General features: G+C 69.5%; 43 protein-coding genes, 2 pseudogenes and 1 riboswitch (2 of these 46 cut by a window edge). Of the genes and pseudogenes, 31 read left to right on the top strand and 14 right to left on the bottom strand.

Annotated elements, in window-relative coordinates:
- The 5 genes and pseudogenes from NUG21_RS17055 to lpxC form a co-directional block, all read left to right on the top strand.
- On the top strand, nucleotides 1-813 hold the 3' portion of the coding sequence (locus NUG21_RS17055) for a D-alanine--D-alanine ligase (RefSeq protein ID WP_263391482.1). 129 nt of this gene lie to the left of the window's left edge; the window shows 813 of its 942 coding nt (coding positions 130-942); the start codon falls outside the window, past its left edge; the stop codon is at nucleotides 811-813.
- A gap of 127 nt (nucleotides 814-940) precedes the next feature.
- Nucleotides 941-1,618: pseudogene (locus NUG21_RS17050) on the top strand (cell division protein FtsQ/DivIB); the annotation flags it as partial.
- Nucleotides 1,619-1,791: 173 nt separating this feature from the next.
- Nucleotides 1,792-3,027 carry a cell division protein FtsA gene (gene ftsA, locus NUG21_RS17045; protein ID WP_010340121.1) on the top strand — a complete coding sequence of 412 codons (1,236 nt, stop codon included), beginning with the start codon at nucleotides 1,792-1,794 and terminating at the stop codon, nucleotides 3,025-3,027.
- Between the two features lie 295 nt (nucleotides 3,028-3,322).
- Nucleotides 3,323-4,549 (top strand): cell division protein FtsZ, encoded by a 1,227-nt coding sequence (gene ftsZ, locus NUG21_RS17040; protein WP_263391480.1) that lies wholly within the window; start codon nucleotides 3,323-3,325, stop codon nucleotides 4,547-4,549.
- Nucleotides 4,550-4,801: 252 nt separating this feature from the next.
- Nucleotides 4,802-5,716, top strand: a complete 915-nt coding sequence (lpxC, locus tag NUG21_RS17035; RefSeq protein WP_019796421.1) for a UDP-3-O-acyl-N-acetylglucosamine deacetylase — start codon at nucleotides 4,802-4,804, stop codon at nucleotides 5,714-5,716.
- A 146-nt stretch (nucleotides 5,717-5,862) separates the two neighbouring features.
- Here the strand turns inward: lpxC and NUG21_RS17030 are convergent, their stop codons facing one another.
- Nucleotides 5,863-6,339, bottom strand: coding sequence for a DciA family protein (locus NUG21_RS17030; RefSeq protein WP_019796420.1), 477 nt, complete (start codon nucleotides 6,337-6,339; stop codon nucleotides 5,863-5,865).
- A gap of 10 nt (nucleotides 6,340-6,349) precedes the next feature.
- Between NUG21_RS17030 and NUG21_RS17025 the strand changes: the two genes are divergently transcribed.
- Nucleotides 6,350-7,297: a M23 family metallopeptidase gene (locus NUG21_RS17025; RefSeq protein WP_160948096.1), complete on the top strand. Its 948-nt coding sequence runs from the start codon at nucleotides 6,350-6,352 to the stop codon at nucleotides 7,295-7,297.
- A 161-nt stretch (nucleotides 7,298-7,458) separates the two neighbouring features.
- A complete protein-coding gene (gene secA / locus NUG21_RS17020) occupies nucleotides 7,459-10,200 on the top strand; it encodes a preprotein translocase subunit SecA (RefSeq protein WP_160948095.1) in 2,742 nt (913 codons plus the stop codon).
- Nucleotides 10,201-10,316: 116 nt separating this feature from the next.
- On the opposite strand, the gene NUG21_RS17015 is transcribed toward secA, so the two are convergent.
- Nucleotides 10,317-11,504 (bottom strand): FAD-dependent monooxygenase, encoded by a 1,188-nt coding sequence (locus NUG21_RS17015; protein WP_263391479.1) that lies wholly within the window; start codon nucleotides 11,502-11,504, stop codon nucleotides 10,317-10,319.
- Nucleotides 11,505-11,606: 102 nt separating this feature from the next.
- On the opposite strand from NUG21_RS17015, the gene NUG21_RS17010 reads away from it, so the two are divergent.
- A complete protein-coding gene (locus NUG21_RS17010; RefSeq protein ID WP_263391478.1) occupies nucleotides 11,607-12,161 on the top strand; it encodes a TetR/AcrR family transcriptional regulator in 555 nt (184 codons plus the stop codon).
- A gap of 134 nt (nucleotides 12,162-12,295) precedes the next feature.
- Nucleotides 12,296-13,258, top strand: coding sequence for a Nudix family hydrolase (locus tag NUG21_RS17005; RefSeq protein WP_263391477.1), 963 nt, complete (start codon nucleotides 12,296-12,298; stop codon nucleotides 13,256-13,258).
- Between the two features lie 253 nt (nucleotides 13,259-13,511).
- On the opposite strand, the gene NUG21_RS17000 is transcribed toward NUG21_RS17005, so the two are convergent.
- From NUG21_RS17000 to NUG21_RS16990, 3 genes are all read right to left on the bottom strand, one after another.
- Complete coding sequence (locus NUG21_RS17000; protein ID WP_263391476.1) at nucleotides 13,512-14,114, bottom strand: DUF4124 domain-containing protein; 603 nt, start codon at nucleotides 14,112-14,114, stop codon at nucleotides 13,512-13,514.
- Nucleotides 14,115-14,286: 172 nt separating this feature from the next.
- Nucleotides 14,287-15,123 carry a methylenetetrahydrofolate reductase [NAD(P)H] gene (gene metF, locus NUG21_RS16995; protein WP_160948090.1) on the bottom strand — a complete coding sequence of 279 codons (837 nt, stop codon included), beginning with the start codon at nucleotides 15,121-15,123 and terminating at the stop codon, nucleotides 14,287-14,289.
- A gap of 375 nt (nucleotides 15,124-15,498) precedes the next feature.
- A complete protein-coding gene (locus tag NUG21_RS16990; protein WP_263393109.1) occupies nucleotides 15,499-16,869 on the bottom strand; it encodes an alpha-amylase family protein in 1,371 nt (456 codons plus the stop codon).
- A 330-nt stretch (nucleotides 16,870-17,199) separates the two neighbouring features.
- Between NUG21_RS16990 and NUG21_RS16985 the strand changes: the two genes are divergently transcribed.
- The 4 genes from NUG21_RS16985 (at nucleotide 17,200) to NUG21_RS16965 (ending at nucleotide 22,722) form a co-directional block, all read left to right on the top strand.
- Nucleotides 17,200-18,120, top strand: a complete 921-nt coding sequence (locus NUG21_RS16985) for a M14 family metallopeptidase (RefSeq protein WP_263391475.1) — start codon at nucleotides 17,200-17,202, stop codon at nucleotides 18,118-18,120.
- A gap of 193 nt (nucleotides 18,121-18,313) precedes the next feature.
- Nucleotides 18,314-18,871, top strand: coding sequence for a DUF3228 family protein (locus NUG21_RS16980; RefSeq protein ID WP_242081758.1), 558 nt, complete (start codon nucleotides 18,314-18,316; stop codon nucleotides 18,869-18,871).
- A gap of 528 nt (nucleotides 18,872-19,399) precedes the next feature.
- Nucleotides 19,400-21,943 carry a methyl-accepting chemotaxis protein gene (locus NUG21_RS20980; protein WP_317852469.1) on the top strand — a complete coding sequence of 848 codons (2,544 nt, stop codon included), beginning with the start codon at nucleotides 19,400-19,402 and terminating at the stop codon, nucleotides 21,941-21,943.
- Nucleotides 21,940-22,722 (top strand): TorF family putative porin, encoded by a 783-nt coding sequence (locus tag NUG21_RS16965; RefSeq protein ID WP_263391474.1) that lies wholly within the window; start codon nucleotides 21,940-21,942, stop codon nucleotides 22,720-22,722. Before NUG21_RS20980 ends, NUG21_RS16965 begins: the two co-directional genes overlap by 4 nt.
- 12 nt (nucleotides 22,723-22,734) lie before the next feature.
- On the opposite strand, the gene NUG21_RS16960 is transcribed toward NUG21_RS16965, so the two are convergent.
- Genes NUG21_RS16960 through NUG21_RS16950 form a run of 3 tightly spaced genes read right to left on the bottom strand, consistent with a single transcriptional unit; the run spans nucleotide 22,735 to nucleotide 25,653 of the window.
- Nucleotides 22,735-23,439: a sulfotransferase family protein gene (locus NUG21_RS16960; RefSeq protein WP_019798333.1), complete on the bottom strand. Its 705-nt coding sequence runs from the start codon at nucleotides 23,437-23,439 to the stop codon at nucleotides 22,735-22,737.
- Nucleotides 23,436-24,350, bottom strand: a complete 915-nt coding sequence (locus NUG21_RS16955; protein ID WP_263391473.1) for a sulfotransferase domain-containing protein — start codon at nucleotides 24,348-24,350, stop codon at nucleotides 23,436-23,438. Before NUG21_RS16955 ends, NUG21_RS16960 begins: the two co-directional genes overlap by 4 nt.
- On the bottom strand, nucleotides 24,343-25,653 hold the full coding sequence (locus tag NUG21_RS16950) for a cytochrome P450 (RefSeq protein ID WP_263393107.1): 1,311 nt from the start codon (nucleotides 25,651-25,653) through the stop codon (nucleotides 24,343-24,345). The genes NUG21_RS16955 and NUG21_RS16950 overlap by 8 nt, the downstream gene beginning before the upstream one ends.
- A gap of 580 nt (nucleotides 25,654-26,233) precedes the next feature.
- On the opposite strand from NUG21_RS16950, the gene NUG21_RS16945 reads away from it, so the two are divergent.
- Entirely contained in the window at nucleotides 26,234-26,995 is a 762-nt protein-coding gene (locus NUG21_RS16945; protein WP_263391472.1) for a class I SAM-dependent DNA methyltransferase, read from the top strand.
- A 303-nt stretch (nucleotides 26,996-27,298) separates the two neighbouring features.
- On the opposite strand, the gene NUG21_RS16940 is transcribed toward NUG21_RS16945, so the two are convergent.
- The 3 genes from NUG21_RS16940 to ahcY all read right to left on the bottom strand — a co-directional run bounded on the left by NUG21_RS16940 (nucleotide 27,299) and on the right by ahcY (nucleotide 29,377).
- Entirely contained in the window at nucleotides 27,299-27,523 is a 225-nt protein-coding gene (locus NUG21_RS16940) for a type II toxin-antitoxin system RelE/ParE family toxin (protein WP_263391471.1), read from the bottom strand.
- Between the two features lie 30 nt (nucleotides 27,524-27,553).
- Nucleotides 27,554-27,682 carry a hypothetical protein gene (locus NUG21_RS16935; RefSeq protein WP_019796514.1) on the bottom strand — a complete coding sequence of 43 codons (129 nt, stop codon included), beginning with the start codon at nucleotides 27,680-27,682 and terminating at the stop codon, nucleotides 27,554-27,556.
- Nucleotides 27,683-27,931: 249 nt separating this feature from the next.
- On the bottom strand, nucleotides 27,932-29,377 hold the full coding sequence (gene ahcY, locus NUG21_RS16930; protein ID WP_160948080.1) for an adenosylhomocysteinase: 1,446 nt from the start codon (nucleotides 29,375-29,377) through the stop codon (nucleotides 27,932-27,934).
- A 33-nt stretch (nucleotides 29,378-29,410) separates the two neighbouring features.
- Nucleotides 29,411-29,510: riboswitch (S-adenosyl-L-homocysteine riboswitch) on the bottom strand.
- A gap of 170 nt (nucleotides 29,511-29,680) precedes the next feature.
- Between ahcY and NUG21_RS16925 the strand changes: the two genes are divergently transcribed.
- The 8 genes from NUG21_RS16925 (at nucleotide 29,681) to NUG21_RS16890 (ending at nucleotide 44,301) form a co-directional block, all read left to right on the top strand.
- Nucleotides 29,681-32,203: a S9 family peptidase gene (locus NUG21_RS16925; RefSeq protein WP_263393106.1), complete on the top strand. Its 2,523-nt coding sequence runs from the start codon at nucleotides 29,681-29,683 to the stop codon at nucleotides 32,201-32,203.
- Between the two features lie 163 nt (nucleotides 32,204-32,366).
- Entirely contained in the window at nucleotides 32,367-35,081 is a 2,715-nt protein-coding gene (gene ppc / locus NUG21_RS16920; RefSeq protein ID WP_263391470.1) for a phosphoenolpyruvate carboxylase, read from the top strand.
- Nucleotides 35,082-35,163: 82 nt separating this feature from the next.
- Nucleotides 35,164-35,739, top strand: a complete 576-nt coding sequence (locus NUG21_RS16915) for a TetR/AcrR family transcriptional regulator (RefSeq protein WP_184502384.1) — start codon at nucleotides 35,164-35,166, stop codon at nucleotides 35,737-35,739.
- A 59-nt stretch (nucleotides 35,740-35,798) separates the two neighbouring features.
- Entirely contained in the window at nucleotides 35,799-36,779 is a 981-nt protein-coding gene (locus NUG21_RS16910) for an Lnb N-terminal periplasmic domain-containing protein (protein WP_160948116.1), read from the top strand.
- 2 nt (nucleotides 36,780-36,781) lie between these two features.
- The gene (locus NUG21_RS16905) at nucleotides 36,782-38,716 is read left to right on the top strand and encodes a lipase family alpha/beta hydrolase (RefSeq protein ID WP_263393105.1); all 1,935 of its coding nucleotides are present in this window, start codon (nucleotides 36,782-36,784) and stop codon (nucleotides 38,714-38,716) included.
- Nucleotides 38,717-39,087: 371 nt separating this feature from the next.
- A complete protein-coding gene (locus tag NUG21_RS16900) occupies nucleotides 39,088-41,874 on the top strand; it encodes a TonB-dependent receptor (RefSeq protein ID WP_263391469.1) in 2,787 nt (928 codons plus the stop codon).
- Between the two features lie 140 nt (nucleotides 41,875-42,014).
- On the top strand, nucleotides 42,015-43,037 hold the full coding sequence (locus tag NUG21_RS16895) for a Ca2+-dependent phosphoinositide-specific phospholipase C (RefSeq protein WP_263391468.1): 1,023 nt from the start codon (nucleotides 42,015-42,017) through the stop codon (nucleotides 43,035-43,037).
- Nucleotides 42,940-44,301: a histidine-type phosphatase gene (locus tag NUG21_RS16890; RefSeq protein WP_263391467.1), complete on the top strand. Its 1,362-nt coding sequence runs from the start codon at nucleotides 42,940-42,942 to the stop codon at nucleotides 44,299-44,301. Before NUG21_RS16895 ends, NUG21_RS16890 begins: the two co-directional genes overlap by 98 nt.
- Before the next feature lie 374 nt (nucleotides 44,302-44,675).
- Here the strand turns inward: NUG21_RS16890 and metK are convergent, their stop codons facing one another.
- Nucleotides 44,676-45,887 (bottom strand): methionine adenosyltransferase, encoded by a 1,212-nt coding sequence (metK, locus tag NUG21_RS16885; protein WP_010342184.1) that lies wholly within the window; start codon nucleotides 45,885-45,887, stop codon nucleotides 44,676-44,678.
- Nucleotides 45,888-46,093: 206 nt separating this feature from the next.
- Here metK and NUG21_RS16880 point away from each other — a divergent pair, with 206 nt between their 5' ends.
- Genes NUG21_RS16880 through NUG21_RS16870 form a run of 3 tightly spaced genes read left to right on the top strand, consistent with a single transcriptional unit; the run spans nucleotide 46,094 to nucleotide 51,219 of the window.
- A complete protein-coding gene (locus tag NUG21_RS16880; RefSeq protein WP_263391466.1) occupies nucleotides 46,094-47,809 on the top strand; it encodes a bifunctional ornithine lipid synthase OlsF in 1,716 nt (571 codons plus the stop codon).
- On the top strand, nucleotides 47,806-48,624 hold the full coding sequence (locus NUG21_RS16875; RefSeq protein WP_019797873.1) for a UDP-2,3-diacylglucosamine diphosphatase: 819 nt from the start codon (nucleotides 47,806-47,808) through the stop codon (nucleotides 48,622-48,624). Before NUG21_RS16880 ends, NUG21_RS16875 begins: the two co-directional genes overlap by 4 nt.
- A gap of 42 nt (nucleotides 48,625-48,666) precedes the next feature.
- Entirely contained in the window at nucleotides 48,667-51,219 is a 2,553-nt protein-coding gene (locus NUG21_RS16870; RefSeq protein WP_263391465.1) for a tetratricopeptide repeat protein, read from the top strand.
- Nucleotides 51,220-51,285: 66 nt separating this feature from the next.
- Here the strand turns inward: NUG21_RS16870 and NUG21_RS16865 are convergent, their stop codons facing one another.
- Complete coding sequence (locus NUG21_RS16865) at nucleotides 51,286-51,672, bottom strand: hypothetical protein (protein ID WP_160948074.1); 387 nt, start codon at nucleotides 51,670-51,672, stop codon at nucleotides 51,286-51,288.
- A 365-nt stretch (nucleotides 51,673-52,037) separates the two neighbouring features.
- Between NUG21_RS16865 and NUG21_RS16860 the strand changes: the two genes are divergently transcribed.
- The 6 genes and pseudogenes from NUG21_RS16860 to NUG21_RS16835 all read left to right on the top strand — a co-directional run bounded on the left by NUG21_RS16860 (nucleotide 52,038) and on the right by NUG21_RS16835 (nucleotide 57,128).
- Complete coding sequence (locus NUG21_RS16860; RefSeq protein WP_263391464.1) at nucleotides 52,038-52,691, top strand: hypothetical protein; 654 nt, start codon at nucleotides 52,038-52,040, stop codon at nucleotides 52,689-52,691.
- Between the two features lie 310 nt (nucleotides 52,692-53,001).
- Nucleotides 53,002-54,075 carry a metal-dependent hydrolase gene (locus NUG21_RS16855; RefSeq protein WP_263391463.1) on the top strand — a complete coding sequence of 358 codons (1,074 nt, stop codon included), beginning with the start codon at nucleotides 53,002-53,004 and terminating at the stop codon, nucleotides 54,073-54,075.
- On the top strand, nucleotides 54,072-54,455 hold the full coding sequence (locus NUG21_RS16850; protein WP_263391462.1) for a hypothetical protein: 384 nt from the start codon (nucleotides 54,072-54,074) through the stop codon (nucleotides 54,453-54,455). The genes NUG21_RS16855 and NUG21_RS16850 overlap by 4 nt, the downstream gene beginning before the upstream one ends.
- A gap of 274 nt (nucleotides 54,456-54,729) precedes the next feature.
- Nucleotides 54,730-55,428 (top strand): hypothetical protein, encoded by a 699-nt coding sequence (locus NUG21_RS16845; RefSeq protein ID WP_263391461.1) that lies wholly within the window; start codon nucleotides 54,730-54,732, stop codon nucleotides 55,426-55,428.
- Between the two features lie 163 nt (nucleotides 55,429-55,591).
- A pseudogene (locus NUG21_RS16840) lies at nucleotides 55,592-55,730 on the top strand (metal-dependent hydrolase); the annotation flags it as partial.
- 711 nt (nucleotides 55,731-56,441) lie between these two features.
- Nucleotides 56,442-57,128: a hypothetical protein gene (locus NUG21_RS16835; RefSeq protein WP_263391460.1), complete on the top strand. Its 687-nt coding sequence runs from the start codon at nucleotides 56,442-56,444 to the stop codon at nucleotides 57,126-57,128.
- Nucleotides 57,129-57,374: 246 nt separating this feature from the next.
- Here the strand turns inward: NUG21_RS16835 and NUG21_RS16830 are convergent, their stop codons facing one another.
- Nucleotides 57,375-57,671 carry the 3' end of a class I SAM-dependent methyltransferase gene (locus tag NUG21_RS16830; RefSeq protein WP_263391459.1) on the bottom strand. It continues 531 nt past the right edge of the window, so the window shows 297 of its 828 coding nt (coding positions 532-828); the start codon falls outside the window, past its right edge; its stop codon occupies nucleotides 57,375-57,377.

The following is a 57,671-nucleotide window of genomic DNA, read 5'->3' as shown; positions in this document are numbered from 1 at the left end:
GCGCTGCGCAGCCGCGGCGTCGACGCGCAGCCGGTGGACGGCATCCCGGCGTTGCTGGAGCGCATCCGCGCCGGCGCGGTGGATCGCGTGTTCAACATCCTGCATGGCGGCGACGGCGAGAACGGCGTGCTGCAGGGCCTGTTGCGCGCGCTGCAGGTGCCGTTCACCGGCCCGGACGTGCTCGGCAGCGCGTTGACCCTGGACAAGATCCGCACCAAGCAGGTGTGGATCGCCGCCGGCCTGCCGACCCCGGGGTTCGCCCGCATCGACGCCAAGGCCGACCTGGCCGCGGCGGCTGCCGCGCTGGGCTACCCGCTGTTCGTCAAGCCGGCCTGCGAAGGCTCCAGCGTCGGCGTGTTCCGCGTGCTGGCCGAGGCAGACCTGGCGCCGGTGCGCGCCTTCGCCGCCGACTACCACGGCGAACTGCTGATGGAGCAGATGGTGCAGGGCGAGGAATACACCGTCGGCATCCTCGGCGACATCGCGCTGCCGTCGATCCGCATCGTCCCCGCCGGCGACTGGTACGACTACCACGCCAAGTACATCGCCGAGGACACCCAGTACCTGTGCCCGGGCATGGATGGCGAGGACGAGGTCCAGATCCGCCAGCTTGCCCTGCAGGCGTTCGCCGCTGCCGGCTGCAGCGGCTGGGGCCGCGTCGACGTGATGCGCGACCGCGTGCGCGGCCTGCAGCTGATCGAGGTCAACACCGCCCCGGGCATGACCAGCCACTCGCTGGTGCCCAAGGCCGCAGCGCAACTGGGCGTGGATTTCGCCGGCCTGTGCTGGCGCATCCTGGAGCAGACGCTGTGAAGCCGGGATTGGGGATTCGGGATTGGGGATTCGCACGGCGTGCGCTTCGCGCTGTCGTGGCGTCCTGCTGCGCGCGTTGCGCCAATCCCCAATTCCCGATCCCCAATCCCGCGCGCGGAGCGCGCCCATGAACGCCTCCCTGCGCATCCTCGCCTGGCTGCTGGCGCTGGCCCTGGTCGCGCTGCCGATCGTGGCCGTGCTCAATGGCTGGGTCGGCGCCGAGCGTTGGCCGCTGAGCCGGCTGCAGGTCAGCGGCGACTTCAAGCGCGTGTCCGCCGAGCAGTTGCGTCAGGTGGTGCTGCCGTATGCGCGCCGCGGCTTCTTCGCGGTGCACCTGCAGGATGCGCAGGACGCGATCGAGCGCCTGCCGTGGGTGGAGAGTGCGCGCGTGCGCAAGCGCTGGCCGGACGTGCTGGAAGTGCGCGTCGTCGAGCACCGTCCGTTCGCGCGCTGGGGCGAAGACCGCATGCTGTCCGAGCAGGGCCGCATCTTCGCCCTGCCCAACGAACTGCGCGACGTGGCCCTGCCGCACCTGGCCGGCCCCGACGCCAAGGCCGCCGACGTGGTCGCGCTGTACAACGCCTCGCGCGCGCTGTTCGCGCCGGTCGGTTTGCCGGTGCAGGGCGTGGCCCTGGACGCCCGCGGCAGCTGGTCGCTGGCGCTGGGCAATGGCGTGCAGGTGGTGGTCGGCCGCGACGACGCACGCGCCCGCCTGGAGCGCTTCGCCCGCGTGCTGCCGCAACTGCTGCAGCCGGGCCAGCCGCCGCTGGCGCGCGCCGACCTGCGCTACACCAACGGATTCACGGTGGCATGGGTGCCCGAGAGCAAAGAGCCGAGCAAGGAGCCGGGCAAGGAGAAGAAGCCCGCGGCGCCGGCACAGCCCACACGCCATGCGGCACTTGCCGACCCTCCGTCCCGTCGCGAGAGCCCGCTCTTCTCCCTTCCCCATTCCCGATTCTCTATTCCCGGCTCCAAGACATGAACCGCAAAGGCGACAAATCCCTCATCGTTGGACTGGACATCGGCACCTCCAAGGTCGTCGCGCTGGTCGGCGAATACTCGCCCGGCAATCCGATCGAGGTGATCGGCATCGGTTCGCATGAGTCGCGCGGCCTCAAGCGCGGCGTGGTCGTGGACATCGAATCCACCGTGCAGTCGATCCAGCGCGCGATCGAGGAAGCCGAGCTGATGGCCGGCTGCGAGATCCGCTCGGTGTACGCATCGATCTCCGGCAACCACGTGCAGTGCAAGAACTCGCCGGGCATCGTCCCGATCCGCGACGGCGAGGTGACCTGGAACGATCTGGATCGCGTGCTGGAAGCGGCCAAGGCGGTGGCGATCCCGGCCGACCAGCGCATCCTCCACGCGATCCCGCGCGAGTATGTGCTGGACGATTCGCAGGAAGGCATCCGCAACCCGGTCGGCATGACCGGCGTGCGCCTGGAGGTGCACGCGCACCTGGTGGTGTGCGCGCAGTCGGCCGCGGCCAACATCAGCAAGTGCGTGCAGCGCTGCGGCCTGCAGGTGGACGACCTGATCCTGTCCTCGCTGGCGTCCTCGGTGGCGGTGCTGACCGCCGACGAGCGCGAGCTGGGCGTGGTGCTGGTGGACATGGGCGCCGGCACCACCGATCTGGCGGTGTTCGTGCAGGGCGCGATCTGCCACACCGCCTCGCTGCCGATCGCCGGCGACCATGTCACCAACGACATCGCGCACATGCTGCGCACGCCGACCCCGGAAGCCGAGCAGATCAAGGTGCGCTACGCCTGCGCGCTGGCGCAGCTGGCCACCGCGGAAGAAAGCATCCAGGTGCCCAGCGTCGGCGACCGCCCGCCGCGGCGCATGCCGCGCCATTCGCTGGCGCAGGCGGTGCAGGGCCGCTACGAGGAAATCTTCGAGATGGTGCAGGCCGAACTGCGCCGCTCCGGCTTCGAGGAACTGGTGCGCGCCGGCATGGTGCTCACCGGCGGCGCCTCGAAGATGGAAGGCGTGGTCGAACTGGCCGAGGAAATGGTGCAGATGCCGGTGCGCGTGGGCATTCCCCAGCACGTCACCGGCCTGGGCGAAGTCGTCGGCAACCCGGTCCACGCCACCGGCGTGGGCCTGCTGCTGATGGGCAGCCAGATCGAACACCCGCGCCGCCCGTCGCTGCCGACCGGCCGCGCCGGCAGCTTGTTCAAGAAATTGAAGAACTGGTATCGCGGCGAGTTTTGAGAGCCGGGAATGGTGAATCGGGAATTGGGAATGGGTAAGAGCAAAAGCAAAGGCAGTGCTGTGGTGAGATCGGTGGAGAGCGGTGAGAGAAGGTAGGTAGGCGTGGTTTTTTTGCAATTCCGCTGAGGAAAAGGTCCCGGGCTGGAGACGCGCTGTTGCGATTCCCCACTCCCGATTCCCCATTCCCAGCTTCCAAACAACAACACTCGCTGAAATGCGGGTGTCGGGCAGGCGGACGGAGCGATCCGATTCCCCATTCCCGATTCCCCATTCACAGCTCAAAGAGGAAACGGACATGGCGCATTTCGAACTGATTGAAAAGATGGCACCCAATGCAGTGATCAAGGTCGTTGGCGTGGGCGGCGGTGGCGGCAACGCGGTCGCGCACATGGTCAGCAGCAGCGTGGACGGCGTGGAATTCATCACCGCCAACACCGACTCGCAGGCGATCAAGAACTGCGGCGCCAAGCTGCAGCTGCAGCTCGGCACCAACGTCACCAAGGGCCTGGGCGCGGGCGCGAACCCGGAAGTCGGCCGCCAGGCCGCGCTGGAAGACCGCGAGCGCATCATGGACGCGCTGCAGGGCGCGGACATGGTGTTCATCACCGCCGGCATGGGCGGCGGCACCGGCACCGGCGCCGCGCCGGTGGTGGCGCAGCTGGCCAAGGAAATGGGCATCCTGACCGTGGCCGTGGTCACCAAGCCGTTCCCGTTCGAAGGCCGCCGCCGCATGCAGGTGGCGCTGAAGGGCATCGAGGAACTGAGCCAGCACTGCGACTCGCTGATCACCATTCCGAATGAAAAACTGATCACCGTGCTCGGCCGCAACGCCACCATGATCCAGGCGTTCCGCGCCGCCAACGACGTGCTGCAGGGCGCGGTGCAGGGCATTGCCGACCTGATCGTGCGTCCGGGCCTGATCAACGTCGACTTCGCCGACGTGCGCACCGTGATGTCGGAAATGGGCCTGGCGATGATGGGCACCGGCTCGGCCCGCGGCGACGACCGCGCGCAGGCCGCCGCCGAAGCGGCGATCCAGAACCCGCTGCTGGACGACGTCAACCTGGCCGGCGCCAACGGCATCCTGGTCAACATCACCGCCGGCCCGGACTTCACCATGGCCGAGTTCGACGAGATCGGCCGCACCATCGAAGGCTTCTCCTCCGAGGACGCCACCGTGGTGGTCGGCACCGTGCTGGATCCGGACATGCAGGACGAAGTGCGCGTGACCGTGGTCGCCACCGGCCTGAACCGTGCGGTGTCGCGCCAGTCGCAGCGCCCGGAACAGCGCGCGCCGATCAAGCTGGTGCGCAACGCCACCACCGGCCAGCCGGAGTTCGGCGACTTCGAGCATGGCGGCGACGCCGTGTCCAAGGCGGTCGGCGGTGCGATGGGCCTGGGCCTGCGTCGTCCGAGCGGCGACGGCATGAGCGCGGCGCCGTCCGCACCGGCGCCGGCCGCGGCCGATCTGCCGAGCGACTACCTGGACATCCCGGCGTTTCTGCGCCGCCAGGCCGACTGAGGTCTGCGTCATCGGCCGGCGTCCGCGCCGGCCCGCAATACCGCCGTCCGGGAGCGCCTCCCTGGCCGGCGCGCCGTGTCCCTTGCTGCCGGGTCCTCGCGACCCGGCAGGTTTTTGCGACCGCGACGCCGGCACGGGCCAGCGTTGCAACCATGGGATGCTGTGACCGCTTTGTTAAAATTTGGCTAAACGCGTGATATTCTCGTTGTCTGTTCAGTTCCCGTGCGAACAGACGTTCCCAGACTGTCTGCCATGACCCAGCAACGCACCCTCAAGAACACGATCCGCGCCACCGGCGTGGGCCTGCACAGCGGCGACAAGGTCTACATGACCCTGCGCCCCGCACCGGCCGACCACGGCATCGTGTTCCGACGCGTGGACCTGGATCCGGCGGTGGACGTGCCTGCCGATGCCGAGCTGGTCACCGAGACCACGCTGTGCACCGGCCTGAGCCGCGGCCAGGCCAAGATCCAGACGGTGGAGCACCTGATGTCGGCGATGGCCGGCCTCGGCGTGGACAACGCCATCGTCGAACTGTCCTCGGCCGAGTTGCCGATCATGGACGGCTCGGCAGGTCCGTTCGTGTTCCTGCTGCAGTCGGCGGGCATCGTCGAGCAGGGAAAGGCCAAGCGCTTCATCCGCATCAAGCGCGAGGTGGAAGTACGCGACGGCGACAAGATCGCCCGTTTCGTGCCCTACGACGGCGGCTACAAGCTCGGCTTCACCATCCAGTTCGATCACCCGATGATCCCGGCCAAGCAGTCGCGCCAGGAAATCGAGTTCTCGACGATGGCCTACATCAAGGAAATCTCCCGCGCGCGCACCTTTGGCTTCATGCGCGACCTGGAGTACATGCGCGAGCGCAATCTCGGCCTGGGCGGTTCGATGGACAACGCCATCGTGCTCGACGAGTTCCGCGTGCTCAACGACGACGGCCTGCGCTACGCCGACGAGTTCGTGCGCCACAAGATCCTCGATGCGATCGGCGACCTGTACCTGGCCGGCGGCCCGATCCTGGGCGCCTACGAGGGCTACAAGTCCGGTCATGCGCTGAACAACAAGCTGGTGCGCGCCTTGCTCGCCGAACAGGCGGCGTGGGAGTGGGTCAGCTTCGAATCCGCCGCGCAGCAGGCGCCGGTGGTCTACGGGGCCGCGGCTTACGCCTGAACCTGTTAAGCCCGGCCGACGGCCGGGTGGGTATCACGGAATCGGCAATCGGCCGGTTCTTCTTTTCCCCTTAACGTCGATTTAACGAATCGGTAACGACCTGACGCCGGGCGCCCGCTAGGATGCGTCGGTCGCGGCGTGTCTGTCTACGTACGTCGACGGCCACGGTCGGAGCCCGTGGTCGCATCGGGCGTCGCGGAGACGACGTCCTGCAGGGAAGCCAGGGCCTCGCGCAAGCCCTTGTGCGTGGCCGCGGAAACCGGAGCTGGCGTGCTTCTTGCCTGCTGCATTGGGGAATGCGCGGGCGCAGTCGCCGTCTTGACGGTCACTTTGGTGGCTTTCAGCCCGAGGGAACGGGCCGCAGCAAGGATGTCGGCCTCGGCCAGCCTGACCCGGGCGTGCCAGACCGGAGACTCAACGAGAAAAACGAGCTGTTCGCCGTGCACATTGGCCAACCGGCAACGGGAGGCCAGGTTCGGCGGCAGATGGGGGCGTAACTGCCGGTCCAGCGCGTCGAGCCACAGGGCGCGGCGCAACGGGTCGCCCGCCTTGTCCGCCAGTGCGGCGTCCAGTGCCGGCTGCGGCGTGGCGGTATGGCCTTCGCCGGACTTTCGCTTAGACATGAAAACTCATATGACGTTCAAGAAGATCGTAATCCGTTCCAGTGAAAAGGGGGTCAAGACGTTGCCGTGGCGATTGCGCGAATTCGCCGATCGCCGCCCCCTCGCCGCGCTCGGTACCGTGCTCGGCCTCGGCATGGTACTCGGCATCGGCGTCAGCGCTGCGGCCGGGTGGGGTGGTTCGGCGCAACTGCGCGCCAAGCTCGAGCGGCAGGACCAGGAGCTGGCGCAGGTGCGCCGCGACGCGCAGACCCAGGTCAACGCCCTGGCCGCGCGGCTGGGCGAACTGCAGGCGCAGGCGACCCGGCTCAATGCGCTCGGCGAGCGCCTGACCCGCATGGGCAAGCTGCAGGACGGCGAGTTCGACTTCGACCAGCCGGTCGGCGTCGGTGGCGGCGACGACGAGCCCAGCCACGACATGCCGGCGCAGCAGCTGGGCAAGGAGCTGGACGGGCTGCAGCAGCAGTTCGCCACCTCCGGCCAGCAGCTGTCGGTGCTGGAATCGCTGCTGTTCGACCATCAGCTGGACCAGAACGCGGTGCCTTCGCGGATGCCGATCCGCAACAGCTACATCACCTCGGCCTTCGGCGGCCGCGCCGATCCGTTCGGCCGCGGCACCGGCAACCACAAGGGCATCGACTTCCACGCCAACGTCGGCGACCCGGTGCTGGCGGTGGCCGACGGCGTGGTGAGCTACTCCGGCGTGCGCGGCGGCTACGGCAACGTGGTCGAGGTCGATCACGGCAATGGCTATGTCACCCGCTACGCGCACAATTCGCGGCTGTCGGTGAAGGTCGGCGACCTGGTGCGGGTCGGCCAGGAAGTGGCCAAGGCCGGCTCCACCGGCCGATCCACCGGTGCCCACGTGCATTTCGAGGTGTGGAAGGACGGGGTGGTGGTGAACCCGGCCAAGTTCCTCGGCGATGGCGCCATTCCGGTGGGCCGCCGCGGCCGCGGCTGAGTCCGGCAGGGGCGGTGTGCCGGCATTGAATCGCCGGGCCCCGCCCCAAGCTACAATGTGCTTTGCCATCGACAGGGCGCCTCGCGCCCTGTTTCGTTTGCGGCCCGTCGATTCCCTGGGGATCGGGCCGCCGAGGCGTTCCTTTCCAACCGGTTCCTTCAATGATCAACAGTCTGCTTACTCGCGTTTTCGGTAGCCGCAACGAGCGCCAATTGCGCCAGCTCCACCGTATCGTCGCCAAGATCAATGCGCTGGAGCCGGAGATGGAGCAGCTCTCCGACGAGCAGCTGCAGGCCAAGACCCCGGAACTGCGCGGGCGCATCGCCGGCGGCGAGACCCTGGACAAGGTGCTGCCTGAAGCGTTCGCGGTGTGCCGCGAGGCCAGCCGCCGCGTGCTGGGCATGCGCCACTACGACGTGCAGTTGATCGGCGGCATGGTCTTGCACCTGGGCAAGATCGCGGAAATGCGCACCGGCGAGGGCAAGACCCTGGTCGCGACGCTGCCGGTGTACCTCAACGCGCTGGAAGACAAGGGCGTGCACGTGGTCACCGTCAACGACTACCTGGCGCGCCGCGACGCCGCGCAGATGGGCAAGCTGTACAACTGGCTGGGCCTGACCGTGGGCGTGGTGTACCCGGGCATGCCGCACAGCGACAAGCACGCCGCCTACGCCGCCGACATCACCTACGGCACCAACAACGAATTCGGCTTCGACTACCTGCGCGACAACATGGCGCTGTCCAAGGCCGATCGCTTCCAGCGCGGGCTCAACTACGCGATCGTCGACGAGGTCGACTCGATCCTGATCGACGAAGCGCGCACCCCGCTGATCATCTCCGGCCCGGCCGACGAGTCGCCGGAACTGTACATCCGCGTCAACCGCATCGTGCCGCAGCTGGTCAAGCAGGAGTCGGAAGAGGGCGAGGGCGACTTCTGGGTCGACGAGAAGGGCAAGCAGGTGCACCTGTCCGAAGCGGGCATGGAGCACGCCGAAGAATTGCTGCGCGCCGCCGGCATCCTCGCCGACGAGGAAGACCGCCTGTATGGCGCGCAGAACCTGAGCGTGGTCCACCACCTCAATGCCGCGCTGCGCGCCCACGCGATCTACCAGCGCGACGTCGACTACATCGTGCGCGACGGCGAAGTGGTGATCGTCGACGAGTTCACCGGCCGCACCCTGCCGGGTCGCCGTTGGTCCGACGGCCTGCACCAGGCGGTGGAGGCGAAGGAAGGCGTGCCGGTGCAGCGCGAGAACCAGACGCTGGCCAGCATCACCTTCCAGAACCTGTTCCGCATGTACAAGAAGCTGTCCGGCATGACCGGTACGGCCGATACCGAAGCCTACGAGTTCCAGAGCATCTACGGCCTGGAAGTGGTGGTGATCCCGACCAACCGCCCGACCATCCGCAAGGACTGGCCGGACCAGGTGTTCCTCAACCGCCAGGGCAAGTTCAACGCGGTGCTGGCCGACATCGAGGACTGCGCCAAGCGCGGTCAGCCGGTGCTGGTCGGCACCACCTCGATCGAGACCTCGGAGATGCTGTCCGAGCACCTGCGCAAGGCGGGCGTGAAGCACGAGGTGCTCAACGCCAAGCAGCACGAGCGCGAAGCGCAGATCGTCGCCAACGCCGGCCAGCCGGGCGCGGTGACCATCGCCACCAACATGGCCGGCCGCGGTACCGACATCGTGCTCGGCGGCTCGCTGGAGGCCGAACTGCATGCGCTGGGCGAGGAGCTTGACGACGCGACGCGCGCCCGCCTGAAGGCGGCCTGGCAGGAGCGCCACGACGCGGTCAAGGCCGCCGGCGGCCTGCACATCATCGGCACCGAGCGCCACGAGTCGCGGCGTATCGACAACCAGCTGCGCGGCCGCTCCGGCCGCCAGGGCGACCCAGGTTCCTCGCGCTTCTACCTGTCGCTGGAAGACAACCTGATGCGCATCTTCGCCTCGGACTGGGTGCAGAAGGCGATGCGCATGATGGGCATGAAGGAAGACGACGTCATCGAGGACAAGCTAGTCAGCCGGCAGATCGAGAAGGCGCAGCGCAAGGTCGAGGCGCACAACTTCGACATCCGCAAGAACCTGCTCGACTTCGACGACGTCAACAACGACCAGCGCAAGGTGATCTACGCCCAGCGCGACGAGCTGCTGGACGCCGAGTCGGTGAAGGAGAACGTCGACGGCATCCGCGACGACGTGATCTACGACATCGTGTCGCGCTTCGTGCCGCCGAACTCGGTGGACGACCAGTGGGACCTGCCGGGCCTGGAAGCCACGCTCGCGAGCGAACTGGGCCTGTCGCTGTCGATCAGCGACCTGGTCAAGCGCCAGGAGGAACTGGACGCGGACGGCATCGTCGAGAAGGTGCGCGAGGAAGTGGACCGCCATTTCCGCGAGAAGGAATCGGCGATCGGCAGCGAGACCATGCGCGCGCTGGAGAAGCACGTGATGCTCACCGTGCTCGACCAGAGCTGGAAGGAGCACCTGGCGCGCATGGACTACCTGCGCCAGGGCATCCATCTGCGCGGCTACGCGCAGAAGCAGCCCAAGCAGGAATACAAGAAGGAAGCCTTCGAGCTGTTCTCGGAGATGCTGGAGCACGCCAAGCGCGAAGTGGTGACCCTGCTGGCGCGGGTGCGCATCCGCAGCGAGGAGGAAGTGGCGGCGCTGGAGGCGCAGGAGCGCCAGCAGATGGAGGCGCAACTGCGCCAGGCGCAGTTCCAGCACCAGGATGCCGGCGGCTACGGCGCCGACGAGGAAGCCGAGCAGGTGCAGGGCGGCGGCGCCGCGGCGCCGACCGTGGCGCAGGTGACCCGCGAAGCGCCGAAGGTCGGCCGCAACGATCCGTGCCCCTGCGGCAGCGGCAAGAAGTACAAGCACTGCCACGGCCAGCTGAGCTGAGTCTGGCCTCCACGCAGGGTTGCGCACGCGCGCAGCCGCTGCGTGCTCGGCCCTCCACCACGGAGGGCCAGGATCCGCTGCTCCGGTCCCTTTGCGGAGCAGCGGCGGTTCGCCGCTCAGTTACCCAGTTCGGCCAATCGGGCCGCCAGCCTGCGTTGGATCGGCGGCGCATGATCGATCAACCCGAGCAGGCCGTTGCGAACGCTGCGCGCCACCGGCGCAGTGGCCGTGGCCGCGCGCGTCATCGCGTCGGTCATGCGCACCACGCCGCGGGCGATGCGACGGCGGCCGGTCGCCCACGCGTCCAGGCCGTGCTCGTCGTGCTGGCATAGCGCGCGCTGCAGCGCCGGCGCCAGGGCCATCGCGTCCTGGATGCCGGTATTCATGCCCTGGCCTCCGGCGGGACTGTGCACGTGCGCCGCATCGCCGCACAGCAGCACCCGCCCCCGGCGCAGTTGCGCGGCCACCCGGTGCTGCAAATGGAAGTCGGAACTCCACAGCAGCGCGTCGATGCGCGCGCGCGCACTTTGCGGCCCGCGCGCGTCGAGCACGGCCTGCATCTGCGCCAGCGTCGGCGGCCCGATGACGTCCGCCACCGTCGCCACGATCCGGTGGCGATCGCCCGCCGTGCCGTCGGGTTCCGGCAACGGCGCCACCACCATCAGGCCCTGCGGCGAGAAGAACAGGCTGACCTCCTCGCGCGGCATCGGCCAGGCCATGCGCACATCGGCGAGCACGAAGGTCTGCGCGTAGTCGCCGCCCTGGAATGCGATCCCCGCGCCCTCGCGCACGGCGCTGTGCGCGCCGTCGCAGCCGACGATCCATTGCGCATGGACGCGCCGCTGGCGCTGCTCCGGCAGTTCCAGATCGGCGCTGACGCCGTCGGCTGTCTGCGCAAACGACAGCAGGCGTGCCGGCCGCCACACCGTGGCGGAGTCCGGCGCCAGCACATCGCCCAGAATCGCCTCGGTGGCGTTCTGCGGGCACATCAGCGCATACCGGTGCGCCGAGGGCAGGTCGTCGAAGCCGATCTGCAGCAGGATCCGGTCGCCGTCGCGCACGCGGAACCGGGTGGCCTGCACGCCCGCCGCAAGCAGGCGTGGCACCACGCCGAGCGGTTCCAGCACTTCCAGGGTGCGTGCATGGATCACCGCGGCGCGCGAGGTGTTCAGTCCCGCCGCATGCCGGTCGACCAGGAGCGAGGCGATCCCGAGGCGGTCCAGGGCCAGGCGCAGCGCCAGTCCGCTGGGGCCGGCGCCCACGATCAGGACGTCCGTGGACAGCATGTCTGCGTGGGCGTTCATCGCCTCTCCCTCGGTAAGCATGTGTTTACATCCTGCGCCCTTTCCGGTGTGGAGTAAACTCCCGTTTACAGGCGCTGCGCCTGTTCTTCCATGGATGCCCCCGTGACACGTTCGCAGGCCACCAAAGACCGCATTCTCGAATCGGCGCGGGCGCTATTCGCCCTGCACGGCTACGACGGCGCCACGGTGCGCCAGATCGCCGCGCAGGCGCAGGCCAACGTCGCGCTGGTGATCCGCTACTACGGCAGCAAGGAGCAGTTGTTCCTGGCGGCGGTGGAGTTCGACCTGCACCTGCCCGACCTGCGCGACGTCCCGGCCGAGGAGGTGGGCGAACGCCTGGCGGCGCATTTCTTCGCGTTCTGGGAGGACGCGCCCTCGGGCCATCAACTGGTGGCCTTGCTGCGCGCGGCGGTGAGCCACGCCGATGCGCAGGCGCGGCTCACCGAGATCTTCGAGAAGCAGTTGCGCACGGCCGTGCGCCGCTACCTGGGGCCGGGCGCGGCGGCGGAGACGCGGGCGACCCTGATCGCCTCGCAGATGCTGGGCTTCGCCCTGGTGCGCTACGTGCTGGAGTTTCCGGCCAGGGGCCTGACCCGGCCGCTGGCGGTGCGGGTGTTGGGGGAGACGCTGCAGCGGTATCTGACTGAGCCGCTGTGAGCGCAGGCGCGCTGTCGTGCAGCGCATCGGCCCGGGATTGGCCGGCTGCGCGGTCTCGGTCGTGCGCGGCCGATCGGCGACGATGTGACCCCGGTTGATTGCGTTGGCGCTGCCGGAAACGGCAAGCTTGCGCCATGTCCGAACCGCTCAGATCCATTCATGTCGTTGCCGGCGTCATCACCGATGCGCGCGGCCGTATCCTGCTGACCCGCCGCACCGAGGGACGCGACCTGGCCGGCCTGTGGGAATTCCCCGGCGGCAAGCGCGAGCCCGGCGAGACCTCGGAGCAGGCGCTGGTGCGCGAGCTGCAGGAGGAACTGGGGATCGAGGCCGTGGTCGGCGACTGGCTGATGGAAGTGCCGCAGCGCTACCCGGACAAGCGCCTGCGCCTGGAAGTGCGCCAGGTGTCGGCGTGGAAGGGCACGCCGCGCGGCCGCGAGGGCCAGGCGCTGACCTGGGTGAGCGCCGACAAGCTCGGCCGCTACGCGATGCCGCCGGCCGACCAGCCGGTGGTGGCGATGCTGCGCCAACCCGCTTGTTACCTGGTGACGCCGGAGCCGACCGAACCGGGCCCGTGGTTGGCGGCGCTGGAGCGCGCGCTGGACGCCGGCGTGCGCCGCGTGCAGTTGCGCGCGCGCGGCCTGCCGGCCGAGCAGTGGCTGCCGCTGGCGCGGGCCGCGGCGACGCTGTGTGCGGCGCGTGGCGCACAGGTGCTGGTCAATCGCGACGTGGCGCTGGCGCAGGACCTGGGCGTGGGCGTGCACCTGGGCGCGGAGCAGTTGCCGCAGTGGCAGGCGCGTCCGTTGCCGGCCGGACAGCCCGTGGCGGCGTCCTGCCACAGTCTCGAAGACTTGCAGACGGCGCAGCGCATCGGCTGCGATTTTGTGGTGGTCGGGCCGCTGGCCGCCACCGCCAGCCATCCTGGCGCCGCGCCGCTGGGCTGGGAGGCGTTCGAGCGCCTGCGCGAGCAGGTCGCCCTGCCGATCTATCCGATCGGCGGCCTGGCGCCGACCCAGGTGGCCGAGGCGCGCCGCCATGGCGGCCAGGGCATCGCCGCGATCCGCGCGCTGTGGCCGCTGGCGGCCGACGTGGCGTGAGTGGGGTGGCAGCAACTGCTGCCCGTAGGAGCGGCTTCAGCCGCGACATCGGATCGCCGACAAGTAGCGGCTGAAGCCACTCCTCCGCGAGGGTGGCGTGGCGCGTAAGGAGAAGCCGCTGTTGCGATTCCCCAATCCCCATTCCCGAATCCCGGCTTCACCACGTCGCGGCTGAAGCCGCTCCTACGCAAGGATGGCGCGTACAGCGAGCCGCCGTAGCGAATCCCCAATCCCAATCCCCAATCCCCGCCTCTCAAAAGCTGATCCAGAAGCAGTCGTACTGCCGGCGCAGCCCCAGCACGGTGGACGCCGGGGTGATGCTGCCGCTCAAGGTTTGCTGCAGGCGCAGCCCGGTCGCGTGCGCCCGCGGAGAGCCGCCGGCGCCATCACTGTCCGGCGTGCCCGGCATCGGCACAGCCGCCGTCGCGGCGGGCGTGGTGCTGCCGGTCTCTGCCATGTCGCCCGGCAACACCGGCACGATCGCGACCAGGGGGCGGCGCACGATCACGTCCAGCCGGTCGAGCACGCGTTGCGCGCCGGCGTCGGAGACGCCGTTCCACCAGTACAGCGCCGACAGCCGGTTGACGTCGCGGGTTTCCACCGCGGTGCGGATCTGCTGCGCCAGTACGCTGAGCCGGCGCACGCACTGCGGCGGCGCCAGGGCGCGGGCGCTGCCGTCGACGTTGCCGGGTGCGGCTGGTGGCGGCAGCCGGTCGATCGCGCCGACGTCCTCGCAGCGCCGATCGCTGAACACGGTGGTGCCGTCAGGGCCGCTGCAGCGGTTCACCCGCTGCGCCGCGGCGGGCGTGGCGAACACGCAGAGGCACAGGAGCAGCATCGGCGGAAGAGCGCGCATCGGCGCAGGGTAGCCGCAGCCGGCGTGACTGCGGAGCGAATGCCTTACGAGCGCTGGGATTCGCGATTCGGGATTGGGGATTGGGGATTCGCCAACGCGAGGCCGCGCGCCGCTGTTACCAATCTCTAATCCCGAATCCCCAATCCCAGCGTTCGGCCAGCGGCCGCGACACTCAGCCGACGGCTAAGGGCAGACGCGCCAGGACGCTGGTGGTCGGCTTGGCCAGGTTGAGCGTGTAGAAATGCAGCCCGGGCGCGCCGCCGTCGATCAGGCGTTGGCACAACGTGGCGACCACGTCGGCGCCGAACTCGCGGATGGCCTCGGCATCGTCGCCGTAGGCCTGCATGCGCTTGCCGATCCAGCGCGGGATTTCCGCGCCGCACTGTTCGGAGAAGCGCCGCAGCTGGCTGAAGTTGGAGATCGGCATGATGCCGGGCACGATCGGGATCTGCACGCCGAGCTTGCGCACCGCGTCGACGAAGTGGAAGTAGGCGTCGGCGTTGTAGAAATACTGGGTGATGGCGGCATCGGCGCCGGCGTCGACCTTGGCCTTGAAGTGGCGCAGGTCGCTGAGCGCGTCGTTGGCCTGCGGATGCGTTTCCGGATACGCGCCCACTTCCAGATGGAAGGCGTCGCCGTGCTCGGCGCGGATGAAGGCGATCAGGTCGGCGGCATAGCGCAGGTCGCCGGGGTGGCCCATGCCGGAGGGCAGGTCCCCGCGCAGTGCGACCAGGCGGCGGCAACCGATGGCCCGGTACAGCTTGAGCAGCTCGCGGATCTCCTCGCGGCTGCCGCCCACGCAGGACAGGTGCGGCGCGGCCTCGAAGCGGTGGTGCTGCTTGAGGTGGCGCACGGTCTCGGAGGTGTAGCTGAGGGTCGAGCCGCCGGCGCCGAAGGTGCAGGAGACGTATTCCGGGGCGTAAGCCTTCAGCCGCGCGGCGGTGCGGTCGAGCTGCGCGCGCTGCTCGTCGGTCTTGGGCGGATAGAACTCGAAGCTGATGGCGGTCATGGGCGCAACGCAGCGGGCGGTGCGGTCAGTATATCTCTTCATCCGGATGGATATGCAAGATATGGCCGGTCCGCGGAAATGGCCCGGCCGGCGTCGCGCTGCCGTCGCCGGGCCCGGAGGGACTCGGGCGTGTCACCAATCCCCGGGCATGCCGGGCCGCGATGACGCGGCCATGAATGTGCGCAATCGCGGCGCTTCGGGTCGGGCCTGGCAGGCGCGCGGCCGGCGCCGCGCGGCTTGACCTGACTGCCAGTCAGGCGCGGCGCCGTGCAACGCCGCCGCGGGCCTGCCAGACCCAACGCGGCAATACTCGCGAATTGGCGGCAGGCCCTAGGCCGACGCGCCCGCGCGGGCGCATCGGCCGGATGCGGACGCTCAGCGCTTCCACATCCGCGCCTGCCGCGGCGGCAGGCTGAAGGTGTAGCTGCCGCTGGAAATGCGCACCACGCTGCCGGAGCCCAGGCTATCGGTGTAGTCGACGTTCCAGCGCAGCACGCTGCCGTTCATCGGCACCGCGGCGGTGACGGTGGTGCCGCACTTGTTGATGCCGACGATGCCCAGGTCGCCGCGGCGGAACAGCAGGTAGCAGGCGCCGTGCGCCAGCACCTGCATGTCGCGGCCCTGCGCGGCGTTGTGGAAGCCGACCATGCGCTTGAGGTCGTCGCGCTGGTAGGCGTTGACCCAGCGGTTGTCGCCGCTCTCGTTGTTGTCCGAGTACACCATCGGCACGCCGCCATCGCGGCCGAGCAGGTAGGCGTAGGCCAGGGTCTCGTCGACCGGATCCATGATCGCGTAGCGGAAGCCGGCGTTGTTGGGGATGTCGTGGGTGATGGCGAAGGTCACTGCGCGCGCGCCCGGCAGCGCCTGGCCGTAGGCGCCCGGATCGACCAGCAGGTCCATGCTGCCGCCGTAGGCAAAGGCGTTGCGCACGGAGTTGAACAGCGGGAAGTCGTAGGCCGCGTGCGGGGTGGCCTGCAGATACGGCGCCAGGAACTGGTCGTAGTCGGAGTTGCCGCTGCCGCCACCGGTGATCACTTCGCCGAACACCAGCACGCCGGAGCGGACCTGTGCATCGAGCACCTTGTTCAGATGGTCGAAGGTCATGTGCTTGGCGGCGTCGATGCGGAAACCGGTGACGCCCAGCGCCTTCAAGGCCAGCAGGTAGTTGCGCTGCTGCTGCACCACCCAGTCGTTGCCGACCAGATCCGGCAGGCCGGGATCGCTGCCGCCGCCGCAGATGCGGTAGGTGCGCACCTGGTAGGGATCGTTGTAGTTGGTGATGCACTGCGCCGGGCCGAAATCGCTGGCGCTGAGGAAATTCTGCGAGAGGTCGCCGAACAGCCGCAGCGCGGCATAGCGCTGCGGATTGGCGGCGTATTGGCCGAGCACCGCGCTGCCCGGGTAGTTCAGGTCCGAGCGCGTGGCCGCTTCGTTGGCCATGTGGTTGAGCACCACGTCGGCATAGGTCTCCACGCCCACGGCCTTCAGCGCCTGCACCATGCTGGCGAAGGCGTCGGTGTCGCCGAGCGGGTTGTCGATCAGGCGCATGTCCTGCGGCTGGTAGCGCGCCCACCAGGCGTCGCCCTGCGAGCGGTAGGCCGGCGCCACCAGCACCTTGCGGTAGCCGGCGGCGGCGATCTGCGCGGCGCGCGCTTCCACGGTAGCGTAGGGCCAATTGAACGCATGCAGGATGACGTCGGCCTGGGCGCTGGCGGTGGCCAGGAACAGCAGCAGGCCGACCAGCAGGCTGCGCCAGCGGTGCAGGCGCAGCAGACGATTTGCAGCGGATGGGACGCGCATCGTTCGATCTCCTCGGTGCGTGGGCGCAGGCAAGGCGCCTGCAGGACAGGGCGTGATGTCGCCGCGGGGCAGGCGTGCGGCGGGAGGATGCTAAGCGCGCATCGCGGCGCAACATGCGTGCGCTACATACGTATTCATGGCGACAGCAGGCGAAAGCGGGATCGGCATCCGCTTCCATCCGACGGCGTCGCAAACACGCTCTGCGCGGCGCCGCGCATCGCCGCGAGCGCGCTTTGCTACAGTCGCCGCCCTCACCTGTCGACGCGGAGCCGCACCATGACCAGCGCAGCCTTCTATCCGATCGGAACCCCCGGCGTGCCCTGGGGCGCCGCCGAGAAGGCGGCCTGGCTGGCCGGGCAGCCAAGCCGGCGCAGCTACCAGGACGAGGTGGTCGCTGCCATCGAAGACCTGCGCGGGCGCTGGGACGTGGTCGAGTACGGGCAGTTGGCGTATGCGCAGGAGCGCTATCCGCTGCTGGCGCTGCGCAGCCGCGGCTGGGACGACGCGCTGCCGTGCATGCTGGTCACCGGCGGCGTGCACGGCTACGAGACCAGCGGCGTGCACGGCGCGCTGCAGTTCGCGCAGCAGCATGCCGACGACTACGCCGGCCGCGCCAATGTGCTGCTGGCGCCGTGCGTGAGCCCCTGGGCGTACGAGCGTATCCACCGCTGGAACGCCGATGCGATCGATCCCAACCGTTCGTTCCGCGCCGACAGCCCGGCGCAGGAATCGGCGGCGCTGCTGCGCCTGGTCGCGCCGTTGCGCGATCGGGTGCGCATGCACATCGACCTGCACGAGACCACCGACAGCGACGAGTCCGAGTTCCGCCCGGCGCTGGCCGCGCGCGATGGCATCGCCTACGAACCGGGCGGCATTCCCGACGGCTTCTACCTGGTCGGCGACAGCGAGAATCCGCAGCCGGCGTTCCAGCAGGCGGTGCTGGCCGCGGTGGCGCAGGTCACCCACATCGCGCCTGCCGACGCCGCGGGCACATTGATCGGCACGCCGCTGGCGGCGCCGGGGGTCATCAACTACCCGGTGAAGCGGCTGGGCCTGTGCGCGGGCATCACCGACGCGCGCTACACCACCACCACCGAGGTGTACCCGGACAGCGCCAGCGCCACGCCGCAGCAGTGCAACGCCGCGCAGGTGGCGGCGGTGCGCGCGGCGATCGACTACGCCCTGGCGCATCCGTAGCCGCACGCCGGCTGCACGCCCCGTAGGAGCGGCTTCAGCCGCGACCAGCGTTCCCGGGAAGGCCTGGTCGCGGCTGAAGCCGCTCCTACGGGTCTCTCGATGCCGAGGGTTGCCGGCGCGGTGAGCGATGGCAGCGGTGGGCACTGCCTCGGCCGCGCGCTACGCTTGTGCGTCCCCGTTCGCTATGCACGCCATGTCCATCGTCCTCACGCCGTTCGCCCGCACCCGCCTGTTTCCGCGCGACGGCCGCCGCAACGCGATCCAGGACTGCACGCCGGAGCAGTTCGAGCAGCATCTCAACACGCACGCGCCGCTGCAGGTGCTGGACGGCTACGCGCCGTTCTGCAAGTTGCACGTGCATCGCAACTGGACCTCGACGCGCTGCCTGACCGTGCCGATCACCGACGCCAACCGGCGCCTGCTGCGCTCCGGCTACGAGGCACGCAGCCGCGAGGAACTGCCCGTGCTGGTGCGCTGGTTCGAAGGCGTCGAGCCGCCGGTGGCCGCCTATCTGCTGCCGATCCTCTACAGCCGCAAACAGCTCGCGCACGAGGGGGCGCCGATCGAGGCCGACTGGGGCGTGGTGGGTTGCTTATATACCGCCGAGCCGCAGGAGATTCCGATGGCGCCGATCACCATGATGCGCAACGCGCTGGGCGTGGAGGAGGGCGGCTCAGGCGTGGCGCTGGATCGCGACGCCTACCGGCGCAGCGTGGCGTTCTGGGAGCACAACGCCAACTGGCGGCCGTAAGCGCCGCGCCGGCGCCATCTGTGCGCGGCGAACTGGTCGCGCGCATGCATCGATGATGCGCGCGACGCGATGCATACGCCGTTGTCGGCACCGTTCACAACGCGTAGGCGTGATTGCCGATCGCCTGCCGCTGCTCCATGCGCTGTTACGTCTGTGGTCCTGCGTCTGTCCCTTGCCGAAGCCGGCAACGCCGTGCTGCATCAGTGTGCATGCCTGTTCACTGGCGCACGCGCGCAAGAGTAAACAGCGCGCTATTGACCACTTTCACAGCGAAGCCATGTCCGTTCATCCGGCTCGCGCGGGATGGCCATCAAGTTTGCGCACGACGGGACGATAGCGAGAGGGTAGGCCACGCACAGCAGCGCCGGGACGCGATCTCCGGCGGCGCGTCGTGGCCGGTGGGGAAGGCGTCCCGGGTAGCAGGTCATCGGCAACGGACACGCGCGCTTGCGCCGTGCGCCGCGGTGGGCTGTGCCGCGCGGCGCGTTCTCCGCGACCGCATTCCCTCCCCCCGCCAAGGAAGTTGTCATGTCCACTCCGTCGCCGCATCGCCGTCGCGGCAGCGTCGCCAAACGCCTGATGCTGGGTACCGGCCTGCTCGCGCTGGCCTGTTTCGGCCTGACCGCGATGATCATCTACTGGCGCAGCAGCGATGCCTTGCTGTCGACCTCGCGCACCAGCATCGAGAACCTCGCGCAACTGGAAGCGCAGCGCGTGTCGCGCGAGATCGGCGTGGCCTTCGACGCCAGCGAGGCGCTGGCCAACAGCTTCCGCGTGCAGCACGGCGCCGGCGGCCTGTCGCGTGCCACCGCCACCGCGGTGCTGCGCAGCCAGCTCGATGCGCATCCGCAGTGGCTGGGCATCAGCACCATGTGGGAGCCGGACGCGTTCGACGGCAACGACAAGGGCTTCGTCGGTGCCGAGGGCCACGACGCCACCGGCCGCTACATGACCTGGTGGTCGCGGCAGAACGGCACGCTGGTGCGCGAGGCGCTGCGCGACTACGAGAAGCCGGGCGACGGCGACTGGTACCTGCTGGCGCGCAACACGCACAAGCCGGTGGTGATCGAGCCGTACTACTACCCGGTGGCCGGCAAGGACACGCTGATGACCACGCTGGCCACGCCGATCCTGGAGAACGGCCGTTTCCTGGGTGTGGTCACCGTCGACTTCACCCTCGATACCCTGCAGCAGCGCATCGCCGCGCTGCGGCCGATGGGCGAGGGGCACGCCAGCTTGCTGTCGCCGTTGGGCATGGTGATGGCCAGCCGCGATCCGCAGCAGGTCGGCAAGATCCGCAACGACGCCTGGTCCAAGGACATGCTGGCGCGCGTGGCCAAGGGTCAGGTGGTGTTCGACCATGGCCGTGCCGACGGCGAGGATGCGTTGAACGTGTTCGTGCCGCTGAAGATCGGCGAAGCGCCGCAGGTGTTCGCGCTGGGCGTCTCGGTGCCGTACGCGCTGGTGATGGCCAAGGCGCGTGCGCTGTTGTGGACCATTGCCGCGGTCGGCCTGCTCTCGGCACTGTTGCTCAGCGGCGCGCTGTACCTGCTGCTGCGTCGGCAGGTGCTCGACCCGCTGGCCGAGGCGGTGCGTGTGTCCTCCGCGGTCGCCGCCGGGCGCCTGGACAGCCAGGTCCGCCAACGCCGCGACGACGAACTGGGCCAGTTGCTGGACGCGATGGGCAGCATGCAGACGCAGTTGCAGGCGGTGATGCAGGCGCAGGCGGAGATGGCGCAGCGCCACGACGCAGGCGAGATGAGCTACCGGATGGACGCCGCGCGCTTCCCCGGCGAGTACGGGCGCATGGTCCACGGCACCAACGCGCTGGTCGCCGCGCACGTGGACGTGCAGCGGCGCCTGGTCGAGGTGATGTCGCAGTACGCGATCGGCAACATGCAGGTGGACATGGAGCCGCTGCCGGGCGAGAAGGCGGCGATCACCGAGGCGATGCGCACCACCAAGCGCAGCCTGCAGGCGATCAACCAGGCCATCACCGAACTGGCGCAGGCCGCGGCCTCCGGCGATTTCTCCCGGCGCGGCGACGCCGAGCGCTTCCAGTACGACTTCCGCGGCATGGTGGTCGGGCTGAACCGCCTGATGGAACTGACCGAAGGCAACCTCTCGGCCTTGTCGGCGCTGTTGCGTGCCGTGGCCCAGGGCGACCTCACCGCGCGCATGCACGGCGAATTCCATGGTGTGTTCGCGCAGATGCGCGACGACGCCAATGCCACCGTGGAGCAGTTGACCGGTATCGTCGGCCGCATCCAGCACGCCACCACCGCGATCAATACCGCCGCCAGCGAGATCGCCGCCGGCAACGACGACCTGTCGCGCCGCACCGAGCAGCAGGCGGCCAACCTGGAAGAGACCGCGGCCTCGATGGAGGAACTGACCTCCACGGTGAAGCAGAACGCCGAGCATGCGCACCAGGCCAACCGCCTGGCGCAGGACACCGCCGGCGTGGCCTCGCGCGGCGGCACCGTGGTCGAGCAGGTGGTGGAGACCATGTCCGGCATTGCCGAGGCGTCGAAGAAGATGGGCGAGATCATCGGCGTGATCGACGGCATCGCCTTCCAGACCAACATCCTGGCGCTCAACGCCGCGGTGGAGGCGGCGCGCGCCGGCGAACAGGGCCGCGGCTTCGCGGTGGTGGCGAGCGAGGTGCGCGCGCTGGCGCAGCGGTCGGCGACCGCGGCGCACGAGATCAAGGGCCTGATCGACGCCTCGGTCGGGAAGATCGACGACGGCACCGCGCTGGTCAACGGCGCCGGCGACACCATGCGCGAGGTGGTGGCCAGCGTGCGCCGGGTCACCGACATCATGAGCGAGATCGCCGCCGCGTCGCAGGAGCAGAGCGCCGGCATCGAACAGGTGGGCAAGACCATCGTGCAGATGGACGAGGTGACCCAGCAGAATGCCGCGCTGGTCGAGGAAGCCACGGCGGCGGCGCGGGCGATGGAGGATCAGGCCGGGGAACTGCAGCGCGCAGTGGCGCTGTTCAAGCTTGCGGCGCCCACGTCGGGCGGCCAGGCCACATCGGTCCGCGCACGGCTGGAGCGGGTGTCGTGAGGGCCGTGCGCAGCGCTGCGCTGCTGCTGGTGCTGGGCGTCATCGCACCGGCCTGGGCCGGGACCGCCAGCGCCAATCTGGCGGCGACCTCGAACTACGTCTCGCGCGGATTCGAGCAGAGCTGGGGCCGGCCGGTGCTGCAGGGCGGGCTGGACCTGGCCGCGGACAGCGGCTGGTACGCCGGGACCTGGGCCTCGGGCGTGAGCCCGTACTTCATCGAAGGCGGGCACGTGGAGTGGGACGTGTACGCCGGCTACGCGGCCAGCCACGGCGACTGGGGCTGGCGCGCCGGCCTGTACCACTACGCCTATCCCGGCGCGCGGATGAACGCCAGCGGCACCCGCTACGACTATGGCGAGGCGATCGTCGCCGGGCACTGGCGCACGCTGGAGCTGTCCTACGCCAGTACCTGGACGCGCGACTACTTCGGCTACAACAGCGCCACGCTGGGCGTCGGCCGGGGCCGGCACTCGCGTGGCTCCGGCTATCTGGCCCTGGACGCCACGCTGCCGCTGGCCTCGGACTGGCAGGCGAGCGTGCATGCCGGCCACCAGCACGTGCGCAACTTCGCCGACTACGGTTGGACCGACGCGCGCGTGGGCCTGAGCCGCACCTGGCGCGGTACCGAGTTCGGCCTGAGCTACGCGCGCGCCTGGAACAGCGCCGGGGTCTATCGCCGCTACACCACCGGCGTGGCGGATGGCGAGGGCCGGGTACATGTCTCCAATCCGATCGATGGCGCCTGGTCGTTCACCATCAAGCGCAATTTCTCGCTGTAGCCGGACGCGCGCTCAGCCGTCGGCGGGCGGCGCGAACGCCTCGACGGCCAGCCGGTCCAAGTAAGCGCGCAAGCGTTGTTCGCGTTGTGCGGGGTCGCTGGGCAGCGGACGCGCTTGCGCGCCACCGCTGCCGCGCGCATGCACGCGTGGATACGGCTGTGCCGGCACCGGCACATCCAGGAAGGCGCACAGCGATTCCCAGCCCGTCTGCGCGTCGGTGTCGAGCACCAGCAGGCGGTGCGCCGGCACGTTGGCGATGACCGCTTGGTTCCAGCGGTGGAAATAGTCGGTCATGAAGTCGCGATCGTCGATGCGCGTGGCGAACTCGCCGCGCAGGAACTGGCTCAGGCGTTGGCCATCGGTGCCGAACAAGGCCGGTACGCTGCCGTCGCTGGCGAAGATGGTGCTGCGTACCGAATCGAACCAGGCATCGGCATCGCGCACGGTCAGGATCACCTTGGCCTGCGGGTAGCGCGCGACCAGCTCGCGCCAGAAGCAGCAGCCGGGATAGTCGACGGTGGCGGTGTAGCCGGCGAACAGCGTCTCCCAGTCCGCCTGCCCGTCGATCGCCGCGTCCCACTGCGGCAAGGACTGGCGCAGGTTCGCGGCCAGCTCCATGGCGTGGTAGCAACGGCCCAGGCCCAGATGTTCCAGCGCCAGTTTCAGCGACAGGGTGCCGGTGCGGCCCAGGCCGGCGCCGATGACGCGCAGGCTCATGCCGTCGCCCCTGCGCCCTGTGCCAGCCACTGCGCGGCCTCGCGGCCCAGCTCGGCCTGCGCGCGCGCCTCGTAGTCGGCGGCGACGGCCGCCGGCAACAGCGTGCGCCAGCGGCCGCTGCGGCCCTGGTTGAAGAAGGCCTTGCCGCCCTCGCGCCACAGCCCGGCGCCCTGTGGCACGTAGCGCGCGGCGTGCTGGCGCATGTAGCCGAACTGGCAGTGCGCCAGGATCGTCTCCCAGGCCGCCTCGCGCACCGGGATCTCCAGGAACGCGGCGATGCGCCGCACCTGTGCGGGCAGATCCTGCAGCAGGTCGGCGTAGTGCACCAGCAGCACGTTGGGCTGCGCGCGCTGCTGCCACCAGCTGCGCACGCCCTCCCAGAATGGCCAGAACGGCGCGCCGTCGTGGGCCAGCCAATGCGCCACGTAGGCGTCCACCGGCAAGCTCGGCGGCGGCACCACGCGCAGCTTGCCCGGTTCGGCCGCGCCGGCGTCCAGCCGCGCCTGCGCATCCTGGCTGACCGCACACTGGTGGTCGTACAGGCTGAGCGCGATGTCGCGGCCATCGCGGCCGATGTACAGATACTTGGCGCGATCGCTGACCACCAGTGCATCGGCCGGCAGATGGGTCTTGATGAAACGCCGATGGGTCTGCGCCTGCAGCAGCGCCAGCTTGCTGGCGCGGTCCGGGTACACGCCGTCCAGCCATGGCGAGATCGCCGACACATCGATGTCGGCCGCACCCTCGAACAGCAATTGCGCGACGATCTGCTGCAGCCAGGTCGTGCCCGCCTTGGCGTAGCTGGCGATGACGATGTCGCCGTCGCGGAAGGCCAGTTCGTTCCAGGCCGCGGAATCGAAGAAGCGGTTGGGATACTCCCGGGTCTTGGCGAAGGCGGCGGGGTCAGCCATGCGGGGCGTCCGTTGTGCAGGAGAGAGGTGTCGTCGCGGCCGGCGGCTGGTGGGGCGCAGAATCCGTGCGCGGCCGCAAGGCGATGCGGACATCGAGCGGGCGCAGCACCAGCGCCGGGAACGGCCGCGGCCGCGCATCCGCCGCCAGGTGCAGCGTGCGCTCGCGCAGCAGGCCGGCCACGACCACGGTCATCTGCACCAGCGCCAGCTGGCTGCCGATGCAGCTGCGCGGGCCGCCGCCGAACGGGAAGTAGGTGTAGCGCGCCGGGGCGTGTGTTGTGTCCAGCCAGCGCGCCGGCATGAAGCTGTCCGGTGCGGTGTAGTGGCGCGGATCGCGCTGCACCACCCATTGGCTGACGATCAGCTGGGTGCCGCGCGGCACCGCGAAGCCATCCAGCGTGGTGTCGCGTTGCGCGATGCGTGCGGTCATCCATGCCGGTGGATACAGGCGCATGGCTTCCTTGACGCAGGCACGGGCCAAGGGCAGGCGCTCGACGAGCGCGTCGTCGCAGGTCGGAGCGGGCGCGCTGTCGAGGCCGGGCAGGGCATCGGCTTCCTCCGCCACCGCCTGCGCGATCGACGGGTGCTGCGCCAGCAACAACAGCGTCCAGGTCAGGCCGGCCGCCATCGGTTCCAGCGCCGACATCAGCATCGCCGCCGCTTCGTCGCGGCACCAGTCGCCCTCGCCCAGCGGATCGTCGCGCCGCAGCAGGTCCAGCACCGAGGCGTCTGCGCCTGGCAGTCGCGGCGACGCCAGGATCTGCGTCAGCGCGATGTCCAGCGCGCCGCGTGCGGCACGCAGACGGCGCTTGCCGGCACTCGGCCACCAGGCCGGTGCTGCGGACGGCGTACGCGTCTGTTGCAGGATCGCATCGGCCATCGGCAGCATCCGCAGCAATGCGGGCGCATGCGCCGCGTCGCCGAGCAGGAAGCCGGCACCCAGCTCCGCGCATAACGCTGTCATGGTCGCACGCACGTCCTGCGCATGCGCATTGTGGGTGCTCGATTGCAGCAGCGCGTGCGTGGCCGCCAGTGCCTGTCCGGCGTAGTCGCGCACCAGGCCGGCGCGGAATGCGGGCTGCAACGCCTGGCGCTTGTGCCGCCAGGCCTCGCCCTCGCTGTTCATCACCGAGGCCGGGAACGCAGCGCGCCGCGCCCGTGGATCCGGATCGGACTTGGCGTAGAGGCTGCCGTCGTCGCCGAGCACAGTCGCGATGCTGGCTGGTGCCGCGAGCAGGTAGGTGCGCTCGGCGATCCGCACCACGTCGCCATGCTCGCGTGCGCAACATTGCAGAAATTCCAGGGGATCGGCGGCAAAGGCCTGCCGATTGCCGAACGCCCAGTGCCCGCGCGGTCCGGGCGGGAGTCGGTGCATATCGGTCACGTGGGTGCCCGCATGAACACTGTCAACGGCGTAGCGCAGGGCGATGCTGGAGCGGGCATGTGTCGCATGGCGAACGGAGCGCGTGGCGGCGCGACGCGGTGCGCCAGGAAGAGGGGGCGGATCGCCCCCTCTCGCAATCAATACGTGTAGATGTAGCCGAGCTTGCGGCCACCCAGGCTCTGCACCCAACGCGACAGTGAATCAACAAGGCGTTTCATGGCGATACTCCTGATTGAATGGAGGAACGGTGTAGCGGTTGTCGCGCCTGTCGTCACGACAGGCGCAGGAAAAAGCATCTCCGCTTGGGTGCGGCGACGCAAGGGAAAGACTGAAGCATGGCCAACTGCAACATGCCTGTCATCTGCGGCGTCGCGCGGTGCGTGCACGCAACGCAGGACATGACCGGGCTGTTACGCATGTTGTCACCCTGCGCGAAGCGCCATTCCGTCGCCATCGCTGCGTGCTATGGTCGCGCCACTTCGGCAACGAGTGGCTACGGATGCCTGTGACCCATGAGTACGATCGGCTGGCTGCGATCTACGATCGTTTCTACGATCGCTGGCCCGTCGCTGCCACGCAGCAGTGCGTCGGCGTCCTGGCCGACCTGGCCGCGGGCCGTGCGGCACTGGAACTGGGCATCGGTACCGGCCGCCTCGGCGTGCCGCTCGCGCACCGCGACGTGCCGGTCACCGGCATCGACAACGCGCCGGCGATGCTCGAGGCCCTGCGCGCAAAACCCGGCAGCGAACGCCTGCAGCTGGTCTGCGCCGATTTCGCCGACATGCCGGTGTCCGGGCCGTTCGGCCTGATCTATGCGGTGGGCGCATTCGGCTATCTGCTGACCCAGGCCGAGCAGTTGCGGTGCGTGGTCAATGCCGCGCGCTGCCTGGCGCCCGACGGGCGCCTGCTGATCCAGACCGCGGTGCCGGGCGCGGAAGTGTTCGACGGTAGCGGCAAGGTCAGCCAGGTGCTGGACGTGCCGGACACCGAGGGCGACGGTGCGGCGGTGATGCTGGTGTGCTCGCAGCCCGATCCGCTGCAGCAGCGCATCGACCAGCGCGTGGTGGTGCTGGGCGAATCCGGCACGCGCATCTTCAGCGAGCGCCGCCGCTACGTGTGGCCGTCGGAACTGGACCTGATGGCGCAGATCGCCGGCCTACGCCTGGAGGCGCGCTGGGGCGATTGGGCACGCACGCCGTACCACGCGCGCAGCCGGATCCAGATCTCCGTGTACGTGCCGGCTGGCGAGCGCACGGCCTGAGAGATTCGCGCCGTCGTAAGCGCTGGACGGCGATGTCCGGTCTGCGAGTGGCGGCGTCGGAAGCAGTTGGGCCTTATGCATTCGGCGCCTGCGGCCATGCCGCTGCCGTACTAGGCTATCCCGCCGGTGTATAGGCGAACCGCGCTGCAGCCGCGCGCATCGTGTCTGGTCTGGTCGACGCCGTGCGACGACCCGGCACGGGCGCTTGGCGTCGCGATCGCCAGTTGCGGCGGGAAACACTCAGCATGTCATCGGTTGCGAAGTGCCGCGCTAGCCCGCGCCATGGGAGGCAGTGACAGCAAATCAGGCCAGCATCGCATCGACCAGGTCGGCGCGGGCACCGGCCCCGGTTTCATGCATCGCGTGCATAGCCTGCCTCGCGTTGCGCGCGGATCGCCAGGACCAAGACGGTATCCACGCAACCACGTATCGGTAGAGGGCAATATGTCCGTGAGCGCCTTGGCCAATCACCAGTTCGCGCAGATCATGGCGCGTCAGCTGGCCGATCAGCGGATTGTCCGTCAGCACGTTCGATGCGCTGACGATCTCGCTCAGACGCTATTGGCTATGTTCGGCTTCGTGTTGTTCCAGATGGCCGAAGTTGTGCGACGTGGTGCCGGCGGCTTCTGCGGCCTTGGCGATGCGGGCCTTGAGCGCGTCCGGCAGGCGGATGGTGGTGGTGCTCATGGGGCAGCTCCGGGCGATTGGCGTGGAATTGGTGTGGTACAGGTGGTCTGGCTGGGCAGGCGCGTCGGCCAACTGGCCGGAAAAGGCCGCTTTGAGCAGGGAGTGGCGCAAGGTGGCGATGTCTGCGGTTTTCGCTCCGTACGATTTCCAGCTTCCTTCTCCCCCCACGCGCTTGCGGCGCCGATCGCACGAAAAACGGGCGCCTCGCGGCGCCCGTTCTTGTCTGCCTGGCGATGTCTTGCCGATGGCTCAGTAGCGGTAGTGCTCCGGCTTGAACGGGCCGTCGACCGGCACGCCGAGGTAGGCGGCCTGTTCGTCGGTGAGCTTGGTCAGCTTCACGCCGATCTTTTCCAGGTGCAGGCGCGCCACTTCCTCGTCCAGCTTCTTCGGCAGGCGGTACACCTGCTTCTCGTAGCTGTCCTTGTTCTGCCACAGGTCGATCTGCGCCAGGGTCTGGTTGGCGAAGCTGTTGGACATCACGAAGCTGGGATGGCCGGTGGCGCAGCCCAGGTTGACCAGCCGGCCTTCGGCCAGCAGGAAGATCGCGTTGCCGTTGGGCAGCACGAACTTGTCCACCTGCGGCTTGATGTTGATCTTCTGCACGCCCGGCAGCTTGTACAACGCCTCGACCTGGATCTCGTTGTCGAAGTGGCCGATGTTGCAGACGATGGCCTGGTCCTTCATCTGCGTCAGGTGCTCGATGCGGATGATGTCCTTGTTGCCTGTGGTGGTGACGTAGATGTCGGCCTGGCCGAGGGTGTCCTCGACGGTGTTGACCTCGAAGCCTTCCATCGCCGCCTGCAGCGCGCAGATCGGGTCGATCTCGGTGACGATGACGCGGGCGCCGTAGGCGCGCAGGCTGTGCGCCGAGCCCTTGCCGACGTCGCCGTAGCCGCACACCACCGCGACCTTGCCGGCCAGCATCACGTCCATCGCGCGCTTGAGGCCGTCGGCCAGCGACTCGCGGCAGCCGTACAGGTTGTCGAACTTGCTCTTGGTCACCGAGTCGTTGACGTTGATCGCCGGGATCAGCAGGGTGCCGGCCTCGGCCAGCTGGTACAGGCGGTGCACGCCGGTGGTGGTCTCTTCGGAGACGCCCTTCCAGTCCTTGACCACGCGGGTCCAGTAGCCCGGGCGCTCCACCGCCACGCGCTTGAGCAGGTTCTTGATCACCTGCTCCTCGTGCGAGGAGGCCGGTTCGTCCACCCACTTGGAGCCGTTCTCCAGCTCGTAGCCCTTGTGTATCAGCAGGGTCACGTCGCCGCCGTCGTCCACCACCAGTTCCGGGCCGGTCTGGGTGCCGTCGGCCAGGGTGAAGGTCAGTGCGTCGAGGGTGCAGTCCCAGTATTCCTCCAGCGTCTCGCCCTTCCAGGCGAACACCGGGGTGCCGGTGGCGGCGATCGCCGCGGCGGCGTGGTCCTGGGTGGAGAAGATGTTGCACGAGGCCCAGCGCACGTCGGCGCCGATGTCCTTCAGCGTCTCGATCAGCACCGCGGTCTGGATGGTCATGTGCAGCGAGCCGGTGACGCGCACGCCGGCCAGCGGCTTGGCGGTGGCGTACTGGCGGCGGATCGACATCAGGCCCGGCATCTCGTGCTCGGCGATGTCCAGTTCCTTGCGGCCCCAATCGGCCAGGGAAATGTCGGCGACCTTGTAGTCGCCCTCGGTGGAAAAATGCTTGAGTGCAGCGTTCATCGATAAAGCTCCGGTCAATGGCGAGAAACTCGCGAAGTCCGGGCGCCGTTGTCGCTCAAGCCTCGCGCCGAGCCTGGCCGGGTCTGGAGACGGGAAATTCGGTCTCGATCCGGTCGCAGCGCCCCTCGGCGCAAGGGGTAACCGATTATAGCGGCTGCCGCGTGTGGCGCTTGAACACGCGATCAGGCCCAACCATCGACAGGGGGCGGCCGGCGCCGGCCCTGCTACCGTCGGTGGTTCGATCGATGCGAGGAGAGGGGAGAGATGAACCAGATCACAGTGCGCGGGCGCCGCCGCGTCGCCATGCCGGTCTTCAGCCTGCTGTGCGCGGCCCTGACCGCGGCCGGCAGCGCGGCCGCCAATGCGGCCTCGGCACCTGCGGCGGCTGCCGTGAGCGCCGATCCGTCCGACAGCGGCTACCAGCTGCCGTCGGCGCCGCTGCAGGCCATCGTCGATGCGCCGCGGCCGCCGCAGCTGTCGCTGAGCCCGCGGCGCGATCTGGCGGCGATGCTGCAGCTGCCCGCATTACCCGGCATCGCCCAGGTCGCGCAGCCGGAACTCAAGCTGGCCGGGTTGCGCATCCATCCGCGCACCCGTTCGCAGAGCCGCTTCGCCTTCGGCGACAAGCTGTGGCTGCTGCGCATCGCCGACGGCAGCGAGCTGCAGATCGAGGGCCTGCCGGCGCCGCTGTCGATCGCCGGCATGGCCTGGGCGCCGGACCAGCGCCACCTGGCCTTCAACCGGGTCGATGCGCGTAGCGGCGCCAACGAACTGTGGGTGGTGGATATCGCCGCGCTGCGGGCGCGGCGGGTCGCCGAGCGGCTCAACACGGTGTCCGGCGAGGGCTATGCGTGGATGCCCGACAGCCGTCAGTTGCTGGTGTTGCTGCAGCCGCAGGCGCAGGGCGCCGCGCCGCCGTCCGACGCGGTGCCGACCGGGCCGGCGGTGCAGCAGACCGCTGGTGGCGGCGCCACCGCCTTGCGCACCTACCAGGACCTGCTGAAGAACGAGGCCGACGCGCGCCAGTTCGATGACCAGTTGCGCGCGCAGCCGGCGCTGGTCGACGTCGACGGGCAGGTGCAGCGCATCGCTTCCCCGGATCTGTACCTGTCGCTGGCGCCGTCGCCCGACGGCCGTTACCTGCTCGCGCAGCGCCTGCAGCGGCCGTTCTCCTACCTGGTGCCGGCCAGCGGCTTCCCGCGCACCATCGAAGTGCTCGACCGCGCCGGCAAGCCGGTGCACACGGTGGCGAACCTGCCGCTGGTGGAAGGCCTGCCGACCGGCAACGATGCGGTGCGCACCGGCGTGCGCGACATCGACTGGCGCAGCGACGCCCCGGCCACCCTGGTCTGGGCCGAGGCCCAGGACGGCGGCGACCCGGCGCGCGAGGCGGCCGTGCGCGACGCGGTGCTGATGCAGGCCGCGCCGTTCACGGCGCCGCCGGTGACGCTGGCGCGCCTGCAGTCGCGTTTCGCCGGCATCACCTGGGGCCGCGGCGACCTGGCACTGATCGACGAGTTCTGGTGGAAGACGCGCCAGACCAGGCAGTGGCGCGTGGCGCCCGATCATCCCGCGCAGGCGCCGCAGCTGCTGGTGCAGCGCTCGCAGGAGGACCGCTATGCCGATCCGGGCACGCCGGTGACCGAGCGCGATGCGGCCGGCAACCCGCGCCTGCTGATCGCCGCCGACGGCCACAGCCTGTTCCTGCGCGGCGAGGGCGCCTCGCCGCAGGGCGATCGGCCGTTCCTGGACCGCTACGATCTGGACACGCGGCAAAGCACCCGCCTGTTCCAGTCGCAGGCGCCGTACTACGCGGTGCCGCAGGCGCTGCTCGACGACAGCGGCCAACGCCTGCTGATCACCCGCGAGACGCCGCAGGAGCCGCGCAATTTCTATCGGCTCGACCGCGTGGACGCGGAGCCGGTGGCGCTGACCCGCTTCACCCATCCCACGCCGCAGTTGCGCGACGTGCACAAGGAGCAGATCCGCTACCGGCGCAAGGACGGCGTGGAACTGACCGCGACCCTGCTGCTGCCGCCGGGCTACGACGCCAAGCGCGACGGCCCGCTGCCGATGCTGATGTGGGCCTACCCGGGCGAGTTCAAATCCGCCGACGCCGCCAGCCAGGTCACCGATTCGCCGTACCGTTTCAACGCGATCGGTTACTGGGGTCCACAGGCGTTCCTGGCCTTGGGCTATGCGGTGCTCAACGATCCGTCGATGCCGATCGTCGGCGAGGGCACGCGCGAACCCAACGACACCTACGTCGAGCAGCTGGTCGCCGATGCGCAGGCGGCGGTGGACGAGGTGGTGCGGCGCGGCGTCGCCGATCGCGATCGCATCGCCATCGGCGGGCATTCGTATGGCGCCTTCATGACCGCCAACCTGCTCGCGCACACCCGCCTGTTCAAGGCCGGCATCGCCCGCAGCGGCGCCTACAACCGCTCGCTGACCCCGTTCGGCTTCCAGTCCGAGGAGCGCACCTACTGGCAGGCGCAGCCGGTGTACCAGGCGATGTCGCCGTTCAACTACGCCGACCGGATCAAGGATCCGCTGCTGCTGATCCACGGCGCCGAGGACAACAACTCCGGCACCTTCCCGATCCAGAGCGAGCGCATGTACGCGGCGATCAAGGGCAATGGCGGCACCGCCCGGCTGGTGATGCTGCCCAACGAGGCGCATGCCTACCGTGCGCGCGAGTCGGTGCTGCAGATGCTGGCCGAGAGCGAGCGCTGGCTGCGCACCTATCTGGGGCCGGCGCCCGCGCCCAAACCCACGCCGAGTCCGGGTACGACTGCGACTGCGGCCGGCGCCGCGTCGCCCTGAGCCGTGCCTGCGCCCCGGCTGCGCGTTCCTGCGGCCGGGGCGCAGCAGGGACTGGCGTGCAAGGCAAATGGTTCGCTTTGAAACCGTCGCCATGGCCGACGGGAACGTGCTCCCTTTTCGGTTAGGCTTGCGACGCCCCCATTGCCGAGCCATGCGTTTCCCGATGAACGAGTCCCGCAGCAGCATCGTCTTCGCCACGCCCGACCTCCCCTTACGCGACGACGTGCGCCGGCTCGGCGCCCTGGTGGGCGACCTGCTCGCCGAACAGGTGTCTGCGCAGTTCCTCGACGAGATCGAACGCATCCGCACCACCGCGATCGCGCGCCGCGAGCGCGCCGCGCCGCTGTCCTCGCTGAGCGAGCAACTCGCCGGGCGCGCGCCGCGCGACGCCGAAGCGCTGGTGCGCGCCTTCAGCACCTATTTCCAGGTGGTCAACATCGCCGAGCGCGTGCACCGCATCCGCCGCCGGCGCGACTACCAGCGCAGCAGCGCCGACACGCCGCAGCCGGACGGCCTGCTCGACGCCTTGCGCCGGCTCAAGGCGCAGGGTGTCGGCATCGAGGAACTGCGCGACTGGCTGCCGCGCATCGACGTGGAGCCGGTGTTCACCGCACATCCGACCGAGGCGGTGCGACGCGCGCTGCTGGAGAAGGAACAGCTGATGGTCGCCAGCCTGGTCGACAACCTCGACGGCCTGCGCACCCCGGGCGAGCGCGCCACCGACGCGGCGCGGTTCCGCATGGCGCTGACCGCCTCGTGGCAGACCGCCGACTCTTCGCCGGTGCGGCCCACCGTGGAGGACGAGCGCGAGCATGTCGGTTTCTACCTGACCCAGGTGCTGTATCGGGTGATCCCGGTGATGTACGAGACCCTGGAGCACGCCATCGAGCAGACCTACGGCCAGGCGCTGCCCCTGCCGCGGCTGCTGCGCTTCGGCACCTGGGTCGGCGGCGACATGGACGGCAACCCCAACGTCGATGCCGCCACCATCACCGCCACCCTCGACGCGCAGCGGCGCGCAGTGCTGGAGCGCTACCTGAAGGAACTGTGGCAGTTGGCCAGCCTGCTCAGCCAGTCGACCACCCTGGTCGCGGTCAGCGCGCCGCTGCTGGAGCAACTGGCGCGTTACCGGCAACTGCTGCCGGAGGCCGCGGCGCGCTCGCGCCCGCGCCATGGCGACATGCCGTACCGCCTGCTCAACGACCTGATGCGTGCGCGCCTGCAGGCCACGCTGGACGATGCGCCCGGCGCCTATGCGGCGCCGACCGAACTGGAAAGCGACCTGCAGTTGATCCTGGACAGCCTGCAGGCCAACAAGGGCCTGCACGCCGGTTGGTTCGCGGTGCGGCGCCTGCTGTGGCGGGTGCGCAGCTTCGGGTTCCACCTGGCGCGGCTGGACGTGCGCCAGGAGTCCAGCGTGCATGCGCGCGCGGTCGCCGCCGCGCTGGACACGCAGGACTGGGATGCGCGGTCGGTGGAGGAGCGTGCGCACCTGCTCGGTGCCTATGCCGGCGGCGAGCAGACCCTGCCGGCGGCCGACGACGACGGCAATGCGCGGCTGGACGCGGTGTTCGCCGCGCTCGCCGATGCGCGCGCGCGGCACGGCGCCGACGCGCTGGGCAGCTACATCATCTCGATGGCGCACGATCGCGCCGACGTGCTGACCGTGCTGGCGCTGGCGCGCCGCGGCGGCCTGGTCGATGCCGACGGTGCGGTGCCGCTGGACATCGTGCCGTTGTTCGAGACCGTGGACGACCTGCGTGGCGGCACCGCGACCCTGCGCGACCTGCTGGCCGATCCGGTCTACCGCCGCCACCTGGCCGCGCGCGACGACGTGCAGATGGTGATGCTCGGCTATTCGGACAGCGGCAAGGACGGCGGCATCGCCGCCTCGCGCTGGGGCCTGCAGCGTGCGCAGGTGGAACTGCTGGAGGCGGCGGCCGACCTGGGCATCCGCCTGACTTTCTTCCACGGCCGCGGCGGCTCGATCGTGCGTGGCGGCGGCAAGACCACGCGCGCGCTGGAAGCGGCGCCGCGCGGCAGCGTCGACGGGCGCCTGCGCGTGACCGAGCAGGGCGAGGTGATCCATCGCAAGTACGGCATCCGTGCGCTGGCGTTGCGTTCGCTGGAACAGATGACCGGTGCGGTGCTGCTGTCGAGCCTGCGCCCACGTGCGGCCGACGCGCGCGAGGCTGGCTGGCGGCCGGTGATGGACCTGGTCGCCGAACACAGCAGCCAGGCGTACCGCAGCTTCGTCGGCGATGCCGAGTTCATGCGCTATTTCCGCCTGGCCACGCCGATCGACGTGATCGAGCGGATGACCCTGGGCTCGCGGCCGTCGCGGCGGCTCGGCCAGGATGCGGCGCTGTCCAACCTGCGTGCGATCCCCTGGGTGTTCGCCTGGAGCCAGGCGCGCGCGGTGATCCCGGGCTGGTACGGCGTGGGCAGCGGCCTGCAGGCGGCGGTGGACGCCGGCCACGAGGACGCGCTGCGCGCGATGGCCGCCGACTGGCCGTTCTTCCGCACCTTCCTCGACGACATCGCCATGGTCCTGTCCAAGGGCGACCTCAACATCGCCGAGATGTTCTCGCGCCTGTCCGGGCCGCTGCACGCGCGCTTCTTCCCGCGCATCCGCGACGAACTGGCGCTGACTAAGGGCTGGGTGAAGGCGCTGACCGGGCAGGCGTCGCTGCTGCAGCACGATCCGCGCCTGGCGCTGTCGATCCGCCTGCGCAATCCCTACATCGACCCGATCAGCGTGCTGCAGGTGGATCTGCTGCAGCGCTGGCGTGCCACCGAGGGCGAGGACGAGGACCTGCTGCGGGCGCTGGTGGCCTGCGTCAACGGCGTCGCCCAGGGCGTGCAGAACACCGGCTGAGGCCGGCGCTTCAGGGCACCGCCGGCCGCCGCCGGTGGATGCCCGCCATCACACTCTTGCAAGCGGACAAAATTGTCCGATAATGCCGCGCATGGAGATGCGAGCCGATACCGCCCACCGCCGCCGCCTGTTGCTGGACGCCGCCGACGAGGTGTTCTGCGAGCACGGCGTGCTGGCGCCGCTGGAATTGGTGGTGGAGCGGGCCGGACTGGGCCGCGCCACCCTGTACCGCCACTTCGCCGACCGCACCGCACTTATCGCGGCGCTGCTGGATCGTGGCCTGGACGGCCTGGAGGGCTGCGCGCGCGAGATCGGTGCGCGGCCGGACGGGCTGTTCCTGCTGATGTACGACGTCGCCGAGCACATCGCGATGTCGGCGCCGCTGGCCGACTATTGGCGGTCGCTCCCGCGCGAGCACCCGATGATCGCCGCGGCGCATACACGGGCGATGGCGATCCTGCTGCCGTTCCTGCAGCGTGCGATCGGCGCCGGCCTGTGTCGTGCGGACCTGGGCGAGCAGGACCTGGCCCTGGCGATGGACATGCTTGGCGCCTGCCAGCGCGGCAGCGACGAGGCCGAACGCAAGGCGCTGGCGCAACGCGGTTGCCGCCTGCTGTGCCACGCCCTGGCCACGCCCGCGGCGGCGGCGGACTTGTGAGCGCCGCCGGCGCCGCGCGCCGACGCGCCTGGCCGTGGCGGCTGGCCCGCGTCGTGGCGATGCTGGCGGTGCTGGTCGCCAGCCTGTGGGGCGCGCTGTTCCTGGCCTATCTGCCGCATACCGGCGCCGTGGTGCGCTACGGCTCGGCGCTGCTGTGGACCGCGCTGGGCGGCGCGGCGCTGTGGGGCCTTCGCCATCCGCGCGAGTACCGCGTGCTGCCGCTGCTGTTCGCGTTCGGCTGTGCGGGCATGGTGGTGGGCTGGTCGGCGCTGCAGCCGCAGCAGAACCGCGAGTGGGCCGACGATGTCGCGCAGTTGCTGCAGCCGCAGGTGGACGGGCAGGTGGTGACCTTGCACAACGTGCGCAACTTCGCCTGGCGCAGCGACCACGACTACACCCCGCGCTGGGAGACCCGCCGCTACGACCTGGAGCAACTCGCCTCGGCGGACCTGGCGCTGTCGTACTGGATGGGGCCGGCGATCGCCCACACCCTGGTCTCGTTCGGCTTCGACGACGGCCGCCGCGTGGTGTTCTCGCTGGAGATCCGCAAGGAGCGCGGCGAAGCGTTTTCGGCGCTGGCCGGATTCTTCCGCAATTTCGAGCAGGTGATGGTGGCTGCCGACGAGCGCGACATCCTGGCGGTGCGCAGCAACGTGCGCGGCGAGGACGTGTACCTGTACCGGCTCAATCTCTCGCGCGCACAACTGCGCCAACTGTTCCTCGGCTACGTGGCACAGGCGCAGCAACTGCAGCGCACGCCGCGCTTCTACAACACCGCCACCAGCAACTGCACCACCATCGTGTTCGAACTGGCGCGCAAGCTCGATCCTGCGTTGCCGCTCGACTATCGCCTGCTGCTGTCCGGCTACCTGCCGTCCTACGTCTACGCGCAGCATGGCTTCGTGCCCGGCTACAGCCTGGCCACGCTGCGCGCGCGCGGCCGCATCGGCGAGCGCGCACGCGCGGCCGGCGCTGGCGCCGACTTCTCCACGCGCATCCGCGCCGGCATTCCCGGCGACGATCCCGCGGTCACCCCATGAGCCTGCGCGCACGTCTTGCGCGGTGCGCGGGCGCCGCGCTGCTGGCTGCCGCGCTGCTGCTCGGCGCCGGCTGCGCGATGGTCAGCGTGCAGTCGCGCAGCGCCGCCGACTACATCGCCACCCAGCGCGGCGACGTGCTCAGCACCGGCAGGCTCAGCGACGCCAGCCTGGAGACGCTGCGCGTGCTCGCGCTCGATCCCAAGACCTGCGAGGCGGACATCCCCGCCTGCGCCACGCAGCTGCGCGCACTGCAGGGGCTGGACCAGGAGCGGCGGCTGGCGACGCTGTCGGAGCTGTGGGTGCATGCGGCCAACGCGCGCACCCCGCGCCAGGGCCAGGCGCAGGACGATGCGGCGCTGCAGGCCTGGCTGGAAGCGGCACGCTACGCCTACGCGTATCTGTTCTACACCCAGCGGCCGGCCAGCGCGCGCGCCTTCGAGGACCGGCAAACCCAGGTGCGCGACTACTACAACTACGCGGTGCAGCAGGTGGTCGGCGAGCTGTTCCTGCGCTGGCGGGCCGGCAGCGCCAGCGGCGAACTGCACGACGACGACACCCTGCGCGCGGCCGGTTGGCAGGTGCGGGCGGACATGGGCAGCTTCCGCCTGCCCGGCGGCGTGGCGCGGCCGGACGCGATGCTGCCGGCGTCGACGTTGCGTTTCGATGGCCTGCGCAGCACCTACCGGCGCGACGGCTTCGGCGCCGAGCTGGTCGCGGAGATCGCCCCGTCCAAGGTCGGCGACCCGACCGCGTCCGCGGCGGCCCCTGCGCACGCCAGCGGCTTCAGCGAGATGCCGTATGCGCCGACCACGGTGCTGCTGCGCTTCGACGGCGACAGCCTGGCGCAGGTGCTGGACACCCGCAGCGTGGTGGTGGCGCCTTACGACCCGTACCGCGACGGCGAGGTCGAGGTGCATGGCCAGCGCCTGCCGCTGGCGGCCAACTTCACCGCGGCCTACGGCCTGTGGCTGGCGCGTGCCGGGTTCGCCCGGCAATCCCTGCGTTCGATGCTCGGGCGCCAGCACGGGCTGGACCAGCCGCATCTGTACCTGATGCAGCCGTACGACCCGGACCGGCGCATCATCCTGATGCTGCACGGCCTCGCCAGCAGTCCGGAGGCCTGGGTCAACGTCGCCAACGAACTGATGGGCGACGAGCAACTGCGCCGTCACTACCAGATCTGGCAGGTCTACTACCCGACCAACATGCCGATCGCCTGGAACCGCGCGCAGATCGATGCGCTGCTGCGGCAGACCCTGCGCCATTTCGATCCACAGGGGCAGGCGCCGGCCTCGCAGCACATGGTGCTGATCGGCCACAGCATGGGCGGGGTGATCGGGCGATTGCTGGTCAGCGACTCCGGCGACACGCTGTGGAACAACCTGATCGGCACGCGCGCCGACCGGCGCCCGCTGGATCCGCAGGCGCTGGCGCAGTTGCAGCCGCTGCTGCGCTTCGCGCCGCTGCCGCAAGTGGACCGGGCGATCTTCATCGCCGCGCCGCAGCGCGGTACGTCCTTCGCCGAAGGCCGCCTCGGGCGCCTGGCCGCGCGCCTGGTGCGCCTGCCGGTGGCGCTGCTCGACCGCCTCAATACCGTGCTGCAGGGCATCGACGGCCCCGATGGCACGCCGATCCGCGTGCCCAACAGCATCGACAACCTGCGCGACACCGATCCGTTTGTGCGCGCGGTCGCAGATCTGCCGATCGCGGCGGGCGTGCGTTACCACACCATCATCGCGCGCCGCGATCCGGCGGTGCCGCTGGCCGACTCCGACGACGGACTGGTGCCATACCGCAGTGCGCATCTGCCCGGCGCGGCCTCCGAACTGGTGGTCACCTCAGGGCACAGCGTGCAGGAGACCCCGCAGGCGATCCTGGAGATCCGCCGCATCCTGCACGCGCAGTTGCAGGTCGACGCCGCCGCGCCGCCGCACTGACCCGCCCGCGACGGGCGGCTGCGCGCGCCGGCGTGGGCCGCGCGGTGGCACCCGTGCCGCGCCACGCCCGCCGGGAGAATGCGCGACGCAGCGCGGGCGATCGCCTCGCGATGCATCGCGGAAGCGCCCAACGCATCGCATCTTCCGCCGCGCCAGCCCGCATCGCTGCGCGCGGGTCCCGGCGGTTGTGCCGAATTACGCATGAAACGTGTCGAATCGTGGGCCGCTGGTTCGGGTGACATCGTTGTCACGAAATTGCAGCCGCCAACCCGAACAATGCGCGCCGCCGTGAACACGATCACGGCCTCTCTCCCTCCTCCATGCCCGGCCTGCGGACGTTTCCGTTGGCCGCGCCTACGTTCGGATTTTTCATGTCGCACTCGATCCATCTTCCCAAACGCCTGTCACTGGCGATCGCCGCAGCATTGCTCGGTGTCGCGCCGATGGCCTTGGCCCAGGCGCAGGATGCGCAGGAGACGCAGAACCCCGCGTCCGACGCCAGCGCCAAGACCCTGGACAAGATCACCGTCGCCGTCACCCGCTACAACGCCGCGGACATGCAGATGGCGGCGACCAACACGGCCAACGTGCTGTCGGCCGAGGACCTGAAGTACACCGCCGTGCACAACATCGCCGAGGCGCTGGGCCTGCTGCCGGGCGTCAACGTGGTCAACACCGGGCAGTCATACTTCGGCGGCGTCGACGGCGCCGCGCGCGGCGAGGGCATGTTCGCCTCGGTGCGCGGCCTCAACGCCGAGTACAACGTCAACCTGATCAACGGCGTCAACGTCGCCCAGGGCCTGCCGTACAGCCGCAGCGTGCAGCTGAGCCTGCTGCCGCCGTCGGGCCTGCAGACCATCGTGTTGAACAAGACCTCCACCGCGGCGATGGACGGCGACGCGATCGGCGGCACCATCGACTACCGCACCCCCAGCGGCTTCGACTACAGCGAGGCGATGGGCGGCAGCGTCACCGCCAGCGGGCGCATGGAAAGCCGTGCGCGCGACTACGGCGACGACGGCCTGGGCAAGGGCGCGGCCGGCGAGTTCCACGCCAAGTTCGGCGCCGACCACCAGTTCGGCATCTACACCAGCGCGTACTACGACGAGCGTCACTACGTGAACAGCGAAGTGGCCAACGCCGCCGCCTCGCGCGGCGACTGGGGCAAGAAGTACTTCTCGCGCACCACCGCCAGCGGCCAGCCGGCGCCCGGCTACGATCCGCAGGACCTGCTGCTGGCCACTGGTGCCAACATCGGCTATTCCGCCGGCGACACCAAGCGCTATGGCGGCAACGTGTCCTTCGACTGGCACGTCGACCCGAGCCTGCAGCTGTACGCGCGCGCTACCTACGCCTACGCCAAGACCGAGCAGAACACCGGCTACACCCAGCTGGTGCCGGCCAACGTCAGCCTGGTGCAGATCGGCAGCACCGGCGTGTACCAGCCGCAGATCAACCGCGTGGCGGTGCGCTACTGGTACGAGACCAATCCGGAAGTGGCGGACCTGGCCACCTTCCAGTTCGGCGCCGACAAGCAGCTGGGCAACTGGACGCTGTCGCCGAACCTGTTCTACAGCTATGGCGACAACGATCGCCCGGACCACGTGGAAATTTCCGCGCGCGTGGACCAGTACGCCTCCACCCAGTTCCCGTACGGCGGCGCCAGCACCTTCTCCGGCTACGACAGCGACGGCTTCCCCAAGCCGCTGCTGACCCCGGCGATCCAGGCCCAGGCCAGCGACATCGGCAGCCTGTATGCGCGCCGCTACGGCCAGCTGACCAAGTCCTACAGCGGCCAGACCAAGGGCGGCGCCAAGTTCGACGTGCGCTACGACTTCGACCAGGGCGCGCTGAGCAACATCCAGTTCGGCGTGAAGTACGTCGACAGCTCCCGCGACTTCACCTCGCGCGACTGGACCAACAGCAAGTTCACCGACGGCACCCTGCTGCGCGACACCGGCCTGGTGGTCGGCCAGTACGACTCGGTGTACCCGGGCAAGTACGCGTGGCCGACGGTCAAGCTCAGCAACGGCGGATTGAAGGCGATGATCGCCCAGCACCTGACCGCGGCCAGCTTCGACACCTGCGGCAGCCTGGCGATCAACAACCAGAACTGCGCGACCATGCGCGGCGACGAGGCGGTGACCTCGGCATATGCGATGGCCACCTTCCGCAGCGGCGACCTGGAAGTGATCCCGGGCGTGCGCTTCGAGCACACCAGCATCCGCAACACGTTCTGGACCATGCCCGAAGACGCCAACGGCAACGAACTGCCCGGCTTCTTCAGCAGCAACCGTACCCGCTACGATGTGCCGCTGCCGAGCGTGTTCCTGAACTACCGCCCGGGCAACGGCAATGCGGTGTACCGCGCCTCGGTGTGGACCAGCTACACCCGGCCGGCGCTGGTGCAGCTCGGCGGCGGCGCCAACTACGACGTCTCCAGCGACGGCACCACGGTCATCACCGAGGGCAACCCGGACCTGAAGCCGATCAAGTCGCTCAACGTGGACCTGTCCGGCGAGTGGGACAACGGCCATGGCGGCCACGCGATGCTGGCCGGCTACTACAAGCGCCTGACCGACTACATCTACGAGAGCGGCTCGGATCCAGCCAATGCCGGCAGCAGCACCGGCGCCGGCAACGTGCGCTACGTGCGTCCGCAGAACGGCGGCGACGGCAAGGTGCTCGGCGTCGAAGCCGCGGTGCGGCAGACCCTGCAGGGCATGCCGGCGCCGCTGGACGGCTTCGGCATCGGCGCCAACGTCACCCGCCAGACCACCCGCGTCGACCTGGGCATGGACGGCTTCCACGACGAGCGCATCCAGAACGCGCCGGACCTGATGGCCAACGCCGAGGTGTTCTACGAGAAGGGCCCCCTGTCGGTGAACCTGGCCTACCACTACTCCGGCGAATACGTCTCGGTGTACGACTACTACAACCGCGGCGCGACCTGGGACGACCTGTGGGTCAAGCCGATCACGCGCGTGGACCTGCACGTGGGCTACACCTTCAACGAGCACCTGCGCGCCGACCTGTCGGTGGCCAACCTCACCAACCGCCTGAGCTACTGGGCGCACGTGGGCCGCAACAGCACGGCGATCTCCGACATCGTCGATGCCGGCCGCACCGCGCTGCTGAACGTGAAGTACACGTTCTGAACCGGGCGCTGGCGCACGCTGGACGTCACCACCCGCCGCGCGGCCCGGTGCCGCGCGGCGGATGGGGCGTTGTTGGCCTCGCGGTCCTGCTCGCCTGCCTGATGCTGGCGGGCCTGTCGGCGTCCGCCCGTGCGACGGACGTGCCGACCACGCGGCCGGTCGACTGCCTGCGCCTGGACCAGGTGCAACTGCTCGGTTCGCACAACAGCTATCGACCGGTGCCGACCGCGCAGGTGCGGCGGCGCCTGCAGGCGCACGACGCGGCCGAATGGCCTTCACTGGCCTATGGCCATCCTTCGCTGCAGGCCCAGCTCGCGCTGGGGTTGCGGCAACTCGAACTCGACGTGGCCGCCGATCCGCATGGCGGCCTGTATGCCGCGCCGTATGCGCGCGCAGCCGCCAGCACCCGCGAACGCATGCGGGCGCCCGGAGCCAAGGTCCTGCATCAGCCGGGCCTGGACTACGCCAGCCATTGCCTGCGCTTCCGCGACTGCCTGGCGATCCTCGCCGCCTGGTCGCGCGCGCACCCGCGCCATGCGCCGCTGGTGGTGCTGGTCAATGCGGTGGATTTCGATCCGGTGCCGCGCCTGTGGCCGCACCGTTCCTCCTTCGACGCCAGCGACCTGGACGCGCTGGACCGCGACATCGCCGAGGTGATCGGGCGCGCGCACCTGATCGTGCCCGACGACGTGCGCGGCGATGCGCCGAGCCTGCGCGACGCGGTGCTGGCGCATGCCTGGCCGCGCGTGGCGCAGGCGCGCGGCCGCCTGCTGTTCGTGCTCGACGGCAATCCGCGGCACGAAGCGCTGTATCGACAGGATCATCCATCGCTGCGCGGCCGCATGATGTTCGGCTGGTATGCGCCGGACCAGCCGGAGGCGGCGGTGCTGTCGATCGAGGATCCGCTGGCCGAGGCGCCGCGGATCCGCGCGCTGGTCGCGCAGGGCTTCGTGGTGCGTACCCGCGCCGATGCCGACGGCCGCGAGGCGCGCGCGCACGACCGCCGCCGCGCGCAGGCGGCAGTGGATGCCGGAGCGCAATGGATCAGCACCGATTACTACGCCGGTGCGCCGGATCCGCAGCGGCTGGGCTACTGGCTCGGCATCGCCACGGGCCTGCGTTGCGACCGGGTCACGGCCGCGTGCGGCGCTGCGGCGCCGTGAGGCTCTTTCCATTTCGGGGACGACGATGAAGACAAGCTTGCGTTGGATGGTGTGGGGGGTACTGCTGGTGGCGACGCTGGGCGCGCAGGCGCGGCCGGCGCCCAAGGCCGCACCCGCGCTGCAGGTGGAAAAGGTGTGGATGCTGTTCCGTCACGGCGTGCGCGCGCCGTTGCCGGGCGAGGCCGCGGCCGCCGCGCTGGCGCCGCAACCCTGGCCGGTGTGGGACACCCCGCCGAGCCTGCTCACCGCGCACGGCCGCACCGCGGTGGCGCGCAGCGGCGACTACACCCGGCAATGGCTGCTGCGCGATGGCGTGCTGCCGGCGCAGGGCTGCCCGGCCGACGGCACGGTCAGCATCTACGCCAACACCGACCAGCGCACCATCGTCAGCGCGCAGGTGCTCGCCGACACGCTGGCGCCGGGCTGCCATCTGCAGGCAGGCCACCAGGCCGAGGGCAGTGACGATCCGCTGTTCCGCCCGGTGGAAGCCGGCGCGGTGGACTTCGATGCCGCCGCGGCGGTGGCCTCGATCCAGCGCCAGACCGGCGGCCCGGGTGCGGTGCTGGCGCCGTATGCGCGCGAACTGCGCACCATGCAGCAGATCCTCGGTTGCGCGCAGCGCTGCGACTTCGTGCACATGCCCTCGTCGCTGACCCCGGGCGCGAACGGGCGCAGCCTGGCCTTGCACGGGCCGCTGGACCTCACCTCGGGCACGGCCGAGGTGTTCATCCTGCAGTACGCCGAAGGCATGCCGCTGGACCAGGTCGGCTGGGGTCGCGCGACCCCGGCGCGCATCGCCGCGGTGTCGCGCCTGCATGCCTTGCTGTTCGAGATCTACGCACGGCCGCAGTACATGGCCGCGCGCGCGGGTGCGCCGCTGGCGCACCGCCTGCTGGACACGCTGACCACGGCCGACGCGCCACGGCTGAGCGTGCTGGTCGCCAGCGACACCCACATCGCCGCACTCAGCGGCCTGCTTGACCTGCACTTCCAGTTGCCCGGCTTCGGCCGCGACGACGCGCCCCCGGGCGGCGCCCTGGTGGTGGAGCAGGTGCGCGATCCGCGCGATGGTCAGCGCTACGTGCGCGTGCGCTACCAGGCGCAGTCGCTGGACCAGTTGCGCGCGCTGACCCCGTTGAGCCTGCGCCATCCGCCGCTGCTGCAGACCCTGCAGATTCCGGGGTGCAGCGACGCCGCGACCGGGTTGTGCCCGCTGCCGCAGTTCCAGTCGTTGTTGCAGGCGGCGCTGCAGCGGCGCGGCTGAGCCGGCTCGATGCTCGTCTGCACCGCGTAGGAGCGGCTTCAGCCGCGACAGGGGTTCCCGGGAAAGCCCGTCGCGGCTGAAGCCGCTCCGACGACGGACAACGTATTGACGTGTTGCCCGGCATTGCGATGCCGTGTCCTTTGCTTGCGGACGACAGCGATGGCCGCTGTTCCTGTAGGAGCGGCTTCAGCTGCGACAGGAGTTCGTATGAAATGCCCGTCGCGGCTGAAGCCGCTCCTACGCAGAACTACTGCTGCGACAGGCAAGCGATCGACGCGGCCGCCGTCAGCCCAAGCAAGAACCAAACCCCATTCCCCAAACGCAGAACGGGCCGCAATGCGGCCCGTTCCTTGTTGCAAGCGCGACAGGTCGGCTTACTTCAGCTTGGCGTCCGCGCGCAGCGCCTCGGCGCGGTCGGTCTTCTCCCACGAGAACGCGGTGGCCTGGTGCTGGGCGCCGGTGCCGTCGGTGTAGGTGAAGGCCTTCGGGGTGCGGCCGAAATGGCCGTACGAGGCGGTCTGCTGGTACATCGGGTGGATCAGGTCGAGCATCTGGATGATGCCGAACGGGCGCAGGTCGAAGTGCTTGCGGATCAGCTTCTCGATCTTGTCGTCGGCGATCTTGCCGGTGCCGAAGGTGGTGACCGAGATCGAGGTCGGCTCGGCCACGCCGATGGCGTAGGAGACCTGCACTTCGCAACGGTCGGCCAGGCCGGCGGCCACCACGTTCTTGGCGACGTAGCGCGCGGCGTAGGCGGCCGAGCGGTCGACCTTGGACGGATCCTTGCCGGAGAACGCGCCGCCGCCGTGGCGCGCCCAGCCGCCGTAGGTGTCGACGATGATCTTGCGCCCGGTCAGGCCGCAGTCGCCCACCGGCCCGCCGATCACGAACTTGCCGGTCGGGTTGATGTGGAACTTGGTGCCCTTGTGCAGCCACTTGGCCGGCAGCACCGGCTTGAGGATCTCCTCGCGCACGGCTTCGACCAGGTGCTTCTGCTTGATGTCCGGATCGTGCTGGGTGGACAGCACCACCGCGTCGATGGCGGTCGCCACGCCGTCTTCGTAGCGCAGGGTGACCTGGCTCTTGGCGTCCGGGCGCAGCCACGCCAGCGGCGAGTTCTTCTTCTTGCGCACCTTGGCCTGCTGTTCGACCAGGCGGTGCGACAGGTGGATGGCGGCCGGCATGAAGCTGTCGGTCTCGCGGGTGGCGTAGCCGAACATCAGGCCCTGGTCGCCGGCGCCCTGTTCTTCCGGCTTCTTGCGGTCCACGCCCTGGTTGATGTCCGGCGACTGCTTGCCGATCAGGTTGAGCACGCCGCAGGTCTCGCCGTCGAAGCCGACGTCGGAGCTGTTGTAGCCGATGTCCAGGATCACCTTGCGGGTCAGCGCTTCCAGGTCGATCCAGGCGCTGGTGGTGATCTCGCCGGCGACGATCGCCACGCCGGTCTTCACCAGCGTTTCGCAGGCCACGCGCGCGCGCTTGTCCTGGGTCAGGATCGCGTCGAGCACCGCATCGGAGATCTGATCGGCGATCTTGTCCGGGTGGCCTTCGGAGACCGACTCGGAGGTGAAGAGATAGCTGGACATCGCGGCTATATCCTTGTATTCGGATGAAAAGATGGAGGCGCATGATACACGGGCATCGGGCGGCGTGCATGATGCCCGGGGCGGACGTTGCCCAAGGTTAACCGGTTGGCGCGCCCCGGTGCGCCCGTCACCTTGCCGTAGCCAGATTGCAAGATCGGTGTCGCCGCCGCGGCCGAAGCTGTGCGCAGTCAGCAAGGGGGCTTGCCGTGCTCGCACTCGAACGCCGTCTCCAGGACCGCTACCCGCACTGGTTTGCTGGACGCCGTTCGCGGCTGGTCCGGCCGTTGCTGCGCAGCCTGCAGAAATGGTCGGGACTGGATGCGCTGGACGCGTTCCTGGAGGCCAACCGCGACCTGCGCGGGTTCGCCCTGGTCCAGGCCGGACTGGACTTCCTGCAGGCCCGCGACGTGGTCGCACCGACCGCGGCCGACTGCATCCCGGCACGTGGCCGCCTGCTGATCGTCGCCAACCACCCCTCCGGCGCGCTGGATGCGCTGGCGCTGCTGGACTGCGTGGGCCAGGTACGGCGCGACGTGAAGATCGTCGCCAACGATTTCCTGTGGGCACTGGAGGGGCTGCGCGACCTGCTGCTGCCGGTGCGCATCCTCGGCGGCGCGCCGTCGCCGGCCAGCGTGCGGGCGATCGAGCAGGCGCTGGCGCAGGAGCAATGTGTGATCGTATTCCCGGCCGGCGAGGTCTCGCGGCTGGGCTGGGGCGGCGTCGCCGACGGGCGCTGGCGTCGCGGCTTCCTGCGCTTCGCCCTGCGTACCGCCGCGCCGGTGCTGCCCGTGCGTATCCATGCGCGCAACTCGGCGCTGTTCTATGGCGCCTCGGCGCTGTTCAAGCCCGCCGGCACCGCGCTGCTGGCGCGCGAGATGTTCGCCCGCCGCGAGCGCCGCATCGCGCTCAGCCTGGGCCGCGCCCGCGCCCTGCCGCAGGACCTGCCCGAAGCCGACCTGATGCGGCGCCTGCGCAGCGAGCTGTATGCACTGGGCCGCAGCGGCGGGCAGGCCGCGCCGAGCGAGGAGGCGCTGGTCGCTGCCGAGGATCCGGCGCAGTTGGCGGTGGAAGTGGCCGGCCTGCGCAGCCTCGGCCACACCCTGGACGGCAAGCAGATCCGCGTCGGCCGGCTGCGCGCCGGCTCGGCGCTGCTGCGCGAGATCGGTCGGCTGCGCGAATTGACCTTCCGCGCGGTCGGCGAGGGCACTGGCCGGCGCCTGGACCTGGACGACTACGACACCTGGTACGAGCACATCGTGCTGTGGGACGGCGCCGCTACGCGCGTGGTCGGCGCCTATCGCGTCGCCCGCGGCGCACCGGTGCTGGCCGAGCGCGGCCTGGCCGGCTTCTACACCGCCGAACTGTTCCGCTACGGCGAGGGCATGCTGCCGCGCATCGCCGCGGGCATGGAGCTGGGCCGCAGCTTCGTGGTGCCGGACTACTGGGGCAGCCGCAGCATCGACTATCTGTGGCAGGGCATCGGCGCGTATCTACAAGACCATCCGCAGGTGCGCTACCTGTTCGGCGCGGTGTCGATCAGCGCCGCGCTGCCGTACGAAGCGCGCGAGCAGATCGTGGCCTACTACGCGCGCTACTACGGCGACGCCAGCGGCGAAGCCGCCTCGGCGCGGCCGTTCCCGTATCCGGAAGCGCCGCCGGCGTTCGACGAACTGGATGCCGACACCGCCTTCAAGGTGCTCAAGGGCAACCTCGACGCGCTGGGCGCGGCGGTGCCGATGCTCTACAAGCAGTACACCGATCTGTGCGAACCCGGCGGTGCGCGCTTCCTCGCCTTCGGCGTGGATCCCGCGTTCAACGACGCCGTCGACGGCCTGATCGAGCTGGACCTGCAGCGCATCCGCAGCAAGAAGCGCGCGCGCTACCTCGAACGTCCCCGCAACGAAGCAGAGGTGGTGGCATGAGTCCTCTCAACAGCCTGGCGCCGCGCCGCGCGGTGTTCGTTTCCGATGTGCACCTGGGGGCGCCGCATTGCCATGCGCGTGAACTGGCCGACTTCCTCGGCGGCCTGCGCTGCGAACAGCTGTACCTGGTCGGCGACATCGTCGACTTCTGGTGGATGGCGCAGCGCCGCGCGGTCTGGAGTGCGGCGCACCAGCGCGTGATCGATGCGCTGCACGCGCTGGCCCGCGGCGGCACCGAACTGATCTACGTGCCCGGCAACCACGACCGGCCGATCCGCCGCTTCTGCGGACTGGCGCTGCCGGCGATGCAGGTGCGACGGCGCGCGGTGCACACGACCGCCGATGGACGCCGCCTGCTGGTGGTGCACGGCGACGACTACGACAGCGTGACCCAGTTCGGCGGCCTGCAGGAGAAGTTCGGCGACTGGCTGTACTACCGCATTCTCACCGGCAACCAGCTGACCAACCGCGTGCGCCGCCGCCTGGGCATGCGCTACTGGTCGCTGGCCGACTATCTGAAGCGGCAGAGCAGCGCCGCCGAGCGCTACATCGAGCGTTTCGTCGCCGCCGGCCTGGACGACGCGCGCCGTCGCGGCCTGGATGGGGTGATCTGTGGCCACGTGCACCGCGCCGGGCTGTTCGCGCGCGACGGCCTGGTCTACGCCAACGACGGCGACTGGGTGGAAAGCCTCACCGCGCTCGCCGAGGACGCCGACGGCACGCTGCGCCTGCTCTCGCACCGCGGCGAGGTGCTGCGCGAACTGCCGCCACGCCTGCGGCTGGTGCAGGAGAACGCCTGGCCGCGCGCGGCCTGAGTCAGGCGATCGTTGCCAGGCGGCGCTGCAACCGCCTGGCACGTGACCGGAGATTGCTGCGTTCGACTGCTGCCGCGCCTACGCTGTGCCATCGTCCCGGTCCCGGTCCCGGTCCGGTCGCACCGGTCGAGGCGCGACTGCCCCTGCACTGGACGGAAGCGTAGAACCTGGCGTGACCGCCATTCCACGATGATGGTGTGTGGTGTGCATCACCGCCGTGGCATCGGGTCTACTGCGATGCGTCGGCGCGGCATGCCCGGGAGGAACTCACGTTCGCGTCCGGGCGTCGCGCTGATCCATGGCGCGGCGGCGCGCGTGCGCCGCATCCCGATCAGTTCTGGAGTTGTGGAGACCGTGAAACCAGGGAAGGCGTTGTGCGGCCGGTCGCGCCGATCCATGGGGGCGTGGCGCGGTTTGGCCTGGTCTGCCGTTTCCGGCGATCTCGTCCAGGCGCATGTCACCGCGCCTGGTGCGCGGCCGCGGACATGCCTGCGCTTGGCGTGCCTGGGCGTGCTGCTCGCGGCGAGTGCGGCCTCGATGGCGCAGAACACGGTGTATGGCTGCGCGGAGCCCGCAGCGCCGCGTCCGCTTCCCGATCCGTTGCTGTGCGTGCAGCAGGCGGGCGTATCGACGCCGCACACGGCGGGCGAAGCGCGGGTCGCGGCATTGTTTGCGCGTGCCAAGGAGCAGCTCGACGGCGGCCGCCTCGACGCTGCCGAACAGGCGCTGGACTGCGCCGCGGCCAACATCGGCGATGCCGGCGATACCCGCCTGCGCTACGAACTCACCCGCCGCCGCGGCATTCTCGATTTCCGCCGCGAACGCCTGCCGCAGGCGCTGGCGCGCTTCGAATGTGCGGCCACGCTGTCCCGGTCGCTGCACGACCGTGCGGGCGAGGCGCGCGATCTGAACAATGTGGGTGCGGCGCTGCGCCGGCTCGGCGATTTCCGCGGCGCCTTGCGCCACCTGACGCTGAGCCTGGACCTGCAGCGCGCGCGCGGCGCGGCGTCGGCGTCCGTGCTCACCAATATCGCCGACGTGTATCGCGAACTGCGCGAGCCCGACACCGCGATGCGCTACTACCGCGAGGCGTTGGCCGCCAACCGCGCGCAGGGCGACGCCATCGAGGCCGCGCATGTGCAGGAAACCATGGCCGAGCTGGCGCTCGACAGTGGCGACACGGCGCAGGCGCTGGCCTGGTTGCAGGAAGCGCTGGCCGTGTACCGCGCGCAGGGCCGCCGGGTGTACGAACTGCGTGTGCACGATGGCCTGATCCGCGCGGCACTGGCGCTTGGCGACGTGGCGCAGGCGCAGCGCTGGAGCTCCAGTGCGCTCGCGCTGGCCGAGGCATGGGCGCTGCCGTTGCCGTCCGCGTTGCAGCTGCAACTGGCGCGGACGGCCCGGCTTCAAGGCAATGCCGCCGCCGCCGCGGCACGCTTGCGCGCGGCGTTGGCGGCGGCGGCCGGCGGCGATCCGGTGCGGGTGCCATTGCTGGAAGAACTGGCACGGCTGCAGGAAAGCAGTGGCGATACGGGCGCGGCCATCGCCACGCTGCGGCGTGCGAACACGGAAGCCGCCGCACTGGTGCGCGCGCAGCACGATCGCCAGTTGGACTGGCTGCGGGTCCGCTTCGACACCACCGAAAAGCAGCGCACCATCGATGCCCTGCAGAGCGAAAACCGCCTGCGCCAGGTCCAGCTGCGCCAGCGCACCTTGCTGCTGTGGCTGGCGCTGGTGTCGGGCGTCGCCGCGGTGCTCGGCGTCTGGCTGTGGCTGCAGCGTCGCCGGCAGCGCGAGCGCGTGCTGCAAGCCGCGCAGCAGGTCCGCCACGAGGAGCAACTCGCGCGCTATCGCCGAGAGGCCGATGCGCTGGCCGAGGATCGCAGCCTGCTGCAGACCCTGCTCGACAGTCGCGAGGATGCGCTGTGCCTGCTCGATGCCGAAGGCCAGGTGCTGGCCACCAATCGTGCCGGCCGCCTGCTGCTTGGCGGCGCGGACGCCGCCGAACCGGTCGGGCAGGCGGTGTTCGCCTGCGTTGCCGAGGGCGACCGACCGGCCTTGCAGGCGGCGCTGGAGCGGATGGAGGACAGCGCCGCACAGCGGCTTGAGGTCGAAGCGCGGCACGGCACGCCGCTCGCCGCCACCCTCGCGCCCTGGCGGGGCGGCGATGGCCTGGTCGTGCTCGCCCTGCAGGAACGCGACAGTGGCGCGGCGTCGGACATCGTGCAGGCCGAGCACGCGCAAGCCGAGGCCGCCGCGCCTGCGTTGCGCGATGCCTTCCGTCGCGCGCTGGTCGACCTGATGCTGGCGGTCATCGACACCTGGGAGCGCGCCACGGCGACCGGCCGGCTGGAGTTGGCCGAGCGCAGCCGGATCTGGCGCGTGAACATCGACGACGGGCGCCTGCGCGCGCGGGCGATGGAGCGCTATTTGGCGGTCGCCAAGCTGCCGCGCAACCCGCGCTGGCGGGACGTGCTGCGCTCGGCCTATTTCGTGCTCGCGCAGTGCGAGGGGCTGTCGGCAGAGGCGCGCGCCGCCTTGCAGTCCAGGATCGACACGGTGCTGGCCTACACCCGCCGGGACGCGCTCGGCTGAGCGTGCCCGGCATTCCCGCTGGCGATCGTTGGCCGCATTGAGGAGCGCACGCGCCTGCGCGGTGCGTCAGCGCCCGCGCTTGGCCGGGCAGACCACGCACGCGCCTTTCAAGCCGTGTTCCATGCGATAGCTGCTGTGGTGGTCGCGGGCCAGGAACGTCGTGGGGCCGAGCACGATGGGCTTGGCCGATCGCGACGGCGCCACCACCTCGCAATAGGCCGCAATGGTGTTCAGCGTATTCGTGTACGGCTCGTGGCTATCGACCACCCCGCACTTGTCCATCGTCTGCCGCAACTGCTCGCCGTCGAAATCGAACTTCACCACCACCTCCGGTTCCTGGTCCTGCTCCAGGCACCAGTCCGGTGGCAAGGTGTCGTGGCCGTGGGCGGCCAGGGGTAGGGCAAACAGCAACGCGACGACGGCGGCATGGAAGACGGAGCGGTAAGCAGACATCGGAACCTCGCAATGCGCGGAAAGCGGACCAGCAGCCTAAGAGCGGCGCTGCGACGGATGCCAGCGCCTCCGCGGGTATAGACCGGGAACAAATCCGCCTAACGCCTTGATTCTTGACGGTCGGAGCATCCGCGCCGCAGACGCGGCACGCCGCGCCGTGCAGCCACGCCACCGCGCTCGGCTCGCCGATCTGGCCCGGTTCGTTCCACGCACGGCCCGGCTTCGCCCTCGTGTCCCGGTGGCGGCTTGCCTAGCCTGAAATCGCCGGATCGCAGCGTCTGCCGATGCGGCGGTGGCCATATCCCCCGGGGGCGATCCATGCACCCCAGCCATCTCCAATCCCTTCCAATAGCGAGAGAACGCTCATGAAGAAGAAGTTCCTTGTCGCCACCGCTCTGCTGGCGGGCAGTGTCGTCGGCGCCCCTGCGCTGGCCGCCGAAAACCCGGTGGACCAGGCCGGTATCCAGCACAACATGTACCTGGGCTGCCTGATGGACCTGAATGCCACGGCCGAGGACGCGCTGACCCTGTTGGTCAAGAAATGCGGCTATGCCCCAGGCGTGCCGCTGGAGCGGTTCGTCGCCACGCAGCAGCCCATCGTCGATGGCGTCGATCCGACCCGGCCGATGACCGAGAACCTGGCCGGTCTGCGCCAGCAGCTCAGTGCCTACGAATACTCGTTCATCGAGCGGATGGACCAGATCGTGCAGAACGCCGAGGACCTGGACGCGGCGGCGGTGCAGTTCGAGGAACTGGAGCGGGAGGCCATCGCGCGGCTCGATCCGAAATCGCAGAATGGTGCGCTGATCCTGGGCGGACTGAGCGTGGCCAGGCACTCCACCCAGTACTGGTCCAAGTATGCGGCAGAGCAGGGGGAGTCCCCGGCTGGCGCCACCGCGAAGAAGGGATTCTGGAAATGGCTGGCCACCATCGGTTCGGACGTGGTCGGCTATCTCGCCTCGCACAACATCGGCACGGCGGCGACCGTCTCCAACGTCGTCCACGGCTGGTTCAAGTGAGCGGTTGATCCCAGCGGCGTACAGCAAAAATGGCAAGGCGTCCCGAAAGGGGCGCCTTGCTTGTGCGGCGTTGTCGGGCGTGCGGGGATGGTGCCCGCCTGACCCGGCAGCCGTCCGGCCCGACATGCTGTGCGAGCTGTGCAGGAACGGTTTCAGCCGCGGCACTGGCTGCTGACGCGCGCCGCGCGAGGCGCGCCACGGTGCTTCCGCGGATTGGCGTGCCCACGCTCTCCAGGGAAGCCAGCGGACAGTCACGACGAACGCTGCCGCCGCGGCGCGCCTCGCGCCGCATCGCTGCTAGCATCGGCCGATGGATTCCCTCACCCAGATCGTCCTCGGCGGCGCCATTGCCGCGGCCATCGCGCCGGCCGCGCATCGGCGCGCGGCACTGCTCGCCGGCGCCGCACTCGGCACCGTGCCCGACCTCGATTCGCTGATCCTGCTGCCGCTGACCCGCGATCCGGTCACGCTGATGACAGTGCATCGCAGCTTCAGCCATTCGCTGTTCGTGCTGCCGCTGCTCGGCTGGCTGGTCTGGTGGCTGTTCCGCCGCTTCGGCCACGGGCGGGTCGCCGAGGCGCCGCGCCGCTGGTTCTGGGCGATCCAACTGGCGCTGATCACCCATCCGTTGCTGGATGCGTTCACCGTCTACGGCACGCAGCTGTGGTGGCCGCTGCGGCCGCCGCCGACGATGTGGTCGAGCGTGTTCATCATCGATCCCGCCTACACGCTGTGGCTGCTGCTCGCCTGCGCCATTGCCTGGTTCGCCCGCGCGCGCCGCGTGGCGCAGCAGGCCTTGCTGGCCGGGTTGCTGCTGAGCAGCACCTACCTGGGCTGGTCGCTGCTGGCCAAGCACCTGGTCGATCGCGAGGCCGACCGCGCGCTGGCGGCGATGGGCCTGGCGCAGGCGCCGCGCTTTTCGGTGCCGATGCCGTTCAACACGGTGTTGTGGCGGGTGGTGGCAATGACCCCGAGCGGCTACGTGATTGGCGAGCGTTCGCTGGTCGCCGATCACGGGCCGATGCGCTTCCAGGGTTATTCCTCCAACACGCAGGCGCTGGCGCAAGTGCGCGACCTGCCGGCGGTGCAGCGGCTGAGCTGGTTCAATCGCGGTTTCATGCGCGCGCAGGTCAGGGACGGCGAGCTGGTGCTCAGCGACCTGCGCATGGGCCTGGAGCCGGACTACAACTTCAACTTCGCGGTGGCGCGGCAGCACGGCGCCAGCTGGGAGGCGATGCCGCCGCGGCAGTTGCAGGCCACCTACCGGGCGCCGGAAGCACGTGGGCAGATTCGGGCTGCGCTGGTGCGGATGTGGCAACGGATCTGGGTCGAACCGGCGTCGCCCGTGCCGGTCGGTGCGCCGGTGCCGACAGCGGCGCGTTGAGCGCGGCGCAATCGACCGTGGCGCGATACGGCTTCATTGCCGACGCCGAGTTGCAGCAAGCGGGCGATGGTTGCCAGGGCATCCGATTAAAGCCTGTGGTCGGCCTCCCCGCACGTGGCCATCACCTGCCGCAATTGTTCCCCGTCGAAATCGAACTTCATCACCACCTGCTGCTTGTGGTCCTGCTCCAGGCAGCGGTCCGGCAGCAGGGTGTCGTGGGCGTGGAGGGCCCAGGGCTGTGTCAGGAGGGCCGCGACGACGGCGGCATGGACGACGGGGTGCTGGCAGGCAGTGAGCTTCCTAAACAGAAGAGCTCGCACCAGCCTAGTTGCAGCGGCGATGCAGATTCCAGCGCAGCCGCGGGTATGGATCGGGATTGAGTCGACGTAAGGGATTGATTCTTCGATTGTGACACGCCGCCGCAAACCAGGGCCGCGTCTCCGCGATGCGGCGGTGGTGCCCACGGATTCGCCAATTCGACCCGGTTCGTTCCCTTGGCGACCCGGTTTCGCCCTCGTGCGTCGTTGCCGACCCGCCTAGCCTGAAACCGTCGCATCGCGCCTTGTGCCGGTGCGGTGGTGATCGCTTCGCCTGGATCCTCCGCAGGAACATCGGAAGACCTGGCCACTCTCTATCCATTGCATGGGAACACGCATGAATAAGAAGCTCTTTGCTGCAACCGCCATCCTCCTGATCGGCAATGCCTTCGGCGCCGCTCCTGCGCTGGCGGCTCAAAACCCGAAGGACCAGGCGGGCATCCAGCACAACATGTACCTCGGCTGCTTGATGGACACCAAGGCCTCGCCCGACGATGCGCTGGTCGTCCTGGTCGAGAAGTGCGGTTACGACCCCGGCATGCCGCTGGAGCGCTTCATCGCCACGCGCAAGCCCATGATCGATGCAATCGATCCGACACGGCCGATGACCGAGAACTTGGCCGGGCTACGCCAAGAACTCAGTGCCTACGAGTTCTCGTTCATCGTGCGGATGGACCAGATCGTGCAGAACGCCGGGAGCCTGGACGCGGCGGCGGTGCAATTCGAGGAATTGGAACGGGAAGGCATCGCACGGCTCGATCCCAAGTCGAAGAACGGCGCGCTGGTGCTGGGCGGGCTGAGCGTGCTCAGACACTCCGCGCGCTACTGGTCGAAATTTGCGGCGGATACCACGTCGAAATACGCTGGGTCTCCGGATCCATACAATGCATGGATGATGGTCGTAGTGTACGACGTAATGGGTTGTCTCGTCTTTAATGACGCCGGATTGGCGTCTTTAACCTCCTATATAGGCTTTTATATACTCGTCTCACAAGGATATTTCCCGCTCTACGCAGACCAAGAGCTCTCCCTCTGAGCCTGCCTCTGGTGGTACAGATAAAGGAAGGCGTTCCCGTCGGGACGCCTTTTTTATCAGATAGAAAAGGCGCCATGTCGCCACTGTTCTGGCGTGCAGGCGCGGCACTGATCCACGTTTCTGCAGGTGGCTGAGCTAGGCCTTCTCTGCATCGCTAGCAAAGTTGGTGCTCAGAGACCTACACATGGGCCTGGAGCCGGACTACAACTTCAACTTCGCCGCAGCTGCCGGCCGCGTACCGGACGCCGGTGGCACGTGGGCAGATCCGCGCAGTGCTGGCGCGGATGTGGCAACGGATCTGAGTAGAGCCGGCGTTGCCCGCGCCGGTCGACGCGCGGGTGCCGGCAGCAGCGCGTTGAGCACGGCGCGATAAGCCGTAGCGTGATGCGCCTTCATCGCCGACGCGGAGTCGCGAGGCGGCGGTCATCGCCAGGGCGCTTGAGGACGGCTCTCGGTGGTCGGCGGCCCCGCATGTGTCCATCAGTTGCCGGAGCTGTTCCCGGCAAGATCGACGTTCCTCCCCTGTTCGGCTCCCGGTCCTGCTCCAGTCACCCGTCCGGTGGTGGCAGGGTGCCGAGGGGATAGCGGTTGCGGGCGGGGTCAGAGAGGCGCGATGCAGCGCATGGATGGCGGGGCGGCAGGCATCGGAGTTCTCCCGACGCAAGAGAGGGGATCGGCAGCCTAAGCGGCGGTGCCACGGATTCCAGCGCATCTGCGCGTATGGATTGGGAACGAATCGGCGTAAGGCATTGATTCCTTGATCATGGGTGCCCACCGCGAGCCAGGACAAGGTTTGCGCGATGCGGTGGCGGCGCCATCGCCTCGCCAATTCGACCCGGTTCGTTCCCGTCGCGACCCGGTTTCGCCCTCGTGTGTCGCCGCAGACCTGCCTAGCCTGAAACCGTCGCATCGCGTCGTGTGCCGATGCGGCGGTGGTCGCCTCGCAGGTGTCCTCCTCAAGAACGTCTGGAGACCTAGGCCATCCTCTTCCCATCTATTGCATGAGAATGTTCATGAACAAAACGCTTTTTGGCGCGGCTGCCGCGCTCCTGATCGGCAGTGCCTTCGGTGCCGGCCCCGCGCTGGCGGCCGAGAACCCGATGGACCAGGCGGGCATCAAGCACAACATGTACCTCGGCTGCCTGATGGATACCAAGGCCTCGCCCGACGAGGACCTCGCTGTCCTGGTCGAGAAGTGCGGCTACGATCCCGGCATGCCGCTGGAGCGCTTCATCGCCACGCGCAAGCCCATGATCGATGCGATCGATCCGCTCCGGCCGATGACCGAGAACCTGGCCGGGCTACGCCAGGAGCTCAGTGCCTACGAGTTCTCGTTCATCGTGCGCATGGACCAGATCGTGCAGAACGCCGGGAGCCTGGACGCGGCGGCGGTCCAATTCGAGGAATTGGAACGGGAAGGCATCGCACGGCTCGATCCCAAGTCGAAGAACGGCGCGCTGGTGCTGGGCGGGCTGAGCGTGCTCAGACACTCCGCGCGCTACTGGTCCAGATTCGCGGCCGGCACCACGGCGAAATACCCTGCGTCTCCGGACCCGGACCAGGGCTGGTTGTTTGTCTCAGCGTGCGATGCAGTCGGCTACTTCGTGTTTCGTGACGGCGAGTTGGGTGCTGCCACCTCGCGCGCAGCGTTTCATGTACTTGCTTCACAGGGATATTTCCCGCTCTACGCCTACCAATAGTGCCTCCCCTAAGCTGCTTCAGGTAGTGCAGATAAAGAAAGGCGTTCCCAATGGGGACGCCTTTTCATCAAAAAGAGAATGCGGGCCATGTTGCCACTATTCGGGTGTGCAGGCACCGCGTTGATCCGGGCTTCTGGAGGAGACTGAGCCAAGCCGTCCCGCATCGCCAGCAAACGTGGCTTCGCCCGGCAACGTCGCGATCGCCGCTCGATATGCAGGCTTCACCGGCACCGCCGTCAGCGCCGCTCAATACACCGTGGCATGCGCCTGCACGAACGAATAGAAGAACACCGCGTCCGGGTCGCTCTGCACCTGCGCCATCTCGCGGCGCATGCCGGCCACGGTCTCCGCATCCACCGCGCCGGCCTGCAACAGCCGTTCGGCCGCCGACAGCAGCAGTTCCTCCCAGAACCCGATCATGGTCTTGCGCCGCGCCGGCTCGCGGTTGTCCAGGTGCAGGGTCTTGATCTCGGTGCTGACGTCGCGATAACCGCCGGCCAGCAGCAGGTTGCCGAGCTTGGCGCCGACGAACGGGTCGCCGCC

It is taken from the genome of Xanthomonas sp. CFBP 8445 (genome assembly GCF_025666235.1).
Taxonomy (GTDB): domain Bacteria; phylum Pseudomonadota; class Gammaproteobacteria; order Xanthomonadales; family Xanthomonadaceae; genus Xanthomonas_A; species Xanthomonas_A indica.
Note: the sequence above shows the minus strand (reverse complement) of the source record. Positions and strands in the feature narration are given on the sequence as shown.

Bases quoted from the DNA above. Each gene is read 5' to 3' on its own strand.
- ftsA (WP_010340121.1), top strand. From the start codon at position 1,792: ATGAACCGCAAAGGCGACAAATCCCTCATCGTTGGACTGGACATCGGC.
- ftsZ (WP_263391480.1), top strand. From the start codon at position 3,323: ATGGCGCATTTCGAACTGATTGAAAAGATGGCACCCAATGCAGTGATC.
- lpxC (WP_019796421.1), top strand. From the start codon at position 4,802: ATGACCCAGCAACGCACCCTCAAGAACACGATCCGCGCCACCGGCGTG.
- NUG21_RS17030 (WP_019796420.1), bottom strand. From the start codon at position 6,339: ATGTCTAAGCGAAAGTCCGGCGAAGGCCATACCGCCACGCCGCAGCCG.
- NUG21_RS17025 (WP_160948096.1), top strand. From the start codon at position 6,350: ATGACGTTCAAGAAGATCGTAATCCGTTCCAGTGAAAAGGGGGTCAAG.
- secA (WP_160948095.1), top strand. From the start codon at position 7,459: ATGATCAACAGTCTGCTTACTCGCGTTTTCGGTAGCCGCAACGAGCGC.
- NUG21_RS17015 (WP_263391479.1), bottom strand. From the start codon at position 11,504: ATGAACGCCCACGCAGACATGCTGTCCACGGACGTCCTGATCGTGGGC.
- NUG21_RS17005 (WP_263391477.1), top strand. From the start codon at position 12,296: ATGTCCGAACCGCTCAGATCCATTCATGTCGTTGCCGGCGTCATCACC.
- NUG21_RS17000 (WP_263391476.1), bottom strand. From the start codon at position 14,114: ATGCGCGCTCTTCCGCCGATGCTGCTCCTGTGCCTCTGCGTGTTCGCC.
- metF (WP_160948090.1), bottom strand. From the start codon at position 15,123: ATGACCGCCATCAGCTTCGAGTTCTATCCGCCCAAGACCGACGAGCAG.
- NUG21_RS16985 (WP_263391475.1), top strand. From the start codon at position 17,200: ATGACCAGCGCAGCCTTCTATCCGATCGGAACCCCCGGCGTGCCCTGG.
- NUG21_RS16980 (WP_242081758.1), top strand. From the start codon at position 18,314: ATGTCCATCGTCCTCACGCCGTTCGCCCGCACCCGCCTGTTTCCGCGC.
- NUG21_RS20980 (WP_317852469.1), top strand. From the start codon at position 19,400: ATGTCCACTCCGTCGCCGCATCGCCGTCGCGGCAGCGTCGCCAAACGC.
- NUG21_RS16960 (WP_019798333.1), bottom strand. From the start codon at position 23,439: ATGAGCCTGCGCGTCATCGGCGCCGGCCTGGGCCGCACCGGCACCCTG.
- NUG21_RS16955 (WP_263391473.1), bottom strand. From the start codon at position 24,350: ATGGCTGACCCCGCCGCCTTCGCCAAGACCCGGGAGTATCCCAACCGC.
- NUG21_RS16945 (WP_263391472.1), top strand. From the start codon at position 26,234: ATGCCTGTGACCCATGAGTACGATCGGCTGGCTGCGATCTACGATCGT.
- NUG21_RS16935 (WP_019796514.1), bottom strand. From the start codon at position 27,682: ATGAGCACCACCACCATCCGCCTGCCGGACGCGCTCAAGGCCCGCATC.
- ahcY (WP_160948080.1), bottom strand. From the start codon at position 29,377: ATGAACGCTGCACTCAAGCATTTTTCCACCGAGGGCGACTACAAGGTC.
- NUG21_RS16925 (WP_263393106.1), top strand. From the start codon at position 29,681: ATGCCGGTCTTCAGCCTGCTGTGCGCGGCCCTGACCGCGGCCGGCAGC.
- ppc (WP_263391470.1), top strand. From the start codon at position 32,367: ATGAACGAGTCCCGCAGCAGCATCGTCTTCGCCACGCCCGACCTCCCC.
- NUG21_RS16915 (WP_184502384.1), top strand. From the start codon at position 35,164: ATGCCGCGCATGGAGATGCGAGCCGATACCGCCCACCGCCGCCGCCTG.
- NUG21_RS16910 (WP_160948116.1), top strand. From the start codon at position 35,799: ATGCTGGCGGTGCTGGTCGCCAGCCTGTGGGGCGCGCTGTTCCTGGCC.
- NUG21_RS16900 (WP_263391469.1), top strand. From the start codon at position 39,088: ATGTCGCACTCGATCCATCTTCCCAAACGCCTGTCACTGGCGATCGCC.
- metK (WP_010342184.1), bottom strand. From the start codon at position 45,887: ATGTCCAGCTATCTCTTCACCTCCGAGTCGGTCTCCGAAGGCCACCCG.
- NUG21_RS16875 (WP_019797873.1), top strand. From the start codon at position 47,806: ATGAGTCCTCTCAACAGCCTGGCGCCGCGCCGCGCGGTGTTCGTTTCC.
- NUG21_RS16865 (WP_160948074.1), bottom strand. From the start codon at position 51,672: ATGTCTGCTTACCGCTCCGTCTTCCATGCCGCCGTCGTCGCGTTGCTG.
- NUG21_RS16860 (WP_263391464.1), top strand. From the start codon at position 52,038: ATGAAGAAGAAGTTCCTTGTCGCCACCGCTCTGCTGGCGGGCAGTGTC.
- NUG21_RS16855 (WP_263391463.1), top strand. From the start codon at position 53,002: ATGGATTCCCTCACCCAGATCGTCCTCGGCGGCGCCATTGCCGCGGCC.
- NUG21_RS16845 (WP_263391461.1), top strand. From the start codon at position 54,730: ATGAATAAGAAGCTCTTTGCTGCAACCGCCATCCTCCTGATCGGCAAT.
- NUG21_RS16835 (WP_263391460.1), top strand. From the start codon at position 56,442: ATGAACAAAACGCTTTTTGGCGCGGCTGCCGCGCTCCTGATCGGCAGT.